Below are 56671 nucleotides of genomic sequence, written 5' to 3'. Positions count from 1 at the left end.
ACGCGACGAGATCGGCACCGACCCGGACGAGGAGTGCCCGGACGGGGGAGATCGGGTGGAGGCGTCACCAGCCGCCGGGACGAGGTCGACGGGTGCGCAAACCGTGTGAATGCTGACGATCCGGGCGCCGATCGACGATGATCGCCCGCCGATCCTGACGTGTCCCGCGCAAGCGGAATGGCGGGCGGAAAGTGCGGACGGATTCGACCCTCGAACGAGTGGTCAGGGCGTAGTAGAGTCGCGCAGACCCACGGCCGGGCCCCCGGCCAGGCCCGATCCGACGATCCACTCCAGCCCCACCCCCACGCCCCCACCGCTGAAGCACCGTCCACGCCTACCGGCCCGCGCCTGGCACACTCCCGACCGAGGACTCCATGCGTCTGCGCAGCAGCTCGATCCGCGCGAAGATCATCGCGCTGCTCCTGGTGCCCATCGTCGCGCTCATCGCCCTGTGGGCGTACGCGACCGTCGCCACCACCGGCGACGTCTGGAACCAGCTGAAGATCAGCCGTACGTACAAGGAGTTCAGTACACCGGTCGACCAGTACGCCGCCGACCTGCAGAACGAGCGCCGTGCCGCCGTCCGGCGCCTGGCCGACCCCAACGCGCCCGTCGCCAAGGACGGCTTCGACCGCGCCAGGGCCGCCACCGACCGCAGCCTCGACGTACTGCGGCAGAAGAAGGACAACTCCTCCGAGCAGCTCTCCCAGGGCCAGCGCGGCCGCTACCTGCAGATCCTCGCCGCCGCCGACCAACTCGGCCCGCTGCGCGCCCAGGTCGCCCGCGCCGCGCTCAACTGGGAGTTCGCACTCGCCCAGTACGGGGACCTCGTCAAACCCGTCTTCGGCTTCCGCTCCGCCTTCGTCGCCCGGCAGAGCGGCCAACTCCCTCGCCAGGGCACCATCCTGATCGAGCTCGTCCGCGCCCGCGAGTACCTCTCGCAGGAGGACGCGGCCATGGACGGCCTGCGCACCAGCACCACCAAGCCCACCGCCGAGCAGTACCAGGTCGCACTGGACGCCCTGCACAACCAGCAGGCCCTGTTCACCGTCTACGTCGCCGAACTCGAAGCGGACGACCAGTCCGACTACATCGCCCTGCGCGGCGGCGACGCCTGGTCCGCCCTCACCCGCGCCGAGGCGGACTTCGTCGGCGCCGGCGGCCCCGACCGCGTCACCCAGGCCCTCGCCGGCGACAACTGGCGCGAGACCGCCGACCGCTCCCTCGGCGACCTCAGCGCCATCAACGGCCGCATCGCCGCCGGAATCGACGAACGCCAGAACGCCGCCGCCATGTCCGCCCTGCTGCGCGGCGGCATCGCCGGCGCCGTCGGCCTCGTCGCCGTCGTGCTGTCCATCGTCATCTCCCTGCGGATCGGCCGGGGCCTGGCCCGCGAACTCATCGGCCTGCGCAACGCGGCCAACGAACTCGCGAGCACCAGGCTGCCGTCCGTCATGGTGCGCCTGCGCAAGGGCGAGGCCGTCGACGTGGCCGCCGAGGCACCCGAACTCCACTTCGGGGACGCGGAGATCGGACAGGTCGGCCAGGCGTTCAACGCCGTCCAGCGCGCCGCCGTCGAGGCCGCCGTCGAACAGGCCGACCTCAGACGCGGCGTCTCCGCCGTCTTCGTCAACCTCGCCCGGCGCAGCCAGGTGCTGCTCCACCGCCAGCTCACCCTGCTCGACACCATGGAGCGCCGCACCGAGAACCCGGCCGAGCTGGAGGACCTCTTCAAGGTCGACCACCTCACCACCCGCATGCGCCGCCACGCCGAGGGCCTGATCATCCTCGCGGGCGGCTCGCCCGGGCGCGCCTGGCGCAAGCCCGTCCGGATGGTGGACGTGGTGCGCGCGGCCGTCGGCGAGGTCGAGGACTACGCCCGGGTCACCGTGCGGCCCTTCCCCGGCACCGGGCTGCTCGGCAGCGCCGTCGCCGACGTCACCCACCTGGTGGCCGAACTCGTCGAGAACGCTGCTGTGTTCTCCCCGCCCAGCACCCAGGTCACCGTCCAGGGCGAGGTGGTGGCGCACGGCTTCGCCCTGGAGATCGACGACCGGGGGCTCGGGCTGAGCGAGCAGCTGCTCACCGAGATCAACGAACGCCTCGCCGTGGAGCAGGAGTTCGACCTCGCCGACACCGACCGCCTCGGCCTGTTCGTGGTCAGCCGGCTCGCGCGGCGGCACGGCATCCGCGTCCACCTGCGGCCCTCGCCGTTCGGGGGGACGACGGCGGTCGTGCTCATCCCGCGCGAGCTGCTCGCGGAGGCGCCGGACGGGCGGGCGGAGCCGCCGGGGGCCGAGGGTGCCTCGGGCGGGCGGCGCGGGCAGCGGGAGCTGGTGGCGGTGCCGGGGTCGGCTGCCGGGAGCGGTTCTACGGGGCGTACGCGGGGTGGCTCGGGTGGCTCCGGCGGTTCGGGCGGTTCGGCTGGCTCGGGCGGTTCGGGCGGTGGCGCCGGTGGCGGCTCGGACAGTGCTTCGGGCGCCGGCGGCAGGCACCGGGTGGCCGGTGGGCCCCGGCCGTCCGCGCCGGAGGGCGGGCGGACCGCAGGCGGGCTGCCGCGCCGGGCCGCGCGCGGACGGGGCGGGCCGACGCTCGTCCCCTCCCCGGGGGCGCCCTCGGACGGCGTGCCCGCCGGGTCGAACGGAGCGAACGGCTCGCACGGTGCGAACGGCTCGTCCGGGCCGGGCAGGCACCGGCGGCCGGAGGAGGTTGTCGCGGCGGAAGGTTCCGTAGCTGCCGTCGCACCGGTGGACGGCGCCGTGTCCACGTCCGTTTCCGCGTCCGCGCCCACGCCCGCGTCCACGCCGGTGTCCGCATCCCGGACGGAGGGCGGGCTGCCCCGGCGCGTCCGGCAGGCGAACCTGGCGCCGCAGCTCAAGGAACAGCGGACGGAACGATTTCGCAGCGGCAGCAGCAGTGGCGGCGGCGAGCCCGACGGCCCGGCCGACGCGACCGACGGCAGCGAGACGCGGGAGCGCTCGCCGGAGGAGGCGCGGGCGACCTTCGCCTCCTTCCAGCGGGGCTTCACCCGCGGCCGCGGCGCCACCGTGCCGTCCGCGCCCGGCCCCGCTCCCGTCCCGGCCTGGCAGCCGCCCGACACCACCCGGCGCGCGATCAGCCCGGCGCCCGCCCCGGCTGCCCTGCCCGCCCCCACGGACGGCGAGGGCGCCAACGCGGTGCTGGCCCGCCGGGTGCCGCCCGGCCCGCCCGCCGTACCGCTGCGCCCCGGGGGCCCCGGGCCGTTCACGACTCCCGCAACACCGGCTCCACCCTCAACACCCTCAGCACCCTCGACGCCGGCTCCACCCTCAACACCCTCAACACCCTCGACACCGGCCTCACCCGCACCACCCGCTCCAGCGGAAGGAACTGACTCATGACCACTTCGACGCAGCCGCCCGGCGACCTCAACTGGCTCCTGGACGACCTGGTCGGACGCGTGGCGGCGCTGCGGCACGCGGTGATCCTCTCCAGCGACGGCCTGGCCACCGGCGCCTCCCGCGGCCTCGACCGCGAGGACGCCGAGCACCTGGCCGCCGTCGCGGCCGGCTTCCACAGCCTGGCCAAGGGTGCCGGCGGGCACTTCAAGGTCGGCGGCGTCCGCCAGACCATGGTGGAGCTGGACGAAGCCTTCCTGTTCATCACGGCCGCCGGCGACGGCAGCTGTCTGGCCGTACTGAGCGAGGCCGAGGCGGACATCGGTCAGATCGCCTACGAGATGGCGCTGCTGGTCAAGCGGGTCGGCGAGCACATGGCCGCCGAGCCGCGCACCGAAGCCGCGCCTCCCGGGAGGTAAGCGGTCCGATGGCGGATTCGAAGGGCGAGACGGACGGGCCCCAGGTGCCGGTCATACGGGCGGTACCCGACATACCGGACGGGCCGGATATCCCGGACGGGCCGGATATCCCGGACGGGTCGGACGGGCCGGACGGGCCGGACGCGCGGGATGTCCCGGAGGCGCGGGACGTCCCGGACGGGCCGGCCGCGGCGGCGGTGTTCGGGGAGCCGGCGGAGGAGGACGACCCAGAGGTCGACCTCTTCCGTCCGCGCGCCCCGGTCGAGACGCACTGGTTCGACGACGAGGCCGGCCCGGTCGTCCGGCTCTACTCGATGACCAGGGGCCGCACCCGGCCCGTCGAGGAGGGCCTGTTCGACCTGATCTCGCTGATCACCGCCGCCGAGCCCGGCCCGACGGCCGGGGCCGTGCCCGCCCACGTCCTCGACCCGGAGCACCAGACCATCCTGGCCTGGTGCCGCCGCGAGCCACTGTCCGTCGCCGAGCTGGGCTCGTACACCGACCTGCCGGTCAGCGTCGTACGGGTCCTGCTCGGCGACCTCTACGACGCGGACCTCATCAGCGTCACCCGACCCGTCCCGCTCGCCGAACTGCCCGACGAGCGACTGCTGCGAGACGTGATCAATGGACTCCGTGCGCTCTGACCACACCCCCGCCACCGGCCCCCGCTGGCGGGGCGGGCCGGCCGCCGCCGTGAAGATCCTGGTCGCCGGGGGATTCGGCGCGGGCAAGACCACCCTGGTCGGGGCGGTCAGCGAGATCCGCCCGCTGCGCACCGAGGAGGAGCTGAGCGAACTCGGCCGCCCGGTCGACGACACCTCGGGCGTGGAGACCAAGCGCACCACGACCGTGGCGATGGACTTCGGCCGGATCGACCTCAACGCCGGCGTCGCCCTCTACCTGTTCGGCACGCCCGGGCAGGACCGGTTCTGGTTCGTCTGGGACGAGCTGGCCCGGGGCGCGCTCGGCGCGGTCGTGATCGCCGACACCCGGCGGCTCGCCGACTGCTTCCCCTCCGTGGACTTCTTCGAGCAGCGCGGCATCCCGTTCGTCGTCGCGGTCAACTGCTTCGACGGCGCCGAGCGGTTCGCCCCCGAGGAGGTCCGCGACGCGCTCGACCTCGACCCCGCGATCCCCGTCGTGCTCTGCGACGCGCGGCAGCGGGAGGACGGCAAGGAAGTGCTCGTCACCCTGGTCGAGCACGCCGCCGCGAGCCGCCGCCGCGCCGCCCACGCACGGGCCTGACCTGCGGTCACACCTCCACCGTCTCATTCCGGCGTCCACATTCCGGACGTCGGGCGTCCGGAAGGTTGCCTAGACGGCCCCGGCCGTGGAAGGCTCTGTCGACGAAGGCCGCCCCCGGTCGTGCCGTGGGGAGGGTCGCGCCGTCAGGGCGCGGCCGCCCGGCCTTCGACGAACCGGTGGGGCGAGGCCGGCGAAGCACCCGACAGGGTGGCCGCCGCGCGGACCGAGGGCAGGACGAAGGGGGAGGGCAGCAGGATGACCGTCGACCGACGACGCGAGACCGTCGCACCCGTCCCCACGATGTCCGCCGCCGCAGCCCCGGTACTCACCGTCCGCCGCTACATCGACCACGCGCTGATCTGCAGCGCCTGTTGTCGCTGACCGGCCGACCCCATCCCCGCGGTACGTCCCAGGCGCCGAGCCCTTTCCGGCGGCCCTCCGACCTGCCGCCGATCCCGTCGACCAGGCCGTGGCGGACGTGGCGGACCAGCCGTCGACGCGTCCGCGGCCTTCCCGTTACCGGCCCCGCCTCGCGGAGAACCCACCAGTGAACAACGCCTGCTCCAGACCCGCCGCCCCCGGCACCGCCCGCCACCGACCCCGCACACCCGGACGGCCGGCCCCCGCGATGCCCTCCGGCGACCGGCCCGGCCGCTCGCACGATCACTGGCCCGGCCGGACGAACGGGTGCGGACGCCGCGACGCCGAGCGCGGCGGCTCCGGCCGCACGGGCCTGACGGACCTCGAGCCGTTCTGGCCCTCGCGGCAGCCGCACCTGTTCGACCAGACGTGTCCGGGCTCGCCCGGCGCGTCCCGGCCCTCCGCCCGCTGACTCGGTCTCACCCCCGAGTCCGCACCCGCGGAACAGCCCGGTCGACGCGCAGACGACTCCACCCCGTCCGTCACGCGCGAAATGAGCGGTCACCATGTCTTCCTCCTCCACGGCCACCCTCCCCCTGCCCGCCGCGACCCCGCACCTGCGCGCGGTCCGGTCCTTCCCCAACGTCCTCCCCTCCGGCGGCGCGGTGCCGCAGGCCGGGCGCGGCCTGCCCAACTCCCTTGCGGGGCACGGCCGTCCGGCGGCTGCTCCGGTCGCTCCCGCTGCTCCCTCCCTACCTGCCGCACCCGTCGTGCCCGCCGCGCCGCAGGCGCTGCTCGCCGCGCTGCCGGAGGGGGCGACCGTCGTCGCCGCCCTGCCGGAGGGCGCGCTGCCGCAGGGTCTGCTCGCCCAGTACGGCGGGCAGTTCACCGGCGCGGCCGGACAGCCGATGGTCGGGTACCTGGTGCTGGTGCCGGCCGAGAACCCGGCCGCCGTGGCTCCGGCTCCGGCCGCTCCCGCGGCCCCGGCCGTGGCGGCGCCGCGCCCGGTGCGTCCGGTCGGGCGGGGCATCACCGTCGACACCGAGCGGCGCAACGCCTACGTCGACGGGCGGTTGCTCGACCTCACGTACCTGGAGTTCGAGCTGCTCTCCCACCTCACCGAGCACCCGCAGCGGGTGCACACCCGGGACCACCTGGTCTCGGCGGTGTGGGGGTACGGGCACGTCGGCGACGGCCGTACGGTCGACGTGCACGTCGCCCGGCTGCGGCGCAAGCTCGGCGCGGCGTACCGCGACAGCATCGTGACGGTCCGTCGGGTCGGCTACAAGTACACCCCGGCGAGCTGATAGGCCGCTCTTCCCACCGCTACGGCGGGTCGCCCCGGACGGTCGTCCGGCGGGCGGCCCGCCGTAGCGCGTTCCCGGGTGAGGGCCGGGCGGGGATCGGTCAGGCGCGCTGGTCGGGCGGAAGCAGCAGGACGGCCAGGGCGTCGGCGCAGGCTCGGGCATGGCCGAGGAACCAGGCCAGGCGGTCGTCGGTGAGGTGGGCCGGGGTCGAGCGGACGGCCAGCGCGAAGCGGGCCTGCCCGGTGACGTCCAGGACGGGCACCGCGACCGTGCGCACCCCGGCGGCCGACTCGCCGTCGTTGACGGCGTACCCGAGGGCCCTCACCTTTCCCAACTCCTCGTCCAGCAGCGCCGGTTCGGTGATCGTCCGGTCGGTGAAGGAGCTCAGCGGGCCGAGTGTCGACAGCGCGCACTCGCCCGGGCGCGGCCAGGCCAGCAGCACCTTGCCGAGCGCCGTGGAGTGCAGCGGACGGCGCAGGCCGAGGCCCGTGTCCGGGCGGACGGAGCCGCCCACCAGGATCACCGCGTGCGAGCCGCTGCGTATGGCCAGGTCGGCGGTGGCGTTGGTGCGCTCGGCGAGTCGGTTCAACTCCGGTGCGGCCAGGTGGAGTCCGCGCTGGTGGAAGGTGAGCTGGCCGAGTTCGGCGACCGCCGGGCCGAGCCGGTAGCGCGCCGTCTGCTCGTCCTGCTCCAGGAACCCGGCGCTCACCAGCGTGCGGGCGAGCCGGTGCGCGGTGGAGACCGAGAGGTCCATCCGGCGGGCCAGGTCCGAGGCGCTCAAGTCCGGTCCGTTGTCGTGGAAACAGTGCAGCAGCCCCAGCGCGCGCTGGACGGCCTGCGCACCGGCCGGTGGACTCTGGACGGCGGCGGTCGCGGCCTCGGCCATGGCACCTCGCGTTTCGGTTCGACGACTTCGAAGATCCGGCCGGTCCGCCGGAGGAAGTCTCAGCGTAGGCCAGCGGGTGCTGCGGGATTGTGTCGGCGCGGTTGCAATGGGATGGCGTTCGTGAACAACAGATCCCACGATGTGGCAAACCCTTGCCCCGGGCTCCGCCGCCGTGGAACGCTCGACACATCGCCCCGGAAGCCCCCGGCCCGGGCGCACTCGATCCGCGTCAACTCGTATCAACGCGCAGGAAGGAGAGGAACCGTGACCATGCACCGGTGTCCCTCTCCCTGCGCCTGTCGTCACTGACGCCACCACCCCTTCACGCCGGTCGGACCCCCGGCCGCGCGCTCCCCGATCTTCGGCCTTCGACCTCCGCAGAGGACCACATCCCGTGTCCAGCCGTGCCCTTGGTGCCCCCGACTCCGCCCCCGACATCCTCTGGTTCACCCGCTGCCCGGTGCCCACCGCGACCGGCATCGCCGCCGATCAGGGCTGGCTCGCCCGGGAGTTCGCCGCCGACGGGATCACCGTCCGCTCCCTGCAGGACGCACCGCCGGAGGAGGCGGCCGACCACCACTACACCCACGCGCTCCCGGGCCTGGTCCGCGAGGGCGGCAACGTCCCCGCGCTGTGGGCGCGTTCGCGCGGCGAGGCGACCCGGCTGATCGGGCTCACCTGGATCGAGGAGCGCCAGGTGGTACTGGTCCGGGCGGGCAGCGGGATCACCGAGCCGGCGCAGCTGCGCGGCCTACGGCTGGCGATCCCACATCATGGCATCGCCATCGACTTCTGGCGGGCCATGGCCCTCGCGGGCTTCCACGGCGCCCTGGGCCGCGCCGGGCTCACCCTGGACGACGCCGAGCTGGTGGACGTCCCCGCGCCGCCCGGCGGCGGGCAGTGGGCGGGTGAGCTGGCCGCGCTGCGGGACGGTGCGGTGGACGCCGTGTACGTGAAGGGGGCGCTCGCCGTCGAGGCGGCCCGCCGGATCGGCGCGGAGGTGGCCGTCGACCTGGACGCGCTGCCGGACCGCCGGGCCCGCGTCAACAACGGGACGCCCCGGCCCGTGACCGTCCATCAGCGGCTGCTGGACGAGCGCCCCGACCTGGTGGCCCGCTTCCTGGCCGTCCTGCTGGACGCCGCCGACTGGGCGGCCGACCGCCCGGAGGAGGTGGCGCGGATCCTGCGGGCCGAGACCGGCGCGGGCGCCGAGGGTGTCGCCGGAGCCTACGCGGCAGGCGGCCACCGCACCCTGCACCTGGACCTGTCGGGGGAGCGGCTGGACCTCCTGGCGCAGCAGGAACGTTTCCTCAGGGAGTGGGGATTCCTCGCCGCCCCGGTGGACATCGCCACCTGGGCCGCCCCCGAGCCGCTGCGCGCCGCCCGTGAACTGCTGCGCGAGCGGCGGGCCGGGCTGAGCGCCGCGAACACCTGACGACTGACAGCTGACAGCTGACGACTTTCAGCGAACAGCGACCGGTCGACAGATGTCAGCGAACAGATGTCAGCGAACAACCACTGAAATCCGTCATCCGACATCCGTCGTTTGACACCTGTCAGCTGCGACCCGCCATTCACCGCCCCCCGACCTCCCCTGGAGCACCTCGCATGACCCCCTCCGCCCGTCTCGCCCTCGCCGCCACCGCACTGCTCGCCTCCACCGCCCTGGCCGCCTGCGGCTCGTCCACCGACGGGGCCAAGGCTTCCGTCGGCGGGGCCGGCGCGGCGGAGGTGGTGCTCCGGCTGCCCGACCCCGGCAACAACGGCTTCCTCGCCCGTGGCAAGAAGGACGGCACGCTCGACAAGGCCCTCGCCGCCGTCCACGCCAAGGTCGCCTGGACAGGCAGCGCCGGGCCGTTCGCCCCCGCCGCGCAGGCGCTCTCCGCCGACCAGCTCGACATCGCCCAGGGCTCGATCACCTCGGCGGTGGCCGCGCTCGCCCAGAAGCCGGGCTTCAAGCTCTTCGCCCAGACGGCCCCCGACGGCGTCGGCGAGGGAATCCTGGTCAAGAACGACTCGCCCATCAAGTCCGTCCAGGACCTGGTCGGCAGGAAGGTGGCCGTCTCCCAGGGCGGCACCAGCGAGTACCTGCTGCTCAAGGCGCTGGAGAAGAACGGCATCCCGGCCGACAAGGTCGAGCGGGTCTACCTGCGCGCCGACCAGACCTCCGGCGTCTTCAACTCCGGCCAGGTGGACGCCTGGGCGACGTGGAACACCTTCTCCACCCCCGCCGTCGCCAACGCCGGGGCCCGCTTCCTGGTCAACGGCAAGGAGATCGGCTCCGACAACTACGCCGTCTGGGCGGTGCGCAACGGCTTCGCCGACAAGCACCCCGAGGTGGTGAAGACCTTCTACGCCTACCTGCGCGACAACGGCCAGAAGGAGAAGGCCGATCCGGCCGGGTACCTCAACGTCTTCACCGACGCCGGCCCGACCGCCGTCACCCCCGCCGAGAAGGAGGTCGCGGTGAACGTCAGCCGCCAGGGCGCCGTCGCCGGCGCCATCTCCGAGGCCGACACCGCCCGCTTCGGCGTCGTCGCCTCGTTCTTCGCCGACCAGAAGGTCACCAAGCAGCTGGTCGACGTCAAGCCGTACCTGGTCGACGTCGACCAGCTCGGAGACGGTGCCAAATGAGCACCGCCACCCCCACGGATACGCCCACCGCCCCGGCCGCCGACACCGAGGCCGCCCTCGCCGCCGGACTGGTCGAGCCTCGGGCCAGGGTGCGCAGGCCCCGGCCACGCGCGCTCGCCCTCACCTTGCGCGCCCTCGGCCCGCTGGCCCTGCTCGCCGCCTGGTTCACCGCCTCCGCCATCGGCGCGCTCACCCAGGACGTCCTGGCCTCGCCCGCCCAGGTCGCCGAGGCGGTGGGGGAGTTGTGGGGCAACGGCCAGCTGACCGACGCCCTCGCCGTCTCCCTCACCCGCGCCGGTCTCGGCCTGCTCCTCGGCGCCTCCGTCGGCCTGGTCCTCGGCGTGGTCACCGGATTCACCCGCCTCGGCGAGGAGTTGCTCGACTCGGCGATCCAAGTCCTGCGCACCGTCCCGTTCCTGGCGCTGGTCCCGCTGTTCATGGTGTGGTTCGGCATCACGGAGACCGCCAAGATCGCCCTGATCGGCGTCGCCACCAGCTTCCCGATGTACGTCTCCGCCTCCGGCGGCGTCCGCAGCACCGACCGCAAGCTGGTCGAGGCGATGCACAGCTTCGGCCTCGGCCGCTGGGCCGTCGTGCGCACCGTCGTCCTGCCCGGCGCACTGCCCTCGCTGCTCTCCGGGCTGCGGCTGTCGATGACGCTCAGCGTGATCGCCCTGATCGCTGCCGAGGAGATCAACTCCACCGAGGGCATCGGGTACTTGATGGCCCAGGCCCAGAACTACTCGCGCACCGACGTCCTCGCCGTCTGCATCCTGATCTACGGACTGCTCGGCCTCGCCGCGGACCTGATCGTCCGCACCCTGGAACGGCTCCTGATGCCGTGGCGCCAGGCCGTCCAAGGAGCAGCCCGATGACCACGACCGCCCCGCCCCTCGCCGACGCCGATGCCGATGCCGATGCCGACGATGCCGCCCCGGCCGTCCATCTGCGGGGCCTGCGACGGGAGTTCGGCACCAGGGCCGTGCTCGACGGCGTCGACCTGTCCATCGCCCGGGGCGAGTTCGTGGCCCTGCTCGGCGCCAGCGGCACCGGGAAGACGACCCTGCTGCGCATCCTCGGCGCGCTCGACCGGGCGGACGCCGGTACGGTGCTCGTCCCGCCGGTGCGCACGGTCGTCTTCCAGGAGCCCCGGCTGGTGCCGTCCAAGCGGGTGCTGGCCAACGTCACGGTCGGCCTGCCGCGCGGCGCCGCCACGCGCGGGACGGGGCTGCGGGCGCTCGCCGAGGTCGGCCTGGAGAAGCACGCCGACGCCTGGCCGGCCACCCTCTCGGGCGGGGAGGCGCAGCGCGTCGCCCTGGCCAGGGCGCTGGTGCGGGAGCCGCAACTCCTGCTCCTCGACGAGCCGTTCGCGGCCCTGGACGCGCTCACCCGGCTGCGCATGCAGGACCTGGTGGGGGAGCTGGTCCGGCGCCACCGCCCGGCCGTCCTGCTCGTCACCCACGACGTGGACGAGGCCGTGCGCCTGGCCGACCGCGTGGCCGTCCTGCGGGGCGGCCACCTCATCCGCGACGAGACGGTCGCCGTCGAGCGCCCCCGCGACCCGACCGATCCCGCCTTCGCGGCCCTGCGCGCCCGCCTCCTCGCCGACCTCGGCGTCCACTGACCCGCCCCGAACACGCCCCTTCCCCCGTTCCTTCCCCCGTTAACTGCATGCACCACCGGAGTTGAGAGCCATGACCGTCACCCTCGGCGTCCACGCCAGTAACCCCTCCCTCTACTATCTCGCCCGACTTCCTTACCTGGATGAGGAGTTGGCCCCGCTCGGCGAGACCGGCGCGTTCCACCACTACACGGACGGCACCCGCACCGGCGCCCTGCTCGCCGAGGGCACCATCGACTTCGGCGGCACCGGCTCCACCCCGCCGATCACCGCCCAGGCGGCCGGCCACGACCTGGTGTACGCGGCCGTCTCCGCGCCCCGCCCCGACCACGGCGCCCTGCTCGTCCTGGACTCCGGCCCGGTCCGCACGGTGGCCGACCTCAAGGGCGGCACCGTCGTCCTCGGCATCGGCTCCTGGCAGACCCACCTGCTCGCCAAGGCCCTGGACGCGCAGGGGCTCTCGTACGGTGTGGACGTGACGCCCGCCCGTCCCGAGGCCGGCGCGGACCAGGCGCGGCGGCTGCGCGACGGCGAGATCCTCGGGTGGATCGCCCAGGGCGCCGAACTGGCCGCCGCCCGCCGCAGCGGCGGGTTCCGGGAGCTGATCCGCACCGGCGAGGTCATCACCGACCGCTCGGTGTTCTTCACCCGCCGGGACTTCGCCACCGCCCGCCCCGAGGTCGTCGCCGCGATCACCGCAGCCCTGCGACGGGCCGACGCCTGGGCGGCCGCCAACCCGGGCGAGGCCGCCGCGATCGCGGCCGAGGAACTGGGCGGGCAGGCTGCCGACTGGGAGACCGCGCTGACCGCGCTGCCCTGGCGGCTGGAGCCCGCCACCGCCGGGTTCGTCGCGGAGCAGCAGGAGGCGGCGGACATCTTCCACCGGGTCGGGTTCGTCGACCGCGCACTGACCGTCGCGGACGCCCATCTGCCCGCCCTCGAGGGCACGGTGGCGGCCGCGCTCGCGAAGGCGGTCTGAGCCGTGGCCTCCGAAGCCCTCTGGTACATCATCCCACGCGAGGGCCACTACCCGTGGGAGCCGGCCGGCCGCCGCCCCGTCGACCTGCGCTACCTCCAGCAACTGGCGGGCAGCGTCGAGCGGTTGGGCTACACCGGCGCCCTGCTGGCCACCGACCTCTACGACGTCTGGACGCTCGGCAGCGCCCTCGCGGCCGCCACCTCCCCGGCGTTCAAGCCGCTGCTGGCCGTCCACCCCGGGCTGATCTCGCCCACGCTGCTGGCGAAGTCGGCGCTCAGCTTCGACCATCTGCACGGCGGCCGGCTGCGGTTCAACGTGGTCAACGGCTCCACCGCGCAGCTGCGCGAGTACGGCCTCGACGTGGAGCACGACGACCGCTACCGGCTCAGCGCCGAGTACTGGTCGATCGTCAAGCGCCTCACGGCGGGTGAAGTCTTCGACCACAAGGGCGAGTTCTACGACCTCAAGAACGCGGGCGCGAGCCTGCGGGAGCTCACCCCGGTGCAGCCGGGCGGCATCCCGCTCTGGTTCGGCGGCAGTTCGGCGGCCGGCATCGAGATGGCGGCGCAGCACGTGGACGTCTATCTGACCTGGGGCGAGCCGCCGCACCTGCTCAAGGAGAAGCTCGACCTGGTGCGCGAGCGGGCCGCCGCCCACGGCCGGAGCCTGCGGATCGGCCTGCGGCTGCACCTGATCGTCCGCGACACCGAGGACGAGGCGTGGGCGGCCGCCGACCGGCTGCTGGACGTCACGAGCGAGGCGACGTACGCGCGCCAGCTGGGCGGGGCGAAGGGTGAGGACGGGGTCGGCTGGCAGCGCCAGTTCCGCCAGCACGGAGGCAAGGTCCCGGCCCGGGCCCGGGAGCTGGAGTCCTCCCCGAACCTGTGGCCCGGGATGAGCCTGTTCCGCCCGGGCCCCGGCACGGCGGTGGTGGGTTCGACGACGCAGGTGGTCGAGCGGCTGCAGGAGTTCGAGTCCCTGGGCGTGGACACCTTCATCCTCTCCGGGAACCCCCTGCTCGAGGAGGCGCACCGGGTGGCGGAGACGGTTCTGCCGGCCCTGGGCATCAAGCGCTGAGGGAGGGGCGGCCGGACAGCGGACAGAAGTCAGCAAACGGATAACAGATGACGAAAGCTGTCCGCTGTCCGCTGTCCGCTGTCCGCTGTCCGTCGTTCGCCGGTCGCCCCACCCTCAGCGCTTCACGCGCTCAGCCGGTCGATCTCCGCCAGCTCCTCGTCCGTCAGCGGGCCGCCGGCCAGTGCGTCGAGGTTCTGGTCGAGCTGGGCCACGCTGCTCGCCCCGATGATCACCGAGACCACCCGCGGGTCCCGCAGGACCCAGGACAGCGCCAGCTGCGCCAGGGTCTGCCCGCGGCCCTCGGCGACCTTGTTCAGGGCGCGCAGCTGCTCCAGCTTGGCCTCGGTCAGGGCCTCCTCCCGCAGGAACTTGCCGACCGACATCCGCGATCCGGCCGGCACCTTCCCGGAGAGGTAGCGGTCGGTCAGCAGCCCCTGGGCGAGCGGCGAGTAGGCGATCAGGCTGGTCTGGGTGTCGCCCACCGCCTCCAGTACCCCTTCCTCCACCTCGCGGTTGAGGATCGAGTACACCGACTGGTTCAGCAGCACCGGGGTGCCCATCTCCCGCAGGATCGCCACCGCCTCACGGTGCTGCTCCGCCGGGTAGTTGGAGATCGCGGCGTACAGCGCCCGGCCCGAGCGCACCGCCGTGTCCAGCGCCCCCATGGTCTCCTCGACGGGGGTCTCCGGGTCGTAGCGGTGCGAGTAGAAGACGTCGACGTAGTCCAGCCCCATCCGGGCCAGCGACTGGTCGAGGCTGGCGAGCAGGTACTTGCGGCTGCCGCCGTCGCCGTACGGGCCGGGCCACATGTCCCAGCCCGCCTTGCTGGCGATGAACAGCTCGTCGCGGTACGGCCGGAAGTCCTGCGCGAACAGGTACCCGAAGTTGCGCTCCGCACTGCCGTACGGCGGGCCGTAGTTGTTCGCCAGGTCGAAGTGGGTGACTCCCCGGTCGAAGGCGCGGCGCAGCACCGCGCGCTGCACGTCCAGCGGCTGGGCGTCGCCGAAGTTGTGCCAGAGCCCGAGGGAGACGGCGGGCAGCCGCACACCGCTGCGGCCGGCCTTGCGGTAGGTCATCGAGGCGTAGCGGTCATCCGAGGCGAGGTAGGTCATGGCGAACATCCTGCCAGTCATGTCCTGTCCGCGGCCCTGCGGTGACGGGCCTCCTGCGCGTCCTCGCCGAGCGGCCCGGCCTGCACGTCTCACGGACCGTCATGAAAACCACCGAGCGTGACGTGACGGGCGCCACCCGGAGAAGCTGAATGCCGGTTCGCGGTACGGGGGATGACGAACGGTCGAGGGGCCGTGGCCGCCGGGGGGCGGCGCACGGCCCTCCGTCGTGGGATTGGTACTGGCGCTCTGTACCTACTGGTATGTACAGTGATCCACGTGACCACTCAGGACCGTCTCATCGAGAGCACCCAGGCCCTCCTCTGGGAGCGCGGCTACGTCGGCACCAGCCCCAAGGCCATCCAGCAGCGCTCCGGCGTCGGCCAGGGCAGCATGTACCACCACTTCACCGGCAAGCCGGACCTCGCCGCCGCCGCCCTGCGCCGCAGCGCCGACGAGATGCGCGAGATCGCCGAGGCCGACCTCGCCACCCCCGGCAGCGCCCACGACCGCATCGCCGCCTACCTGCGGCGCGACCGTGACGTGCTGCGCGGCTGCCGGATGGGCCGGATGGCCCAGGACCCGGACGTCGTCGCCGACCCGCAGCTGCGCGCGCCCGTCGAGGAGACCTTCGACTGGCTGCGCGGCCGCATCGCCGAGCTGATCGCCGAGGGCCAGGCGGGCGGCGAGTTCACCCCCGGGCTCGACCCGGCCGACACCGCCGCGGCCCTGGTCGCCGTCGTCCAGGGCGGCTACGTGCTCGCCCGCGCCGCCGACCGCCCGGAGCCCTTCGAACAGGCCGTCCGCGGGGCGCTCGGCCTGCTCGCCGCCCACCGGGCCCCGGCCCGTCCCTAGCGGCGCAACCCCACAGCGACCAGGGAGACCATGCCGTGCACGCCATGCAGTACGAGATCACCCTCCCCGCCGACTACGACATGGGGATCATCCGCCGGCGCGTCGCCGAACGCGGCCACCTGCTCGACGACCACCCGGGCCTCGGCCTCAAGGCGTACCTGATCCGCGAGCGCGGCCGCGACGCCTCGCCCGTCAACCAGTACGCGCCGTTCTACCTCTGGCGCACGGCCGAGGGCATGAACGGCTTCCTCTGGGGCCCCGCATTCCGCGGCCTGAGCGCCGACTTCGGGCGCCCCGCCGTTCGGCACTGGCTCGGTGCTGGCCTCGCGCACGGCGTCGGCGGCGCGAACGGCGGGCAGGAGCCGAACAACGGACAGGAACTGAACACTGTTCGGAGTCCGGACTCCGTTCAAGGTCCGAACGCCGACCGGCTGCCGACCACCGCCACCCGCGACACCGTCCGGCTCCCCGAGGCATCCGACCCCGCCGAGGCCATCGAGCGCGCCCTCGCCGAACTCCCCGCCGCGCACCCCGCCCTGCACACCGCCGCCGTCGCCGTCGATCCGGACCGCTGGGAACTGCTCCGCTTCGCCCTCTGGCACGGCCCGGCCCCCGAGGACGCCCCTGGCACCCGGTACCAGGTGCTCCACCTCTCCCGCCCCGAACTCACCCGGCTGCCCGCCGGCCGTCACTGGTGAAAGGACCCTCGACCACCATGCCCGCAGACACCACCCAGGCCGACCTCCCCGTCGACCCGACGCCCATCGACCCGACGCCCACCGGCCCGACGCCCACCGACCTGCCGCCCAACGGCCTCACCCCCGCCCCGCTCGACCGCGCAGCCGGCTACGCCTCGCTCGCCGAGTACGCGGGCCCGGCCGCCGCCGGCACCCTCGGCGGCCTCGAGGCCATAGCCCCCGGCTTCCCCGACTGGATCGTGACCGCCCTCTTCGGCGGCACCTACCAGCGCCCCGGCCTCACCCCGCGCGACCGCCAGGTCGCCAACCTGGCCGCCCTCACCGCCCTCGGCGGCGTCGAACCCCAGCTCGCCGACCACGTGCGCAACAGCCTGCGGATCGGGCTGAGCCGCGAGGAGATCACCGAGGTCATCGTCCACCTCGCCCCGTACGTCGGCGTCCCCAAGGCGCTCGCGGGCCTGCGCGTCGCCACCGCCACCTTCACCCAGGCCGACGAGGCCGAGCAGACCCCCCAGGCCGCCCCGACCGCCCAGACCGCCCCGACCGCCCTGACCCCCCAGGCCGCCCAGGCCGCCCAGACCGAGCAGGTGAAGGCATGACCCCCGCCGCCCAGGCCACCCCCGCCGCCCGTACGGTCCGCACCGTCCTCGGCGACCTCGCCCCCGCCGACCTCGGCCCCACCGACTCCCACGACCACCTGTTCTTCCGCTCCCCGCTCCTGCCCGGCGAGGAACTGGACGACCCGCTCGCCGCCGCCGAGGCCCTGCACGCGTTCGCCGAGGCCGGCGGCCGCACCTTCGTCCAGTGGACCCCGTACGGCCTGGGGCGCGGCGCCGCCCACCTCGCCGACCTCTCCCGCACCACGGGCGTCAACGTCCTCGCCGCCACCGGCACCCACCAGGCCGCCCACCACGCCCCGCACGCCACCCCGTACGGCACGCCGTACGAGGGCCTCGCCGCCCGCTTCGTCGCCGACCTCACCACCGGGCTCCCCGGCGCCCCCGAGGGCGTCCGGGCCGGGCTGATCAAGATCGCGAGCGACCCCGGGCCGAGCACCGCCCACGCCCGCCGGGTCCGTGCCGCCGCGGCCGAGGCCCACCACGCCACCGGCTCCCCGATCGCCGTCCACCTCGAGGCCGCGGGTGACCCGCACGAGATCCTCGACGACCTGCGCGAGCACCACGGCGTCCCGTCCGACCGGATCGTCCTCGGCCACCTCACCCGGCTCACGGACGGGGCCCTGCACCGCAGCCTCGCCGCCGAGGGCGTCCACCTCGCGCTCGACAGCCCCTCCCGGGCCGGCCACCCCACCGACCTCCAGGCGTTCGACGTCATCGCCGACCTGGTCGAGGCGGGCCACGCCGACCGCCTCCTCCTCGGCGCCGACACCACCACCCGCACCGCCCGCCGCCTCGGCGGCCCCGCCCGCCTCCTCACCGACCTCGCCCCCCGCCTGGCCCGCACCTTCGGCCCCGACCTCCCCCACCGGCTGTTCACCACCAACCCGGCCACCGCCTTCGCCACCGCCTGGCGCGAGCCGTAGAAGCACCTGCCGTCGACGGAGCACGCCTCCTGTGGCCGCCCGCCGCCACCCGGGTTTCAATCCGAGTAGCCCTGCCGGCCCCAGAGAGGCGGACCCGACGATGCCCCCGAGCACCCAGCCCTGGCTCGCGCCCGTCCGGCTCGCCGTCGCCGTGTTCACGGCGGTCGCGCTCTGCTTCTCCGGGTACCACGCCGCCACCGACACGACCGGGGTGGTGAACTTCTTCGGGTACTTCACCAACCTCAGCAACCTCGCCGCGGTCGGCGTCCTCGGCTACGGCGGCTGGGCCGGGCTCACCGGCCGGCCGCCGGTGCCCGGCGCGGTGCGCGGGGCGGTGGTGCTGTACCTGGCGATCACGGGACTGGTGTACGGCACGCTGCTGCTCAAGTACCCGGACCTTCAGGTCATCCCGTGGGTGAACGACGTGGTGCACCGCGCGATGCCGCTCGCGCTGCTCGCGGACTGGGTGATCGACCCCCCGGCGCGGCGAACGGGCCCGAAGGCCGTGGCCGCCTGGCTGGTGTTCCCGCTGGTCTACCTGGTGTCCAGCCTGCTGCGCGGGTACGCCGTCGGCTGGTACCCGTACCCCTTCCTCGACCCGGCGCTGCACGGCGGCTACCGGCGGGTCGCGGGGGCCTGCGTCCTGCTGGCGGCGGCGTTCCTGCTGATCGGAGCGGGCATCGCCGCCCTCGGCAACGTCCTCGCGCAGCGGCGCCGTACGAGGGAGGGGACCGTGGTCCGGCGGCGCCACGCCCGGGCGTAGTCTGGCCGTCGTGATCGACCTGCGCACGCTCACCCCCGCCGACGCGCCCCTCTGGCACGACCTGCGCGTCGCCGCGCTGACGGACGCGCCGCAGGCGTTCAGAGCGAGCCTCGCCGACTGGCACGACGGCGGCGCGCAGCGCTGGCGCGCCCGCCTCGACGATCCGCGCGCCCACCAGGTGGCGGCCTTCCTGGCGCCGAGTCAGGGAGCCTCCGCTCTCCTAGACGGGCAGAGGCTCCCGGACGCGGCACCGGATGGCGCGGCACCGGACGGCGCGGCGGTCGGCCTCGCCGCCGGCATGCCGGGGCCGGCGCCCGAGGTCCGGGAACTGCGCTCGCTCTGGGTCGCCCCGCGGGCGCGCGGCCGGGGCGTGGCGGACCTGCTCATCGCCGAGGTCGAGCGCTGGGCCCGCGAGGACGGCGCCACCACCCTGCACCTCGGCGTCCTCCCGGCGAACGAACCCGCCCTCGCCCTCTACCGCCGCCACGGCTTCACCCCGCTCGCCGAGCGCGCGGGCGAACTCGTCCTCGCGAAGCCGCTGCGCCCCGTCCACGCCTGACGGGCCCGCGCGCAGGGGTGAACCCCCTCGGGGGAACGGAATCCGGGGAACCGGGTGACGTGTCCACCCCCGGGTGATTCGATGCCTCTCGAGACCGTCCGCAGTCGTCCGAGCCGTCCGCAGTCGTTCGCAGTCGTCCGCAGCTATCCGAAGCCATCCGCAGTCGTCCGAAGCCGTCCGAGGGGGCCCGCCCGTGATCCGGATCGACCTGGGCGTGCGAGGTCTGGGAAGGGTCCGGTTCGCCGCCTCCCCCCTCGACACGGCCAAGGACCTGCTCTTCACCCTCGCCCGCACCCCGCAGGTGCTCGGCCCGCGCTGGCGGGACAACGCCGTACGGGCCCTGGAGGAACGGCAGTTGGGCCTGCTCGCCGCCGTCGCGGGCGGCGGGCCGCTCGGCTACGCCCCCGACTTCCTGCGGCCCGAGTCGACGGGCTTCGACATGACGCTCACCGGCGGCCTGCACCTGGTCGCCACCACCCCGGCCGAGCGGGTCCGCTACGAGCTGTCGGCGGCCCTCGACGGCCACGCCTGGGACCGCAGCCCGGCCCGCCGCCCGCCCCGGCTGCTGCTGGCGGCCCTGGACCGGGGCGAGGAGTACCTGGCGCAGCGGATCGCCGGGGAGATGGAGCAGTTCTGGCACGCCGCCCTCGCCCCCCACTGGCCCGGCATCCGCGCCCGCCTCGAGGGCGAGGTCGCCACCCGCGCCTCCGCGATCGTCACCCGGGGGATCTCGGACACCCTCGACAGCCTCGCCCCCAACCTCCGGGAGCGCGACGGCGTCCTCCACCTGACCCCCCTCGTCGCCGACGCCCACCGCATCGACCTCGAGGCCGACTCGGCGGTCCTCGTCCCCAGCGTCTTCGCGGCAAGGGCGATCTTCTGCGGCGGCGAACCCCCAGGCACACCCGCGCGCCGGGGGCCGCTGATCGTCTACCCGGCGGCGCCGACCGACTGCCTGCCGCGCACGGGCCGCGACGAACTGCTCGGCGCGACCAGGGTGAAGCTGCTCGCCGAACTCTCCCAGCCGCACTCGACGGGGGAGCTGGCCACCCGCCTGTGCCTGAGCCCCGCGACCGTCTCCTACCACCTGCAGATCCTCCACCGCGCCGGGCTGGTGCAGCGCACCCGCCGCTCGCGCACGGTGCTCTACCAGAGGCTGGTGCGCACCCCGGGAGCCGCCGCCGTCCCCGACCGGGAGCACCCCTCGACCTGACATCCAGCTTTCTCCCAGGTGACGCTAGGGTTGGACCTCACGCCCCGGCGGGGGAACCGGGGTGACCTCCCCTGATGTCCGCCGCCCCGGGGGCGCGGAGGTACGAGGCGTGGGAGCAAGTGGGACATGGGTCTGACGAGCCACAAGGTGCTGGCACTGACCGTTTTGATCGCCGTCGTGATGATGGTCGGCACGGTCTGGCTGTGGCCCAGGCTGGCGGGGAAGAGCTGGCAGGCGGTGCTCGGCCGGATCGGGGCGCTGCTCGGCACCCAGCTCACCGTGCTCGCCGCCCTCGGCCTGGTGGCCAACAACTACTTCGCGTTCTACAGCAGTTGGGACGACCTGCTGGGCACCGGTGAGACCGGCCCGGTGGTCATCCACAACAAGGCCGACGCCTCCGGCCGCCTGGTGGTGGACACGATCGGCACCGCCTCGGTCAAGGGCGGCGGCGCGATGGGCCGCGAGCCCGCCCAGTCCGGCGAGATCCGCAAGGTCCGCATCGACGGGAAGAGCAGCCGGCTCTCCACCGAGGGCTACGTCTACCTGCCGCCGCAGTACTTCCAGCCCGCGTACGCCGACAAGCAGTTCCCGGCCGTGATCGTCAGCACCGGCTTCCCGGGGATCGCCGAGAACCTGATCACCCGCTTCAACTACCCGGGCGCGGCGCTCAAGCTCCTCCAGGAGGGGCGGATGCAGCCGACCGTCATGGTCCTGGTGCGCCCCTCGCCGGCCCTGCCGCAGGACACCGAGTGCGAGGACGTCCCGAACGGGGCGCAGTCCGACACGTACTTCGCCAAGGACGTCCCCTCCGCGATCCAGGCCAGCTACCGGGTCTCCACCGACCCGCAGGCATGGGCGTTCATGGGCAACTCCACCGGCGGCTACTGCGCCCTCAAGCTGGCCATGCGCCACCCGGACGTCTTCCCGACCGCCGTCGCCCTCTCCGCGTACTACGACGCCCCGACCGACGACCCGACCACCGGGGACCTCTTCGGCGGCAGCGAGCAGCGCCGGCACGAGGCGAACCTGCTGTGGCGGCTCAGGAACCTGCCGCAGCCGAAGGTGTCCGTGCTGCTGGCGGGCACCAAGAAGGGCGACGGGAACTACCGGCAGGAGACCGAGGCGTTCGTCGACGCCGTGCGGAGCCCGATGAAGGTCTCGTACAGCATGCTCGAGAACGGCGGCCACAACTTCGAGACCTGGAGCGCGCTGCTGCCCTCCTCGCTGGAGTGGCTCTCCCAGCACCTCAAGGTCCCGGACCGCCCGGCCGCGCCCGTGACCGCCTGAGCCTGAGCCTGAGCCTGGGCAGACGGCAGCGCGGGGGCCCGGGACCGTACACCGGTCCCGGGCCCCGCCGCCGTTTCGTACGGGAGGGCGCTCAGCCCACCGGCTCCAGGGTCCCGGTGTGCAGCTGGCCGACGCGGCCGCCCTCGCCCTCGAAGGTCCAGAACGCCCGCACGGTGAGCCTGGCCAGGTCCATCACATGGCTGACGGTGATCCCGCTGCGCTCCGTCCAGCTCACGAAGTAGATCTCCGGCGCGACCTCGGCGACGTGCAGGCTCACGTCCTCCCACTGGCCCGCCGACTCGCCGAGGCCCTCCCAGCGCAGCCGCGTGCCGTCGGCCGAGTAGGTGTTGCGGAACGCCGCGCCGTTGTCGACCCGGAAGACGTAGGTGCGGCCGGCGAAGCCGGGCAGGGTCGTGGTCATGGTGAGGCGGCTCCTCGGTCGGGAGGTGGGCGGGCAGGGCGTCGGGTTGGTGGGCCCCGGTCCTCCCACGCGCTCTTGTGCAGTGCGTAGGAGGTCAGACCTCCAATTTATCCGACCGGGCCCATACGGGCCGCGCCATTCTCCGGTACGGAGTCCGCGGGGGCCCGGGCGCACCCAGACGGCGTGATCAACTCGCCCGCCACGCAGCGTCGTTGATCGACACCACTGTGAGGTGCGCGACAACGGGCCCCGGAGAGTTGTCCGCCTACGGACGAGTTGCCTAGCCTGCAACCGTCGTCCGCCCCTGCGGACCCCGCCGCCGGGACGCCGAGTCCCGTCCACCCGACGGCGGGCAGTCGAGCACACCAGTGGACGGGAGCGGGGGAACCAAGGTCAGTGCCCGGCCCTGCGCTCCCGCGCACGGCCGCGGCTTGGGGTGAAGCCGCCTCCCACAGGCGGCCGGGCATCCTCAGCCCGAACCCGACAGCTCACCTCGCAGGCGTCGCAGAGGACACACACCATGCTTCAGCCTGCCCGGGTCCGCCGCGCTCCGCGCCACGCCCGCCCCTCCCACCGCGGCCGCAACGCCGCCCTCGCCGCCACCGGCGCGCTCGCCATCGGCGGCGCCGGCCTCCTCGGCCTCCCGGCCGCCACCAGCGCCCAGGCCGCGACCGCCCCGACCGTCACCCAGGACCGGCTGGCCCCGGCCGCCATGGTCGCGAACAAGGCCACCACGGCCTCGCTCACCCTCCACTCCTCGGCCTGCTTCACCGCGAAGACCGTGGGCGTGGGCGTGCGCGACGCCGCCGGCACCAACCTGGACTTCCCCGGCAACGCCTCCAACGTGCGGATCTGCCCCAGCGGCACCAGCTTCACCAGCGGTGCCCGCACCCTGCCCGTCGGCACGTACACCCAGTTCGGCTTCTGGCAGGACCAGGCCGGCGCCTGGCACAACCTGGCCTCGCAGAAGCTCGTGGTCTCCACCGCCGCGACGCCCACCCCGAGCCCGACCCCGAGCCCCACCCCGAAGCCGAGCCCGACGCCCACCCCGACGCCCACCCCGGCGCCCACTCCGGCCCCGGACCCGCAGGCCGCGCCGATCGCCGGCAAGTCGATGGCCTTCGACGAGGAGTTCAACGGCCCCATCGCGTACGGCTCCCGCTGGACCGGCGACCAGAGCAGCTCGTACCACTACAAGACCCACAACCCGGACGACAACAAGCTCGACTGGATCGACCAGAGCAAGGTCGCCGTCTCGGGCGGCGTCGCCACCTTCACCGCCGCGCCCGGCAGCCACACCCTGGAGAACGGCAAGCAGGCGTGGGACGCGGGCCTGCTCACCACCGAGTACTCCAGCCAGGGCTTCAAGGTGAAGACCGGCGACTACGCCGAGACCCGGGTCAAGCTCCCGGCCGGCACCGGCGCCTGGCCGGCGCTGTGGACCTGGAACGGCGACAGCGGCGCGCACGGGGAGATCGACTCCTTCGAGTACCACCCCGACAACCCGAACCTGCTCGAGCTGACCAACCACGTCAACCCGAGCAACCCCGAGTACTGGACCAACCCCAAGACCGTCGCCAAGGACCAGTGGGTCACCATCGGCACCCACTACGGTGCCAACTCCGTGGACTGGTACGTCAACGGCGTCAAGGTCCACTCCGACGGCAAGGGCGTCGGCGCCAACTGGTCCGCGTACCTGATCCTCAACCTGTCGGTGTCCGCCGGGAAGTACCACCCCTCGCCGCAGGGGAACACCCCGATCACCATGGCCGCGGACTACGTCCGGGTCTACCGCTAGGCCCTGTCCGGGCGACAGGAACGCGGGGAGCCGGAGGGCGTCACCCGGCATTCGTCACCCGGCAGTCGGCTCGGCCACCGTGAGGTCGTACGGCTGCCGGGCGCCCGCGCCCTCCGGGTCGTCCGCGCTGCGCACCGCGACCCAGCCGCCGGTGAGCCGGCCCGGGCGAAGCTCCGGGTCCAGGCGCACCGGCACCAGCGCCGTCGCGGTGCGCAGCGGCGGCAGTCCGGGCCCGAAGACGCAGCGCACCAGGCGGCCGTGGCGCAGCACCTCGCAGTCGGCGGGGAAGTACGGGCCCTGCGGGGAGACGCCCTGCGGCAGCGCGACCAGGACGGTGAAGGGGGAGGCCGTCGCCTCCGGGCCGCGGTTGGCGACGAAGGCGTGCACGGTGGTGGTGCCGCCGGGCGGGGCCGGGTCCGGGTCGATCCGGACGACCTCCAGCTTCGAGTGGGAGGGGGAGGTCGCGGGGGAGGGCGCGGGGGCGGCCCGTGCCACCAGGACGGGCGCGGGCGGCGCGAAGGACGGGCCCGAGGCCAGGAGGGCGGCCGCGCAGCCCGCCGCCGCGGCCGCCGCGACGCTCCTGCCGACGACGATGCTGCTCCGTGCTCGTCCGCGCACCATGCCCGCTCACCCTGCCCTCGCGCTGCGGCCGCCCGCACCGTCGCGGGCCGCGTCCGCACCAGGGTGGCGCAGCCACCGCCGGGGCCCGGGCGCAACCCGCCCGCCGTCCGCCCGAACGGGGGACGGGGGGTTGCGCGGCGTCAGATCCTCAGGGCGCCAGGACCAGCCCGAGCCGTCCGGCGATCCCGTGCATCACCGGCACCAGCGAGGCCGCGCCGGTCTGCTCCTCCAGTGCCCGGATGCGGGCCTCGGGGCCGGAGACGGACAGCGCGGTGGGCGTCGGCGCTCCCGGGACGGCGAGGGCGATGCAGCGCACGCCGATCTCCTGCTCCTGGTCGTCGACCACGTAGCCGCGCTCGCGGGCCTCGGCGAGCTGGCGCATCAGCTCCTGCGGGTCGGTGACGGTGTACTGGGTGTGCGCGGGCAGGGGGTTGGGGCCCAGGACGGCGCGCGCCTCGTCCTCGGGGAGCTGGGCGAGCAGCGCCTTGCCGACGCCGGTGCAGTGCGGCTGGACCCGCCGCCCGACCTCGGTGAACATCCGCATCGAGCGCCGCGACTGCACCTGCCCGACGTACACCACCTCGCCGCCCTCCAGCACCGCCAGGTTGGCGGTCTCGCCGGTGGCCTCCATGAGCTCGGCGAGGTAGGGGCGGGCCCAGCTGCCGAGCAGGCGTCCGGCGGTCTCGCCGAGGCGGATCAGCCGGGGGCCGAGGGTGTAGCGGCGGGCGGTGTCCTGGCGGACGTAGCCCTGCTGGACAAGGGTGCGGACCAGCCGGTGAATGGTGGGCATGGGAAGGCCCGAGCTGCCGGAGAGCTCGCTGAGGGTGGCCACGCCGCCGGAGTCCGCCAGCGCCTCCAGGAGCTGGAAGGCGCGTTCGACGGACTGCACGCCGCCACTCGCGCGGTCGGCGACGGTCGTCGATGCTGATTCGGGGGTACGGGCCACCGGAGTTCCCTTCGCTGTCGGGGCGGAGTAGAGTCCCGGCGATCTTCAACAAACCGTTGAAATTCTGTATCGCGGAAACTAGTGTCCACCTTACAGAATCGGACTCGCCGACAGGCGGGTTCCGATCGCGGAAGTTCCCCGAGGAAGTTCCCACCGGAGCTCCCTTCGCCAGGCTCAACCGTCTTAGGAGTGTCCTGCTCATGGCTGCAGATCCCGTCACTGTCGCCGGTCCGAACATCCCCCGGGCGCAGGAGGTGCTCACCCCGGAGGCGCTCGCCTTCGTCGCCGGGCTCCATCGCGCCTTCGAGGGGCGACGGCAGGAACTGCTCGCCCGGCGCAGGGCCAGGCGCGCGGAGATCGCCGCCACCGGCAGCCTGGACTTCCTCCCCGAGACCGCCGACGTCCGCGCCGGCGACTGGAAGGTCGCCGAGGCGCCCCGCGCCCTCCAGGACCGCCGGGTCGAGATCACCGGGCCCACCGACCGCAAGATGGTCATCAACGCCCTCAACTCCGGGGCGCGGATCTGGCTCGCCGACTTCGAGGACGCCACCTCCCCGACCTGGGAGAACGTGATTGGCGGTCAGATCAACCTGACCGACGCCTTCGAGGGCCGCATCGACTTCACCACCTACGCCGGCAAGTCCTACACCCTGAGGCCCGCCGCCGAACTCGCCACCGTCGTCGTGCGCCCGCGCGGCTGGCACCTCGACGAGAACCACCTGCTGGTCGACGGGGCCCCGGTCGCGGGCGCGTTCGTCGACTTCGGCCTCTACTTCTTCCACAACGCCGCCCGGCTGCTCGCCAAGGGCGCCGAGGACCCGAACTCCGGCCCCTACTTCTACCTGCCCAAGACCGAGAGCCACCTCGAGGCCCGGCTCTGGAACGACGTGTTCACCCACGCCCAGGCCCAACTCGGTATCCCGCACGGCACGATCCGCGCCACCGTCCTGATCGAGACCATCACCGCCGCCTTCGAGATGGACGAGATCCTCTACGAGCTCCGCGAGCACGCCGCGGGGCTCAACGCGGGCCGCTGGGACTACCTGTTCTCGATCGTCAAGAACTTCCGCGACGCCGGAGCGCACTACATCCTGCCCGACCGCAACAGCGTGACCATGGCCTCGCCGTTCATGGCCGCCTACACCCGGCTGCTGGTGCAGACCTGCCACCGGCGCGGCGCCCATGCCATCGGCGGCATGGCCGCGTTCATCCCCAGCCGCAGGGACCCGGAGGTCAACGCGGCCGCCCTGGAGAAGGTCCGGGCGGACAAGGACCGCGAGGCCGGCAACGGCTTCGACGGCTCCTGGGTCGCCCACCCGGACCTGGTGCCCGTCGCCCGGGCCTGCTTCGACGCCGTACTCGGCGAGCGCCCGCACCAGAAGGACGACCCCGGCCCGGCGGAGCCCGTCACCGCCGCCCAGCTCCTCGACATCGCCGGCGCCGGAGGCCACTGCACCCGCGCCGGGCTGCACAACGCCGTCCAGGTGGGCGTGCGCTACATCGAGGCGTGGCTGCGCGGGCTCGGCGCCGTCGGGATCTTCCACATGATGGAGGACGCGGCCACCGCCGAGATCTCCCGCTCGCAGATCTGGCAGTGGATCCACAACGGCGTCGTGCTCTCCGACACCGGCGAGAAGGCCACCGCCGAACTGGTGCGCGGCCTCGTTGCCACCGAACTCGTTGAGTTGGGCGAGGAGTTGGGCGAGGAGGCGTACGGGGCCGGCCGCTGGGAGGAGGCCGCCCGGCTCTTCGAGCAGGTCGCGCTGGCGGAGGAGTTCGTCGACTTCCTGACCCTCCCGGCCCTGCCGCTGCTCGGCTGAGCACGGCGAACAGCTGACAGGTTTCAGCGAACGGATGACAGTTGGCAGATGTCAGCGAACATCATCTGTTCGCTGAAACCTGTCAGCTGTCATCCGTTCGCTGTCATCCGTCATTAGTCGTCCGTCACCTGCTGCCCCCGCCCGCCACCCGCATCACGGCCCCGAACCCTCGCCGTGGGTTCGGGGCCGTGCTCCGTCCGTACCTGCCGGCCGGGCGGAGTCCGGGTCACGCACCGTCCCTGGGCGCCCCGGAGTCATCGGGGTGTCACACCGGCCGGGCGGCCAGCTCCCTGGCGGCGCGGGCGCAGGCGAGGGCGATCCTGTCCTCGTCCACGGTGGTCAGCACGCCCTTCTCGACCACGGCGTTGCCGTTGACGAACAGCACCGACAGCGGCGGCAGCGCGCCGAAGGTCAGCGCCGCGACCGGGTCGGCTATCGAGGAGTGCATCACCCCGTCGACCTTCCACAGCGCCAGGTCGGCGAGCTTTCCGGCCTCCACCGACCCGATCTCGTGCTGCCGCCCGAGCACCCGGGCGCCGCCCATGGTGCCCAGCCGCAGCGCCTGGCGCCCGGTGAGGGCGGTGGGGGAGCCGTGCAGCCGGTTGATCAGCAGCGCGTTGCGCAGCTCCGTGCCCAGCTCGCCGGACTCGTTGGAGGCGGTGCCGTCCACCCCGAGCCCGACCGGCACCCCGGCGCGCAGCATGTCGGGCACCCGCGCGATCCCGGCGCCGAGGCGGGCGTTGGAGGAGGGGCAGTGCGCCACGCCCGTCCCCGTCTCGGCGAACTTGGCGATGTCGGAGTCGTTCATGTGCACGCAGTGCGCCATCCAGACGTCCTCGCCGAGCCAGCCCACCGACTCGAAGTAGTCGGTCGGCCCCATCCCGAACAGCTCCTTGCAGAAGCGTTCCTCCTCGGCCGTCTCCGACCCGTGGGTGTGCAGCCGCACGCCCTTGCGGCGGGCCAGCTCGGCGGACTGGCGCAGCAGCTCGGTGGAGACGGAGAACGGCGAGCAGGGCGCGAGCGCCACGTGCAGCATGGAGCCGAAGCCGGCGTCGTGGTAGCGGTCGACGGCGGCCTCGGAGGCGGCCAGGATGGCGTCGAGGTCCTCGACGGCGTGGTCCGGCGGCAGCCCGCCGTCCTTGCGGCCGCGGTCCATCGAGCCGCGCAGCGCCGTGAAGCGCAGCCCCAGCTCCTGCACGGCCTCGACGGAGGCGCCGAGCACGTCCCCGCCGTCCTTCGGGAACACGTAGTGGTGGTCGGAGGCGGTGGAGCAGCCCGACTTGAGGAGGGCGGCGGCCGAGCCCTGGGCGGCGGCGTGGACGAGGTGCTCGTCGATGCGCGCCCAGGTCGGGTACAGGGCGACGAGCCAGTCGAAGAGGATGGCGTCCTGGGCGAGGCCGCGGGTGATCCACTGGTAGAAGTGGTGGTGGGTGTTGACCAGCCCGGGGGTGACGAGGTGCCCCTCGGCGTTGATGCGCCGCACGACGTTGTCCAGCCAGGCGGGCGCGGGGCCGTCGCCGACCGACTCGATCCGGTTGCCGAGGATCACCACGTGCCCGCGGGCGTACTCGGTGTCCTGGGCGTCGACGGTCGCGATGGCGGCGTTCTCGATGACGATCCGCTGCTCGGCGGGCGGTGGCTGGACGGACATGGTGTGACTCCTTGGGGGCGGGCCCGCGAGGCGCGGGCGGGGCCGGGAGGGGCGCGTACCGGGGGTGCGTGCCGGGGCGTGCGCCCCTCCCGGGCCGGTCAGGACGGTGTCGCCGTCGGCACCGTCGAACCGGAGGCCCGGCCGGATCTGGTCCGGCGGGCGGCTCCGACGTGGTGGAAGAGCAGGTTGAGCAGGACGGCCGTCACGCAGCCGGCCGAGATCCCCGAGTGCATCAGGGTGCGGACGGCCTCCGGGAAGGCGTCGTAGAAGGTCGGCGCGGCGATCGGCACGATGCCGACGCCGAGCGAGACCGACACCAGGATGGTGTTGCCTCCGGACTCCATTCCGGCCTCCGCGAGGGTGCGGATGCCGCTGGCCGCGACCGTGCCGAAGAGCACGATCCCGGCGCCGCCCAGGACGGGCTGCGGCACCACGGAGACGAGCGACCCGAGCACCGGGAAGAGCCCGAGCACGATCAGGATGCCTCCGCCGGCCGCGACGACGAAACGGCTGCGGACCCGGGTCAGCGCCACCAGCCCGATGTTCTGGGCGAAGGCGCTGGCCGCGAAGCCGTTGAGGACCGGGCTGAGCGCGGTGGCCAGACCGTCGGCCCGCAGGCCGGCGGCGAGGACGGATTCGTCCGCCTCGCGGTCGACGATCCTGCCCAGGGCGAGCATGTCGGCGGTGGACTCGGTCATCGAGACCACCATGACGATGCACATCGAGGCGATCGCGGCCGCGTCGAACTGCGGGGCGCCGAAGTGGAAGGGCGAGGGGAGCGCGAAGACCTGGGCGTCCCGCACGCTGCCGAAGTCGGCCAGGCCCAGCGGGAAGGCGGCCAGGGTGCCGACCGCCAGGCCCACGAGCAGGGACAGCTGCTGCCAGAACCCGCGCAGCAGCCGGTTGCAGAGCACCACCGCGGTGAGGGTGAGCGCGGCGAGGCCGATGGCCCGCATGGAGCCGTACCCGGGCGCGGACGGGGAGCCGCCGCGCGCCCAGTTGACCGCCACCGGCAGCAGGGACACCCCGATGAGGGTGATCACGGTGCCCTGGACGACCGGGGGGAAGAACCGGATGAGCTTGCAGAAGTACGGCGCCGCGAGGAAGCACAGGCTCCCCGCGACGATCACGGCGCCGAAGATCACCGGCAGGGCGTTCCCCGTGCCCCCGTCGTGATCGGTGCTGCCGCGTGCGATGGCGACCATGGGTGCCACACCGGCGAAGGAGACGCCGTTGACGAACGGCAGTCGCGCGCCGATCCGCCAGACGCCCAGGGTCTGGAGCAGGGTGGCCAGTCCCGCGGTGAACAGGCTGGCCGATATGAGCAGGGCGAGGTCGGCGGGCGACAGCCCGACCGCGGCGCCGACGATCAGCGGGGGTGCGACGACTCCCGCGTACATCGCGGCGACGTGCTGCAGACCGGTGGTGAACAGCTTCACCGGGGGCAGCATCTCGTCCACGGGGTGGATCCCGGCCGTCCGGTCCGGTCCGTCAGGCCCGTCAGGCCCGGCTGGTCCGTCCGGTTCGTTCGGCCCGGCTGGTCCGTCCGGTCCGGGGATTCTCGCAGGGGTGGAACCGCCGTCTGTGCTGCTGGTGTTGCTGGGTGCCATGTCGAGCCCCTCTTGTGCCCGTGGCTCCCGGCGCGCCGAGGGCGCTGGAGACCGGCTGACGATGCGGGGAGGCCGAGGGCGGGACGGCGGTGCAAGGGTCCCTCGGCCGTGGCCTCCGACGCCCCGGGCCGGCCGCCGCGAGGCGGGCACGAACTCCGGTGGGTGGGGGTGGAGGTGCAGGTGAGACAGGTAGGGCAGATGGGATGGGTGAGGCAGGTGTGACAGATGAGGCAGGTGTGACGGGGAGGGTGGACCGGGGTCAGACCACCGGGATGACCGGGGTGACGCCCTCGCGGTGCACGGTGCCCTCGATCAGGCCGTACATGCGGTCCGCGGCGTAGTAGACCTCGTTGTCGTTCTCGAGCCCGAAGGGCTCCAGGTCCACCAGGAAGTGGTGCTTGTTGGGCAGTTCGAGGCGGACCTCGTCCACCTCGGGGCGGTTGTTGAGCACCCGGGTGCCCATCGCGTACAGGGTCTGCTGCAGCGAGTAGGAGTAGGTCTCGGCGAACGCCTCCAGCAGGTGGCGCCGCACCTGGGTGTAGGAGCGGTCCCAGTTGGGCTGGGCCTCGTCCTCGCGGCCGCTGTAGCCGTACTTCCAGCGGGCGGTGACCTGGGTGGCGAGGATGCGGTCGTACGCCTCCTTCAGGGTGGTGTACCGGTCCTTGATGTAGCCCCAGAACTCCGAGTTGGTGGAGTTCAGGACGACCAGGTCCTTGAGGCCGGAGATCACCTGGACGCGCTCGCCGTCGTAGACGATCTCGGTGGTGCGGACCTCCTGCCCGCTGCGGACGAAGGAGTGGCCGACCTCCTCGGAGCCGATGAAGCGGGCGGAGCTGTCGGGCGTCCTGATCCGCTCCCAGGCGTACTCCTCGATCCGGATGCGGGCGCTGTGGACGACGCCGCGCTCGGTGTCGTCCACGAAGTGCCGGGCCAGGAGGATGCCGAAGGCTTCGGCGGACTCGATGCCGTACTTCTTGGCGAAGGCGTACACGGTGTTCTTGGTGGTGTCGGTGGGAAGGCAGTTGGCGTTGGACCCGGTGAGGTGGACGTCCTCGAACTCGCCCTGGAGGGAGACCGAGACGTTCAGGTCCTTGATCTCGTGCCGGGTGGAGTCGCGCCGGACCCGGACGATGCGGTTCTCCGCCTTGCCGTACTGGTTCTGACCGAGCACGTGGGCCATGACTGGCTCCTAGGGTTCCAGGTCGGTCTAGCTTCCGCGGTAGACCGAGTAGCCGAACGGATTGAGCAGCAGCGGCACGTGGTAGTGCGGCTGCGCGGGCGCGACCGTGAAGACGATCGAGACCTCGGGGAAGAACGGCGGCTCCGGGGACGCGCCCGCGTGGTACGCGGCCGTGTCGAAGAGCAGCCGGACGACCGAGCCCGCCTCCACGGCCGGTAGGTCCCTGACCCGGCCGTCGGAGTCCGTGGCGGAGGCGCCGAGCACCTTCCAGCCACCCTCGGTGCGCAGTGCGAGCTCGACGGGGACGCCCTCGGCGGGGAGGCCGAGACTGGTGTCGAGCACGTGGGTGGAGATGCCAGTCATGGGTGAAGTAACCTTACTGATGGCAGAGATGACGACGCGTCAGGCGAGAAAAGGCAGGAGCCCTGTGAAGCATTCTTGACGATCCGTCAGGACTCGTCGAGGAGGCGGCCCAGTCGGATGTCGTTGATCCTGCGCAATTCGCCCCGGACGATCTCCGCCTCGGTGGCCGGGTCGTTGGGGTGGCGCTCGCGCAGGGCCGCGAGCATGGTGGCGGCGGTGCGGCCGGTCGCGCAGATGAGGAACACGTGGCCGAACTTCGCCTCGTAGGCGGCGTTGGCCTTGTGCAGTTCGTCGAGGACGGCCCGGTCCACGCCCTGGACGCCGGCCTGTTCGCGCTCGGAGGCGGCGTCGCCCGCCCTGGGCTCGCCGATCCGGGCGTGGCCGGACATCGCGTCGTGCAGGTCCTCGGCGGTCAGCCGCGCCATGGCCGCCGCGTTGGCGGCGAGCAGGGCTTCACGGCTGGACCAGGGTCGGGCCTCGGCGACCGCGGCGGCCCAGCGGGGGCTGGAGCAAATCTCCAGCAGGATCTCGTCCAGCTCCGCCGGATCGGCCGCGGCCAGGGAGTCGAGGGTGTGGGGGTGGTTGGTCACGGTGGACCTCCTGAAGAGTGGTGCCACCCGCACAAGCTAGATCGACCCCACCCGGCCGTCAACAGTTTGTTGAACGGTTGGTGGTCACTTTTTGAACCTGGCCCGCCGCCGGGTCGTTCAGGGCTTCGAGCCGTCCTGGCGGTTGAGGTAGTTGTACACCGTGAAGCGGCTGACACCCAGGGCCGTGGCCACCGTCTCCACGCCGTGCCGGACGGTGAAGGCGCCGCGCTCCTCCAGCAGGGCCACCACCCGCTGCTTCTCCAGGCGGTCCAGCTCGGCGAGCGGACGGCCGTCGAACTGGCGGGTCATCTCGGCCAGCAGGCGGTCCAGGGCGCTGCTCAGGTGCGGCAGCCGGACGGCCATGGCCGGGGCGCCCTCCCACTCCAGGACGATGTCCTCGGCCCGCACCTCGCCCAGGGGGACGGGCGTCGCGCCGACCGCGTCCAGCAGTGGCTTGACGGCCGCGGCGAGCGGGTGCTCCACGTGCTGCCCGGTCACGCCGTACCGCCCTCCTCGCCCAGCACGCTGACCTGGACGGAGATGCGGGTCGCCCCGGCGTCCAGGGTCTCGCGGAGCAGCCTGGTCACGGCGGCGAGCACCTGCTCGGCCTCGCCCTCGGCGCCGGTCCCGAAGGGGCCGACCGAGACGTCCAGGCCGGCCGCGTCGACGGCCTCGCGGGCCGCCACGGCGTGCGCCGGGAACGTGTCCAGTTCGAACGGTTCTGTCGTGAACTCCACCATCAATCGCACGTGCTCACTCTAGCGAGCGGCCCCGGAGCCGGGCAGGGTCCGGCGGGGGCGGGGCGTCCGGCCGCTTCAACAAATTGTTGCGAGGGGCCTTGACACTCCTCCGGGCGTCCGGAGATGCTTCCACCACACAGAATCCCCGTTCCGCATCGTGGAATTAGCGAATGCCGGAAGCGTCGGAAGATTCCGAAGAGAGTGAGAGGTGAAGGACGTGACGGCCGCCGCCAAGCACAGCTTCACGGTCAATCTGTCGATCCTGTTCGGCGAACTCCCGCTGCTGGAACGCCCCGCGGCGGCCGCGGCCGCCGGCTTCACCGCCGCCGAACTGTGGTGGCCCTTCGGGGCCGAGCACCGGCCCGCACAGGCCGAACTCGACGCGCTGCGCAAGGCGTTCACCGACGCGGGCGTGCGCCTCACGGGCCTCAACCTCGTCGACGACCTCGGCCTCGGCGCCCGGGGCACGGTCTCGCTGCCCGCCGAGCGCGAGCGCTTCCGCGCCAACGTCCCGGTCGCCGCCGAGCTCGCCGCCTCCCTCGGCGCCACCGCCCTCAACGCCCTGTACGGCAACCGGACCGCCGGGGTCGACCCGGCCGAACAGGACGCCCTCGCCCTGGAGAACCTGGTGATCGCGGCGAAGGCCGCCCACGACATCGGCGCCGTCCTCCTGATCGAGGCCCTCAACGCGATCGAGTCCCCCGACTACCCGCTGGTGACCTCCGCCGCCGCCGTCGAGGTGGTCGACCGGGTCAACGCCGCCACGGGCCTGGGCAACGCCCGCTTCCTCTGCGACCTCTACCACCTGGCCCGGGGCGGCGAGGACCTGGCGGCCGTCATCGACGCGTACGCCGACCGCATCGGCCACGTCCAGATCGCCGACACCCCCGGCCGGGGCGAACCCGGCACGGGCGAGCTGGACTTCGAGGACCTCTTCGCCCGGCTCTCCGCCGCCGGGTACTCCGGCCCGATCGGCCTGGAGTACCGGCCCTCGGGCGGCGCCGGTTCGGACGCCTTCGCCTGGCTGCCGCGCGAGCTGCGCGCCGCCAAGTAGCCGGGGCCGAGCCACGTAGCCGGGACCGAGTCCACACAGCCGGGACCGAGCCCCATAGCCGGGACCCAGCGACGTAGCCGGGACACCGCCACCCCCTCCCTCACGTAAGGAACCACGCGATGAGCCGCAAGATCGCCTTCGTCGGCCTCGGCATCATGGGCAGGCCCATGGCCGTCAACCTCCTCAAGGCCGGTCACCGGGTGACCGGGTTCGACCTCTCCCCGGCCTCCGTCGAAGCCGTGGTCGCGGCCGGCGGCCAGGGAGCCGGCAGTATCGCCGAGGCGGTGGCGGACGCCGAGGTCGTCATCACCATGGTCCCGGCCGACCCGCACGTGGAGGCCGTCATCCTCGGCGAGGGCGGCGTCCTGGAGAACGTCCGCCCGGGCGCCCTGGTGATCGACATGTCCTCGATCACCCCGCAGACCTCGATCAAGGTCGGCAGGGCCGCCGCCGAGAAGGGCGTGCGCACCCTGGACGCCCCGGTCTCCGGCGGCGAGGCAGGCGCCGTCGAGGCCGTCCTGTCGATCATGGTCGGCGGCGAGGCGGCCGACTTCGCCGAGGCGAAGCCGCTGTTCGACGCGCTGGGCACCACCGTCGTCCACGTCGGCCCCTCCGGCGCCGGGCAGACCGTCAAGGCCGCCAACCAGCTGATCGTCGCCGTCAACATCCAGGTGCTCGCCGAAGCCGTGGTGTTCCTGGAGAACGCGGGCGTGGACCTCTCCGCCGCCCTGGACGTGCTCGGCGGGGGCCTGGCCGGGTCCACCGTGCTCAACCGCAAGCGCGAGAACATGCTCAAGCGCGAGTTCGCCCCCGGCTTCCGGATCGACCTGCACCACAAGGACATGGGCATCGTCACCGACGCCGCCCGCGCCGTGGGCGCCGCGCTGCCGGTCGGCGCCGTGGTCGCCCAGCTCGTCGCCTCCGCCCGCGCCAACGGCGACGGCTCGCTCGACCACTCCGCCCTGCTGCGCGGCGTCGAGCGGCTCTCGGGTCGCGAGGTCGCGTAGCCGCGTAAGCGCGTAATCGCGTGGCCGCGTAATCGCGTGAACACCACAGGCTCCTCCTGGCGGCGTGTACCCATCCGGTCGTGCCCGCGCCGCCAGGAGGGCAGGACCCGACCGGCGGACGGGCCGGGGCTCATCCGCCCGTCCGCCGGTCGATCCAACGTGGCGGCGGGGGCCGCGTCCGGGCTGATGCCGGGCCGTTCGGGCCGTCCGGGCCGATGCCGGGCGCGTGCGCCCCGCGGGCCGGACCGGGGCTGGACCCGGGGCCCGACCCACGGCACGATCAGGGGCACGCCGACGAACCACCGCCAGACCGTACGGAAGTGAGGACCGCGCCATGCCCGTCACCCGCCACCAGGGTCATGTGGTCGTAGCTCCCGACAAGTTCAAGGGCACCCTGGAGGGCGCCGAGGCCGCCGCCCGGATCGCCGCCGGCATCCGCCGCGCCGCGCCCGGCACCGAGGTGCGCGAACTGCCCGTCGCCGACGGCGGCGAGGGCACCCTGGCCGCCGCGCTGGCGGCCGGGTTCGCCCGCGTCCCCGTCAAGGTGGCCGGGCCGACCGGGCTGCCGGTGGATGCGGCGCTCGCCGTCCTCGGGGACACCGCCGTGGTCGAACTGGCCCAGGCGTGCGGCCTCGCCCGGCTCCCCGGCGGCCGTACCGCCCCGCTCACCGCCGGGTCCTACGGCGTCGGCCAGCTGATCGGCCGGGCGCTCGCCCAGGGCGCCAAGCGGATCGTGCTGGGCCTGGGGGGCAGTGCGAGCACGGACGGCGGGGCCGGCATGCTGCAGGCCCTCGGGGTCCGGCTGCGCGACGCCGAGGGCGTCGAACTGCCCTTCGGGGGAGAGGCGTTGCGCCGCCTGGCCGCGATCGACCCCGGCCCGCTCGCCGTGGTGCTGGCCGGTGCGGAGATCGTCGTCGCCTGCGACGTGGACAACCCGCTGCTCGGCCCGCGAGGCGCGGCCGCCGTCTACGGACCGCAGAAGGGCGCCGACGGGGAGGAGCTGGCCGTCCTGGAGGAAGGGCTGACGCGCTTCGCCGACCAGGTCGCCGCGCTGACCGGGCACGACGTCCGGGAGGCCCCCGGCGCCGGGGCCGCGGGCGGGGTGGGCTTCGCCGCCCTCGCCCTGCTGGGCGCCACCATGCGGCCCGGCATCGAGCTGCTGCTCGAGCTGCTGGGCTTCGACGCGGCCGTGCGGGGGGCACGCCTCGTCGTCACCGGCGAGGGCTGTCTGGACGCCCAGACGCTCCACGGCAAGGCTCCCGCCGGGGTCGCTGCCGCCGCCGCCCGGGCGGGGATCCGGGTGGCGGCGGTGGCGGGGAGGCTGGAGCTGTCCGAGGCCGAGTGGCGTTCGGCGGGCTTCGCCGCCGCGATCGCGCTGACCGACCTGGCCGAGGAGCCGGGGGACAGCCTGACCAGGGCCGGTGAGCTCGCCGAGGCGGCGGGGGAGCGGCTGGCGGCCGAGCTGCTGATGCGCTGAACACCTCCCCGTCCGAGGCCCGGACCCTCGTACGTTCCTCCATTGACGTTTTGTTGAAGGCGGGCCTAGGCTCCCGGCAATCCTTCGGTTCCATCCCGATTCCAACCCGCTCCGATTCGCCCGTCGACGGCCCCAACGGCCCTGTCACCCGGCGCTGTTCGGCGTGCCCGTTTCCTTCCTCCCCCATCCATCCCCTCCCTCCCCCCTCCCTCCCGCGCACCCCCGTCCTGGTATCGGAGGCCCCCATGCCTGTCAGTTCGCCCGTGGTGATCCGCTCCCTGAGGGTGGTCCTGCCCGAGGGCGAGCGCCCCGCGGACGTCCTGGTCCGGGACGGGCGCATCGCCCGGATCGCCGCCCACGGCTCCCTGGCCGTCGACCGGACCGCCGACCACCCGGCGCAGCTCATCGACCTCGGCTCCACCGCCCTGCTGCCCGGACTGGTCGACACCCACGTGCACGTCAACGAACCCGGCCGCACCGAGTGGGAGGGTTTCGCCAGCGCCACCCGAGCCGCCGCCGCCGGAGGCGTCACCACCATCGTCGACATGCCCCTCAACTCGATCCCGCCCACCGTCACCGTCGAGGCGCTCGCCCTCAAACGCAAGGCGGCCGAGGGGCGAAGCTTCGTCGACCTCGGCTTCTGGGGCGGCGCGATCCCCGGCAACACCGCCGACCTCGAACCCCTGCACCACGCGGGCGTGTTCGGCTTCAAGAGCTTCCTCGCCCCCTCCGGCGTCGACGAGTTCCCGCACGTCGAACCGCACGACCTCGAGGCCGCGCTCGCCGAGCAGGCCAGGATCGGCGCACTGGCGATCATCCACGCCGAGGACCCGGCCGTGCTCGCCGCCGCACCGCAGCAACCCGGCGGCCGCTACCGGGACTTCCTCGCCTCCCGCCCCGCCGAGGCGGAGACCGGCGCCGTCGCCCGCCTGCTGGAGGCCGCCCGGCGCACCGGCGCCCGGGTGCACGTCCTGCACGTCTCCTCCGCCGCTGTCCTGCCGCTGCTGCGCCGGGCCCGCGAGGAGGGCGTCCGGGTGAGCGCCGAGACCTGCCCCCACTACCTGACCCTCGCCGCCGAACAGGTCCCGGACGGCGACACCGCCTTCAAGTGCTGTCCGCCGATCCGCGACGAGTCCAACCGCGACGCGCTCTGGCAGGCCCTGGCCGACGGGGAGTTCACCGCCGTCGTCTCCGACCACTCGCCCTCCACCCCCGACCTCAAGCTGCTGCCCGAGTACGGCGGCAGCGGGGACTTCGCCGCCGCCTGGGGCGGCATCGCCTCCCTGCAACTGGGCCTGCCCGCCGTCTGGACGGAGGCCCGCCGACGCGGCCACACCCTGGCCGAGGTGGTGCGCTGGATGTCCGCGGGGCCGGCCGAACTGGCGGGCCTGTCCGCCGTGAAGGGCGCCATCGCGGTCGGCCGCGACGCCGATCTGGTCGCCTTCGACCCCGAGGCTGAATTCGCCGTCCGGGCCCACGTGTTGCACCACCGCAACCCCGTCACCCCGTACGCGGGGCGGACGTTGGGCGGCGCCGTGCGCACCACCTGGCTGCGCGGCCGGGCGGTCGACACCGGCCCCGGCGCCCAGCCCTTCGGCCGGATGCTCACCCGCCCCGCCAACTCCCTTGACCCCCAAACCTCCTGAGGAGAGTCAGTGACCACCGCCGACACCACGAACGCTCCGTTCACCGAGCTGGTCAACCTGGCCTCCCGGCTGCTCGGCGCGGGCGTCGTCGCCACCAACGAGGACACCTTCGCGGACGCCGAGAACCTGCTGGTCGCGAAGCCGGCCGAGTTCCGCCCGCACACCTTCGGCCACAAGGGCCAGATCATGGACGGCTGGGAGTCCAAGCGCCGCCGCGGCGTCTCCGCCGAGCAGCCGCACCCCACCGACGAGGACCACGACTGGGCGATCGTGCGGCTCGGCGCCGCCGGTGTGATCCGCGGCGTGATCGTCGACACCGCGCACTTCACCGGCAACTACCCCGAGAGCGCCGTCGTCGAGGCCGCGTCCATTCCCGGCCACCCCTCGCCCGAGGAGGCGCGGGCCGCAGACTGGACCGTCCTCGTGCCGCGCACCCCCCTGCGCGGCGACACCGCCCACGAGTTCGCCGTCGCCGACGACACCCGCTACACCCATGTGCGGCTCTGCATCTACCCGGACGGCGGCGTCGCCCGGCTGCGGGTGCACGGCGAGGTGCTGCCCGACCCGCGCGAACTGGACGGCCTCACCTTCGACCTGGCCGCCCAGGAGTACGGCGGTGTCGCCGAGGCCGCCTCCGACCGCTACTTCTCCTCCCCGCACAACCTGAACGCTCCCGGTCGCGCCACCGTCATGGGCGACGGCTGGGAGACCCGGCGTCGGCGCGACAAGGCCAACGACTGGGTGCAGATCGCCCTGGCCGGGGGCGGTGAGGTCCTGGCCGCCGAGGTGGACACCTCCCACTTCGTCGCCAACGCCCCCGGCTGGGCCGACCTGATCGGCTTCGACGCCTCGACCGGGCGCAGCCCGGCGGAGGGCGACTGGTTCGAACTCCTGCCCCGCACCCGCCTCCAGCCCGACACCCGGCACCGCTTCCGGCTGCCCGCGGGCCGTCCGGTCACCCACGTGCGGATCAACGTCCACCCGGACGGCGGGCTCGCCCGCCTGCGGCTCACCGGCCGCCTCACCGGGCCCGGCCGTGCGGCACTCGCCCTGCGCTGGTTCGACGCCCTCCCCGCCGCCGAGGCCCGCGCCGCCCTCACCGGGGCCGGACTGACCGGCGAGGACGCCGCCGCGCTCACCGCCGCCCGTCCGTTGGCGCAGGGCGACGCGGCCGCGCGGGCCCTCGCGGCGCTGGCGCCCACCGCCCGCGAGGCGGCGGCGGGCCTGCTGGGCCTCTGAACATCTGGGCCTCCGAGCATCCGAGCCTCTTCGTCGATGTGTCGACGTGCCGATGTCTCGCCAACTCCCCCTCCACGCACCGCCTGTATCGACATCCGAAGGACCCTCCATGTCCAAGATCCTGACCACGGAGTCCGGCGCGCCCGTCGCCGACAACCAGAACTCGGCCTCGGCCGGCGAGTACGGACCGCTGCTGATCCAGGACCAGCACCTGCTGGAGAAGCTGGCCCGGTTCAACCGCGAGCGCATCCCGGAGCGCGTCGTGCACGCCCGAGGCTCCGGCGCCTACGGCTACTTCGAGGTCACGGACGAGGTGTCGCCGTACACCCGCGCGGCCTTCCTGTCCGAGGTCGGCAAGCGCACCGAGGTGTTCCTGCGCTTCTCCACGGTGGCGGGCAACCTCGGCGCCGGCGACGCGGTGCGCGACCCGCGCGGCTTCGCGGTGAAGTTCTACACCGAGGACGGCAACTACGACCTCGTCGGCAACAACACCCCGGTGTTCTTCATCAAGGACCCGGTCAAGTTCCCCGACTTCATCCACTCGCAGAAGCGCGACCCCTACACCGGCGTCCAGGAGGCGGACAACGTCTGGGACTTCTGGGCCCACTCGCCCGCCTCCACCCACCAGATCACCTGGCTCTTCGGGGACCGCGGCATCCCCGCCTCCTACCGGCACATGAACGGCTACGGCTCGCACACCTACCAGTGGGTCAACGCCGAGGGCGAGGCGTACTGGGTGAAGTACCACTTCAAGACCAACCAGGGCGTCCGCTCCCTGGACGGGGAGCAGGCCGCCGAGGTGCTCGGCGCCGATGCCGACTCCCACCAGCGCGACCTCCACCAGGCCATCGAGCGCGGGGTGTTCCCGTCCTGGACGCTGTACGTCCAGCTGATGCCCGTCGCCGAGGCCGCCGACTACCGCTTCAACCCCTTCGACCTCACCAAGGTGTGGCCGCACGCCGACCACCCGCTGGTCAAGGTCGGCCGCCTGGTGCTCAACCGCAACCCGGAGAACGTCTTCGCCGAGGTCGAGCAGGCGGCGTTCTCGCCGAACAACTTCGTGCCCGGCATCGGCCCCTCCCCGGACAAGATGCTCCAGGGCCGGCTGTTCGCCTACGCCGACGCCCAGCGCTACCGCCTCGGCGTGAACCACACCCAGCTTCCGGTCAACGCCCCGCGCGCCACCGAGGCCCGCACCTACGGCCGCGACGGCCTGGGCGCGCTCAACAGGGGCGGCCGGGAGAAGAACTACGAGCCCAACTCCTTCGACGGGCCCGCCCAGACCGACTCCCCGCTGGCCGCCCCCGTCCGGGTGGAGGGTCACACCGGCACCTTCGCCACCCCGGCGCACAGCAAGGACGACGACTTCTTCCAGGCCGGCGAGCTGTACCGGCTGATGTCCGAGGGGGAGAAGGGCCGTCTGATCGGCAACATCGCGGGCTTCCTGTCGCAGGTCTCCCGTGACGACATCGTCGAGCGGAACCTTGCCCACTTCCGGGCCGCCGACGCGGAGTACGGCGCCCGGCTGGAGGCCGCGGTCGCCAAGCTCCGTGCGGGCGACGAGGACTGACGCTCCCCTGGAGGCGGCCGCCGGGCGTCTGCGTCCCCGGCGGCCGTCCCCCGCGGTCCCTTCGGCGCGGTCCCTTCGGCGCGGGTCGGCCCCCGTTCGGCCCGGTTCGGCCCGGTTCGGCCCGGTTCGGCCCCCGTTCGGCCGGGGCATTTTCGCGGGTGATGCGGCGGCTGCACGGAATGTTCACCGATATTCACGGACGGCAGTTGCCGGGCCGTCGCGCTCGATAGGCTGGAGGGTGCCCGCGGTCGCTCCGTGGGGGACATCGGAAGGGGACGACATGTCGACACCTGCCACGGGTCGTCACGCCGCGCTGGACCAGGGCCTCAACGGCCCGTTCACCTCCCTGCGGTACGCCCTCAGACTGCTGGAGGCGGTCGACCGGCACCCGGACGGTGCGACGCTGGTCGCCCTCGCCCGGGAGACCTCGCTCGGCCTGCCCACCGTGCGTCGGCTCGCCGAACTGCTGGAGGTCGAGGGCTACCTCCAGTGCCAGGACGGCGGTTGGGTGCTCGGTGGCACCTTCGCGCTGCTGGGGCAGTACAACCGGGAGCAGCTGGTCAAGGCCCGCCTCAACCGCAAACTCGCCGAGCTGCGCGATGAGTTGGGTGCGGCCGTCTACTTCAGCCGGTACCACGACGGGGAGTTGTCGGTGGAGGCCGTCTCGGCCGCCGACCACGCGCCCGCCGTCCAGGAGTGGGTGGACTTCCGGGCCACCGCGCACGCCAGTGCGATCGGCAAGTGCCTGCTCGGCCAGCTCGACGCCGACGCCCTGCGCGACCACCTCTCCCGCCACCCCGTGGCCCGGCTCACCTCCCGCACCGTCACCGACGCCGACCAGCTGATGCACCGGCTGGAGCGGCAGCCCGCCACCGTGCCGGTGCTGGACCTCCAGGAGTACGCCCTGGGCACGGTGTGCGCGGCCGTGCCGATCACGGCGGGCAGCACGGTCGGCTGTCTGGCCACCTCGATGCCGGTGGACAACCTGCACAAGCTCAAGGCCGCCGCCGAACTGCTGGCGGCCCGGGCGGCGCCGCTGATGCTGGCGATGGCGGTCTGAGGACTGTCCTCGACGGACCCTGTCCGGACGTTTTCCGTCCGGCGGGGTCCGTTTGCGTTCTGTTCTGTTGCGCTCGCGTGCGCGGACCTTTCGTTTCCGATCGATTGACGCGGGCGCCCCGGGGTACTTATTAGACTCGATGTCGATAAGAGTGGTCGAAACCCTTGTTCCGTGAGCTACCCGCGAGTACGTTGCCCTGAGCCGAGCCGTCGCCCCCAGGTCAGGAGGGCCTCCCATGCCCCGAACCACCCCCGTCCCCGCCCTCGCCGCCCCTGCCGCGCGCGTGCACGACAGCCTCGTGCTCGAACCCCGGGACGTCCGCTTCGACTGGGCCCAGCTGCCGCTCCACTGGATTCCCGACGAGCCCATGGCCACCCACGTCATCAACGTCCTGCACCTGCTGCTGCCCGAGGGCGAGCGCTGGTTCGTCAGGGTGTTCAAGGAGGCGCTGCCGCTCATCCGGGACGAGGAGCTGCGCGAGGAGGTCCTCGGCTTCATCGGGCAGGAGGCGATCCACGCCGAGGCGCACCAGGAGGTCCTCGACCACATGCTCGGCCAGGGGCTCGACCCGCGCCCGTACGTGCGCCAGGTCGCCTGGCTCTTCCAGCGCGTCCTCGGGGACAAGCCCGGGCTGTCGGCCCGGCGGCGGCGCGAGAACGTCATCGAGCGGGTCGCCTTCATCGCGGCCATCGAGCACTTCACCGCCTTCCTCGGCGACTGGGCCCTCAACTCGCCGGGCCTGGACCGGGCGCAGGCCGACCCGACGATGCTCGACCTGCTGCGCTGGCACGGCGCCGAGGAGGTCGAGCACCGCAGCGTTGCCTTCGACCTGCTGGTCCACCTCGACCCGGGCTACGTGCGCCGCGTGCGGGGGATGATGGTCTCCGGGCCGCTGCTCGTGCACCTGTGGGTGCGCGGCGCCCGCTTCCTCCTCGCCGCGGACCCGACCCTGCACGGGCGGCTCAGGCCCACCTGGCGCGAGGCCGGCCGCATCGCCCGCCGCGGGCTCCTGCCCGACCCGATCCGCTCGGTGCGCTCCGGGCTGCGCTACCTTCGCCCCGGCTACCACCCCACCCAGGAGGGGTCCTCCAGCCAGGCCATCGGCTACCTCGCCACCTCCCCGGCCGCCCGCGCCGCCGCCGGGCGCTGACAGCCGTCGGCGAACGACGGACAGCGAACAGCGGACAGCGGGCAGATGACAGCTGACAGAGAACAGATGACAGCGAACAGGTGTCAGCTGACGAAATCTGTTCGCTGACATCTGAAATCCGTCCGCTGAAACCTGTCGCCCCGACCCCACCCACCCCCCAAGGACCCTCCCGGATGGACCTGCTCACCCCGCCCCCCGACCTCTACGGCCGCCCCCGCGCCGACACCTTCATGCGCCGGCTCACGGCCTTCGCCGACCGCTACAGCCCCGCCCTCGGCTCCCCCCTCCTGCGCCGCAACCCGCGCCGCCCGTACAGCCGCCCCACCCCGCCGCTGCAACTCGTCGTCACCGGCCGCCGCGCCCTCGCCACCGACGTCGTCGAGCTGACGCTCGCCGACCCCTCCGGAGGTCCCCTGCCCCACTGGCAGCCCGGCGCCCACCTCCGCCTGGCCCTGCCCTCCGGCCGCGAGCGCCACTACTCCCTCAGCGGCGACCCGGCCGACCACGCGGCCTACCGCATCGCCGTACGCCGCCTGCCGGGCGGCGGCGGAGGCTCCGTCGAGGTCCACGACGCCCTCCACCCCGGCAGCCGGATCACCGCCCGCCGCCCCCGCAACGGCTTCGCGTTCTGCGCCGAACCCGCCGTCCTCCTCCTCGCCGGCGGCATCGGCATCACTCCGCTGCTGCCCATGGCCCGCGAGGCGCAGCGCCACGGCCTCGACTGGCGCCTCGTCCACGTCGGCCGCAGCGCCGACACCCTCCCGTACGCCGACGAGCTGCGCGCCCTCGACCCCCGCCGCGTCCTGCTGCGCACCGACGACGAGCACGGCGGCGTCCCGACCGGCGCGGAGCTGCTCGCCCACGCCCCGCGCGGCGCCGCCGTCTACTGCTGCGGACCGGCCCCGATGCTCGCCGCCGTCCAGGGCGCCCTGGACGAGTCCCCGGCCGCCTCCCTGCACTTCGAGCGCTTCGGCGCCGCCCCGGTCACCGACGGCGCGCCCTTCGCCGTGCGCCTCGGCACGGACGGTCCGACCCTCGACGTCCCCGCCGACCGCTCCGCCCTGGACGTGCTGCGCGAGCGGCGCCCGGACCTGCCGTACTCCTGCCACCAGGGCTTCTGCGGCACCTGCGAGGTCCGCGTCCTGTCCGGCACCCCCGAGCACCGCGACCGCCGCCTCACCCCCGACCGCCGCGAGGCCGGCGCCCTGCTGCCCTGCGTCTCCCGGGCCGCCGAGGGCGAGACCCTCGTCCTCGACCTCTAGAAGGAGCCCCCGATGGCAGCGACCCCCGCCTTCCGCTACACCGAGCGCGACCTCGCCCGCTTCCGCGAGACCCAGCAACTCGCCTACCACTGCGCCGAACAGGTCGCCGCGTGGATCGAGCCCGGCGTCACCGAGCGCCAGGCCACCGCCGAGCTGCGCCGCCGCCTGGTCGGCGCCGGGGTGCAGGACTTCTTCCACGTCCCCTTCGCCTGGTTCGGCGACCGTACGGCGTTCCGCCACTTCCACACCCCGCTTCAGTTCTTCGCCGGCAACCGCCGCCTGGAGGAGGGCATGCCGTACGTCCTGGACTGCGCCCCGGTCGTGGACGGCTACACCGCCGACATCGGCTACGGCGGCAAGGTCGGCGAGAACAGGGTCTGGGACCGCCTCGCCGCCGACCTGGAGGTCTACCGCGAGCTGATCCTCGCCGAGGTCCGCGCCCGCAAGCCGCTGAACGAGGTGTACGCCGCCGTGGACGCCCAGATCGCCGCCCACGGCTACGACAACCGCCACCAGGTGTACCCGGGCCGGGTGATCGGCCACCAGGTGACCCGCAACACCGCCCGCGGCCCGGCCGGGGTGAACGTGTTCGGCTTCGGCGTGCGCACCCTCCAGACCCTCGGCCGCGAGCTCATCTCCGAGCGCCTGCACGGCCGTTCACCGCTGTGGGCGGACGGCCGCTCCTCCCGGCACGCCCCCACCCCGGGCCTGTGGGCGGTCGAGCCGCACATCGGATTCCGCGGCGTGGGCATCAAGTTCGAGGAACTGCTGGTGGTCACCGAGGACGACGCCTACTGGCTCGACGACGACCTCCCGCACGTCCGCCGCTGGACCGGCACCGGCACCGACACGGGTACCGGCACCGACACGGGTACCGACGCCGGGGCGAACACCAGCGACCCCACCGTCGAGGCCGAGGAGCCCGCCCGATGAGCAGCACGCCGCCCGTCCGCCGCCGGACCGTCCACTCCGGGGGCCTGCCCCTGGCCGTCTTCGAGCAGGGCGACCCGGACGCCCCCACCGTCCTGCTCGTCCACGGCTACCCCGACACCCACGTCGTCTGGGACGAGATCGCCGCCGACCTCGCCCGCGACCACCACGTGGTGCGCTACGACGTCCGCGGCGCCGGTGAGTCCGCCGCCCCCGCAGGCCGGGACGGCTACCGCCTGGAGCACCTCGCCGACGACCTGTTCGCCGTCGCCGACGCCGTCAGCCCCGACCGCCCGGTGCACCTGCTCGCCCACGACTGGGGCTCCATCCAGTCCTGGGAGGCCGTCACCTCGCCCGGCGCCGAGAGCCGGATCGCCTCCTACACCACCATGTCCGGCCCGAGCCTGGACCACATGGGCCACTGGCTGCGCCGCCGCCTGCGCCGCCCCACCCCTCGCCACCTGCGCCAACTCCTCCACCAGGGCCTGCACTCCTGGTACATCACCGCCTTCCACCTGCCCTACCTCGCCCCCGGCATCTGGCGCCTGGGCCTGGCCCGCGCCTGGCCGAGGGTGCTGCGCGACCTGGAGCACGTCACCCCGCGCGCCGGCCACCCGCAGCCCACCCTGCGCCGCGACGCCGTGCGCGGAATCGAGCTGTACCGCGCCAACTTCCGCCCCACGCTGGGCAGTCCGCGCGAGCGGCCCACCGAGGTGCCCGTCCAGCTGATCACCCTCACCCGGGACCGCTACGTCGCGCCCTTCCTCTCCGAGGGGCTCGAACGCTGGGTGCCGAACCTGACGCGACGCACGCTGCACGCCGGCCACTGGTCGGCGCTGCTGGAGAAGGGAGCCACCGTGGCCGACCTGGTCCGCGAGTTCACCGCCCGTATCGAGCAGGGAAGTTCACCCGAGAACGACGGCCGCCTGGTCGTCGTCACCGGAGGCGGCAGCGGCATCGGACGGGCCACCGCCCTCGCCTTCGCCGAGGAGGGCGCCCGCGTCGTGGTCTGCGACCTCGACCTTCCCGCCGCCGAGCGCACCGCCGAACTCGCCTCGCTGATCGGCCCGCAGGCCCACGCCTACCGGGTGGACGTCTCCGACGGCGCCGCGATGGACGCCTTCGCCCAGCAGGTCGCCGCCGAGCACGGCGTGCCCGACGTGATGGTCAACAACGCCGGCATCGGCCACTCCGGCACCTTCCTGCAGACCACCGAGAAGGAGTGGCAGCGCGTCCTGGACGTCAACCTGTGGGGCGTCATCCACGGCTGCCGCGCCTTCGGCAGCCTGATGGCCGACCGCGGCCGGGGCGGCCACCTCGTCAACGTGTCCTCGGCCGCCGCCTACCTGCCCTCCAAGGCGCTCACCGCCTACGCCACCAGCAAGGCCGCCGTCTTCATGCTCTCCGACTGCCTGCGCGCGGAGTTCGTCGAGCACGGCATCGGCGTCTCCACCATCTGCCCCGGCATCGTCAACACCAACATCACCCGTACCTCCACCTTCTCCGCCACCACCGCCACCGAACAGGCCGCCAAGCAGGCCCGTGCCGCCAAGCTCTACGCCCGCCGCGGCTTCCCGCCGGAGAAGGTCGCCGCCGCGATCGTGGGCGCCGTGCGCACCGGGAAGCCCGTCGTCCCCGTCACCCCCGAGGCCAAGGCCGCCCGCTTCCTGAGCCGCCTCAGCCCGGGCCTGCTGCGCCTGGCCGCCCGCCTCAACATCACCTGAACCCCCGGCAGTTGCAGGAACCTGCCAAACCCCTCGGAGCACACGGGCCCCACCCGTACGCTCTACCGGCAGGTAACCGACGAGGGGAACAGAGACAGTGAACAAGCGTCTGGTAGCGGTAGCGCTCGGTGTGTCCGGCCTGCTCATGGCGACGGCCCCGGCAGCCGTCGCGGCCCCCGCGGCGGGCACGCCGAGCGCCCGCGACTGCGGCGCGGTGAAGCTCACCGGCAAGCTGCCGGTGCCGCCCGCCGGCCAGACCGTCCGCCAGACGATCACCATCGGCGCCGACTGCACCGCCCACGAGGGCCCGGTCACCTACACCCCGGTCACCTACACCCCGGGCGCCAAGCCCTCGGCCGCCAAGTCGCCGGCGGCCAAGTCGCCGGCCGCCGAGTCGCTGACGTCCGCCCGCCGGATCACCAGCGCCAACGAGATGTACGACTGCTGCAACATCCGCATGACGGGCCTCTACACCACCTCGGACTGGACCGCCGCCGACGGCCGCATCACCACCGCCGCCACCACCGCCACCCAGGGCTTCAACCGCGAGCCCTGGAACGCCGGATGGTCGCTCAAGTCCGCCACCGCCGGCAGCGACTGCACCACCGACTGCGCCACCGTGAACACCCAGGCCCACGCCGACTTCACCTACAAGGGCATCTTCGACACCAGCGGCGACTGGTACGCCAACACCCACCACACCTACCTCACCCTCAACCCCGACCTCACCTACAGCTGCACCTTCGACGTCCAGCTCCGCCACTCTTTCATCGGCTGGAACTGGCAGCGCGGCTGCCAGGCCCAGTAGCCCCGGTAGCCCCCAGCCCCAGCCCCCCAGCCCCCAACCACCAACCCCCGCCGGCGGTCGGCGGGCCGGTGGCGAGGAGCGCGTGACCGCCGACCGATCGTCCCCTCCGGGGGTGTGGAAGGATCGCGGCTCATGGAGATGACAACGGCTCTGTGGTCCTTCGCCCTCGTCGTGGGGCTGTTCACCCTCACCCCCGGGATCGACACCGCGCTGATCCTGCGCACCTCCGCGCTGGGGCACCGGCGGCAGGCGTGGGGGGTGGTGCTCGGCGTGCAGACCGGCTGCCTGCTCTGGGGGACGCTCACCTCGGCGGGGGTGACGGCGCTGCTGACCGCCTCACAGGTGGCGTACGAGATCCTGCGGTGGGCCGGGGCGGCCTATCTGGTGTGGATCGGTGTGGGCCTGCTGCGCAGCCGTTCCGGCGGGGCGCAGGCCGAGGAGGGCGGTCCGGCGGAGGGCGGGTTCGGGTACGGGTGGCGGCGCGGTACGGTCTCCAACCTGCTCAATCCCAAGGTGGGGGTCTTCTACGTGGCGGTGCTGCCGCAGTTCATCCCGGCCGGGGTGCCGCACTTCGCCGCCGGCGTGGCGCTGACCTGCGTCCATGTCGTGGAGGGCGTGCTGTGGTCGGCCGTCCTGGTCGCCTTCGCCCGGGCGCTGGGCGGCTGGCTGCGCCGCCCGGCCGCCCGGCGCCTGATGGACCGGGTGACCGGCACGGTCGTGATGGCTCTCGGCGTCAGGCTGGCGCTGGACTAGCGGCGGCCTCCGCAAGCCGCTTCAGCCCCTCGGCCAGGTCGTCGGTGTTCATGCACGGGTACAGCGCGATCTCGGCGCCGAGTTGCACCCAGAACGGCTCGCAGGTGGTGACGACGGACGGCTCGTCCGTCAGGTCGACGATCAGCACCATCGAGCGACGGCCGTTGCGGGCGAGGAAATAGGAAGCCTCGGGCTTGAGTTGGCCGAGGATCTGTTGGATGACCGAGCCGGCCGTGCCGTCCTTGATGAGCTTGTTCGAGGTCTCCGTGTCGAGGTCGACCTCCAGCAGGGCACGCATGATCCCCTGCTCCTTCCCCGGGCTCGGGGCGAGTCCGCCACTCCAGCCTCCCGCCGCTGCGGTGGCCGTGCAACGTGACGCCGCTCAGGCGGCGTGCGCCCCGGACGCCGCACCCTCCTCGGCGGGTTGCGCGGCGTCGTGGTGGATCGGCCCCTCGCCCGCGCTCAGCGGCAGGCAGCTGCCGCCGCGCCGGTGGGCGACGATCTCGGCGGCGACGGAGACGGCCGTCTCCTCCGGGGTGCGCGCGCCCAGGTCGAGGCCGATGGGGGAGCGCAGCCGCGCCAGTTCGGCCTCGGTGAGCCCGGCCTCGCGCAGCTTGGCGAGCCGTTCCCGGTGGGTGCGCCGCGAGCCCATGGCCCCGACGTAGCCGACGGGCAGCCGCAGGGCGCGTTCCAGCAGCGGGATGTCGAACTTGGCGTCGTGGGTGAGCACGCACAGCACGGTGCGTCCGTCGATCCGGCCGAGCTGGGAGTCCAGGTAGCGGTGCGGCCAGTCGACGACCACCTCGTCCGCGTCCGGGAAGCGCCGTTTCGTCGCGAAGACGGGACGGGCGTCGCAGACGGTGACCCGGTAGCCGAGGAAGGTGCCGATCCGCGCCACCGAGGCGGCGAAGTCGATCGCGCCGAAGACCAGCATCCTGGGCGCGGGCACGTAGGACTCGACGAAGCAGGTGACGGTGCCGTGCCCGTGCTCGTCGCAGGGCCGCCCGTCCAGGCCGAGGACGATCCGCCCGGTGCGCCCGGCGTCCAGCATGGCGCGGGCCTCGGCGGCGATGGCCCGCTCGAGCGCGCCGACGGTGGACGGCCCGACCGCCAGCGCCCCGTGCTGCCCGCTGGCGGTGACGGCCAGGGCGGCGCCGACGAGGTCGCCGGGCCCGGCGATGACGCGGGCGAGGGCGACGGGCTCGCCGTCGGCGATGAGCGCGAGGCCCGTGTCCAGGGCGGCGTCGGCGCCGGGGACGACGGGCTGCACGAACACGTCCAGTACGCCGCCGCAGGTCAGCCCGACGGCGAAGGCGTCCTCGTCGCTGTACCCGAAGCGCTCGAGCACCGGCTCGCCGCTCTCGATGGCCGCCCGGCACAGCTCGTACACCGCGCCCTCCACGCATCCGCCGGAGACGCTGCCGACGGCCTCGCCGTCCGCGTCGACGGCCAGCGCCGCCCCGGGGTCGCGCGGGGCGCTGCCCGTCACGCCGACGACGGTGGCCACGGCGAAGGTGCGCCCGGCCGCGTGCCAGGCCCGTACCTGCTCGGCGATGTCCTGCATGGCGTACCGCTCTCCTCACACATGGTCGACAGTAGCGGGGGCGCCGCCGTACGGGAAACGATCCCGTACGGCGGCGGGTGCCGGTGGCGGAAACGATCAAGGGCGGTCAGTGGACCCCCAGCCACACCTTCACGGGCGTCAGCGCGAAGTACCCGACGAAGACGACGGTCAGCACCCACATCAGCACCCCGGGCTCGCGCCACCGCCCCCGCCCGGCCTTGATCACCGTGTACGAGACGACCCCGGCCGCCACGCCCGCCGTGATGCTGTACGTGAACGGCATCAGCACGCAGGTCAGGAAGGCCGGGACGGCGACGTCCCGGTCCGACCAGTCGATGTGCCGGGCCTGGCTCATCATCATCGCGCCGATCACCACCAGCGCCGCCGAGGCGACCTCCACGGGGACGATCCCGGCCAGCGGCGAGAAGAACAGCATCAGCGCGAACAGCGAGCCGGTGACGACGGAGGCGAGCCCGGTGCGGGCGCCGTCGCCGACGCCGGTCGCGGATTCGACGAACACCGTCTGTCCGGAGGAGCCCGCGAGGCCCCCGACCGCGCCGCCGGCGCCGTCGACGAGCAGCGCCCGGGAGAGGCCGGGCATCCGGCCGCGCTCGTCCGCGAGCCCGGCCTCGGTGCCGACGCCGATGATGGTGGCCATGGCGTCGAAGAACCCGGCGAGGACGAGGGTGAACACGGCGACGGAGGCGCTGATCGCGCCCATGCCCTGCGCGCCGAAGGCGCCGAACAGGTCGATGTGGCCGAAGAGGCCGAAGTCGGGCGCGGAGACCGGACTTCCCGGCCATACGGGCACGGAGCTCTTCCACTCCGGGGCGGGCACGTGGGCCAGCTTGTTGACGGCCACGGCGAGCACCGTCCCGCCGGCGATGCCGAGCAGGATCGCGCCCCGGACGCCGCGTGCCATCAGCACGAAGATCGCCAGCAGGGTGGCGCAGAAGACCAGCACCGGCCAGCCGGTCAGCTCCCCGGCGGGGCCGAGGGAGAGCGGGGTGGGCCCGCCCGTGTGCACGAACCCGGCCTTGTAGAGGCCGATGACGGTGACGAACAGGCCGATGCCGATGGTGATGGCGTGCTTGAGCGGCATCGGGATGCCGTTCATGATCCTCTCGCGCAGTCCGGAGACCACCAGCAGCACGATCAGCAGCCCGTAGATCACGCACAGGCCCATGGCCTGCGGCCAGGTGGTGTGCGGCACGACGAGCGCGGAGACGGCGCCGGAGACGGACAGTCCGGCGGCCAGCGCCAGCGGCACGTTGCCGACCAGGCCCATCAGGAGGGTGGTCACGGCGGCGGCGAAGGCGGTGGCGGTGGTCAGCGCGGCGTGGTCGAGCTTGGCGCCGGTGACGTCGGCGCCGCCGAGGATGAGCGGGTTGAGCAGGATGATGTAGGCCATCGCCATGAACGTGGTGATTCCACCGCGCAGTTCACCGGCGAGGGTCGATCCCCGGGCGGAGATCTTGAAATAGGCGTCCAGAGCTCCGGTGGGTATCCGGGTCATGTCCACTCCCAAGTGTCAATGGGGGTTGGGGTGGGCGAGCCGACCTGACGGCTCGTCAACTCGGGACGGCGGTGCAGGGGGACGCTTCGACTCACGATGGGTGGGGGTAGTGGTAGCGCCGCCGCGCGCCCCGGCGTGGGCGCACGGCGACGGCAACTCCCGGCGCTAGCCGGGCTGTTCGGTGGTCAGGTGCTCCGGCCGGACGGGAATCCGGTTCAGGGCCAGACCGGTGGCGTTGCGGATCGCCGCCACGATCGAGGGCGTCGCCGAGACGGTCGGCGCCTCGCCGACCCCGCGCAGCCCGTACGGCGCGTGGGGGTCGGGCAGTTCGAGGATCTCCACCGGGATCGGCGGGGTGTCCAGGATGGTGGGGATCAGGTAGTCGGTGAAGGAGGCGTTGCGCACCTTGCCGTCCTTCACGATGATCTCCTCCATCACCGCGAGCCCGAGCGCCTGCGTGCAGCCGCCCTGGATCTGGCCGACGACGGAGAGCGGGTTGAGCGCCCGGCCGACGTCCTGGACGGCGGTCAGTTCGACGACCTTGACCAGGCCCAGCTCCACGTCCACGTCGACGACGGCGCGGTTGGCGCAGAAGGTGTACTGGACGTGGCCGAAGCCCTGCCCGGTGACCTTGTCGAACGGTTCGGTGGGCCGGTGGTGGTGCTCGCGGGTGAGGTCGATCGCCTCGTCCCCGAGCAGGTCCACGACGGAGGTGAGCACGCCCGCGCTCGCCGAGACGACCTTGCCGCCGGCCAGCGAGAGGTCCTGCTGCGTCCAGCCGTAGCGCCGGCGCCCCTTGTCGATCAGCTCGTGCCGCACCGCCTCGGCGGCCAGCTTCACCGCGCCGCCGGTCATGTACGTCTGGCGCGAGGCGGAGGTCGAACCGGCGGACCCCACCTCGGTGTTGGCGGGGTGGATGGTGACCCGCTCGACGCCCAGCTCGGTGCGGGCGATCTGCGCGTGCACGGTGACGCCGCCCTGCCCGACCTCGGCCATCGCGGTGTGCACCAGGGCGACGGGCTCGCCGCCGATCACCTCCAGCCGCACCCGGGCGGTGGAGTAGTCGTCGAAGCCCTCGGAGAAGCCGACGTTCTTGATGCCGACGGAGTACCCGACCCCGCGCACGATGCCCTCGCCGTGCGAGGTGTTGGAGAGCGCGCCGGGCAGCCGCCGCACGTCCGGGTGATCCGTGTCCAGCGGCGGAGGCAGCGGCATGTCCTTGACGCGGCGCAGCAGTTCGGCCACCGGCGCGGGCGCGTCGATCTCCTGCCCGGTCGGCATCCGGTCGCCCTGGGTGACGGCGTTGAGCTGCCTCAACTCGACCGGGTCCATGCCGAGTTCGGCCGCCAGCTTGTCCATCTGCGACTCGTAGCCGAAGGCCGCCTGCACCGCGCCGAAGCCGCGCATCGCCCCGCAGGAGGGGTTGTTGCTGTAGAGCGCGATCGCGTGCATCCGCACGTTCGGGATGACGTACGGCCCGTGCCCGAGCGAGGCCGCATTGCCGACCACGGCCGGCGAGGCGGAGGCGTACGCGCCGCCGTCCAGCACGATCCGGCAGTCCGCGTAGACGAGTTTGCCGTCGCGGGTGGCGCCGTGCTCGTAGTGCATCCGCGCCGGGTGGCGGTGGACGTGGCCGAAGAAGGACTCGTCCCGGGAGTAGACGATCTTGACGGGCTTGCCGGTGTGCAGCGCCAGCAGGCAGGCGTGGATCTGCATCGACAGGTCCTCGCGGCCGCCGAAGGCCCCGCCCACCCCGGCCAGGGTCAGGCGGACCTTCTCCTCCGGCAGGCCGAGCACCGGGGCCATCTGCTGGCGGTCCACGTGCAGCCACTGGGTGGCGATGTACAGGTCGACGCCGCCGTCCTCGGCCGGCACGGCCAGGCCCGACTCGGGGCCCAGGAACGCCTGGTCCTGCATGCCGACCTCGTAGTCCCCGCTGACCACGACGTCCGCCAGGGCCCGCACCTCGTCGGTGACGCCGAGGCCCGAGACGAGGTGCTGCTCGTGGCAGATGTTGCCGTACGCGTGGGACTTGTACTCGTGGGGCTCGTGCACGTACCCGTAGGTCTCCGGGCGCAGGCACTGCTCCTCGGTGACGATCGGGTCGAGCACCTCGTACTCGACGGCGATCTTCGCCACCGCCCGCCGGGCCGTCTCCGGGTGGTCCGCGGCGACCAGCGCGATCGCCTCACCGTGGTAGCGGACCTTGTCGATCGCCAGCACGGGCTGGTCGGCGATCTCCAGGCCGTAGTACTTGGCGCCGGGGATGTCCTCGTGGGTGAGCACCGCGTACACCCCGGGCACCTTCAGCGCCTCGGAGACGTCCACGGACAGGATGTTGGCCCGGGGGTGGGGCGAGCGCAGGGCCGTGCCCCAGAGCATGTCCTCGTGCCACAGGTCGGAGGAGTACGCGAACTCGCCGCGCACCTTGAGCGTCCCGTCCGGGCGCAGCGGCGAGCCGCCGATGCCGTCCCCGGCCGCCTGGTGGATGTTCTGCAGGTTCTTCTGGCCCTGGAGGCTGCGCGCGCTCACTTCGAACTCCCGGTGTCCCCGGCGCACTTGCGGGCCGAGGCGAGCCGCACCGCGTCCATGATCTTCTCGTAGCCGGTGCAGCGGCACAGGTTGCCCGACAGCGCCTCGCGGATGTCGTCGTCGCTCGGCTGGGCGTCCTGCTCCAGCAGCGCGTCGGTCTGCACCAGCAGTCCCGGGGTGCAGAAGCCGCACTGCACGGCCCCGGCGTCCACGAACGCCTGCTGGACGAGGCCGAGTTCGCCGTCCTCGCCGGCCAGCCCCTCGACGGTGCGCACCTCGCGGCCCTGCACCTGTCCGGCCGCGACCAGGCAGGAGCAGACCGGCACGCCGTCCAGGTAGACGGTGCAGGAGCCGCACTCGCCCTGCTCGCACGCGTTCTTCGACCCGGGCAGCCCGACGCGCTCGCGCAGCACGTACAGCAGGCTCTCGCCCTCCCACACGTCGTCGGCCTCGACGGGCCTGCCGTTGGCGGTGAACGTGACCCTCATGCCGCGCTCCCAATCTGCTTGCGGTAGTCGTTCCAGCACCAGGTGAGGGTGCGCCGGGCCATGACGGCCAGCGCGTGGCGCCGGTACTCGGCGGTGCCCCGGACGTCGTCGATGGGGGAGGCGGCGGCCCTGACCAGCTCCCCGAAGCGCCGGACCACCTCGGGGCCCAGCAGGGCGCCGCTGGCCCAGAGCCCGCGCTCGGCGAGGACGCCGGCCAGGTACTCCTCGGCCTCGACGGCGCGGCGCGGGGTGGGGGCGGCCGAGCCGATGCCCGTGCCGACCGTCCCGTCCTTGGGGTGCAGGGCGAAGCCGAACGCGCAGACCGCGATGACCATCGCGTTGCGGGTGCCGATCTTCGAGAACTGCTGCGGGCCGTCGGCGACGGGGATGCGCACCGCCCTGATCAGCTCGTCGGGCTCCAGGCTGTTGCGCTTCACGCCGACGTAGAAGTCGTCGATCGGGATGAGCCGGGTGCCGCGCACCGAGGCCGCCTCGACGTACACGTCCCGCCCGGCCGCGAGCAGCGCCGGGTGCGAGTCGCCGGCCGGGGAGGCGGCGCCCAGGTTGCCGCCGACGCTGCCGCGGTTGCGGATCTGAGGCGAGCCCACGGTGTGGGCCGCGAGCGCCAGCCCGGGCAGCGGCCCGGACAGCTCCTCGATGATCCTGGCGTACGGGACGGCGGCGCCCAGGCGCACGACGTCCGCCTCGACGGACCACTCGGTGAGCTCGGTGACGCGGTTCAGGTCGAGGATCGCGGTCGGCCGGTGCACGTCGAAGTTCAGCTCGACCATCACGTCCGTGCCGCCCGAGATCGCCGTCGCGCCCGGGTGAGCGGCCTTCGCCGCGAGCGCCTCGTCCCAGGTGGCGGGCCGAAGGAACTCCATACGGGTGTCTCCTCAAGTTCTCGCCCGCCGGGGCTCCGGAGGCGTGTCGCCCAGTGAACCGCTGTGACGCGGCCCACTGGCAGTCACCGGATGTATGAAGCCCCGGCTGTGGTCGGGCCCGGCATCCTGTACGTTCCTCTAAGCGGCACGTCTGCCGCGGCGCGGACGTTCTCCGGGTACCACCTACGACCGTAATCCGGCCGTAACGACGGGGCCATGGACCGGTGATCCGGCGGCGCGTCGCCCGCCTACCCCGGCCCGGGACGATCGGGCACACTGGCACCCCACCCCCACGCCGGCCCACCCCACCCCCACCCCCCAGCCCGTCCCTAAGG

Annotated in this window: 53 protein-coding genes and 1 riboswitch; of the genes, 35 read left to right on the top strand and 18 right to left on the bottom strand. The window is 73.4% G+C overall.

Annotation, left to right across the window (positions count from 1 at the left end; genetic code table 11):
• Positions 1–374: 374 nt before the first annotated feature.
• From IH61_RS49680 to IH61_RS0125265, 6 genes are all read left to right on the top strand, one after another.
• The gene (locus IH61_RS49680; protein ID WP_051837933.1) at positions 375–3380 is read left to right on the top strand and encodes a nitrate- and nitrite sensing domain-containing protein; all 3006 of its coding nucleotides are present in this window, start codon (positions 375–377) and stop codon (positions 3378–3380) included.
• Positions 3377–3796: a roadblock/LC7 domain-containing protein gene (locus IH61_RS0125290; protein ID WP_031073698.1), complete on the top strand. Its 420-nt coding sequence runs from the start codon at positions 3377–3379 to the stop codon at positions 3794–3796. Before IH61_RS49680 ends, IH61_RS0125290 begins: the two co-directional genes overlap by 4 nt.
• A 314-nt stretch (positions 3797–4110) precedes the next feature.
• Positions 4111–4440 (top strand): DUF742 domain-containing protein, encoded by a 330-nt coding sequence (locus IH61_RS48800; protein WP_234327326.1) that lies wholly within the window; start codon positions 4111–4113, stop codon positions 4438–4440.
• Entirely contained in the window at positions 4421–5041 is a 621-nt protein-coding gene (locus tag IH61_RS0125280) for a GTP-binding protein (RefSeq protein ID WP_037973330.1), read from the top strand. Before IH61_RS48800 ends, IH61_RS0125280 begins: the two co-directional genes overlap by 20 nt.
• A 255-nt stretch (positions 5042–5296) precedes the next feature.
• Positions 5297–5422, top strand: a complete 126-nt coding sequence (locus IH61_RS49675; protein WP_267884067.1) for a hypothetical protein — start codon at positions 5297–5299, stop codon at positions 5420–5422.
• A 545-nt stretch (positions 5423–5967) separates the two neighbouring features.
• Positions 5968–6708, top strand: a complete 741-nt coding sequence (locus IH61_RS0125265; protein ID WP_078911381.1) for a winged helix-turn-helix domain-containing protein — start codon at positions 5968–5970, stop codon at positions 6706–6708.
• A gap of 100 nt (positions 6709–6808) precedes the next feature.
• On the opposite strand, the gene IH61_RS0125260 is transcribed toward IH61_RS0125265, so the two are convergent.
• A complete protein-coding gene (locus IH61_RS0125260) occupies positions 6809–7594 on the bottom strand; it encodes an IclR family transcriptional regulator (RefSeq protein ID WP_031073687.1) in 786 nt (261 codons plus the stop codon).
• 394 nt (positions 7595–7988) lie between these two features.
• On the opposite strand from IH61_RS0125260, the gene IH61_RS0125255 reads away from it, so the two are divergent.
• The 6 genes from IH61_RS0125255 to IH61_RS0125230 all read left to right on the top strand — a co-directional run bounded on the left by IH61_RS0125255 (position 7989) and on the right by IH61_RS0125230 (position 13905).
• On the top strand, positions 7989–9029 hold the full coding sequence (locus IH61_RS0125255) for an ABC transporter substrate-binding protein (protein WP_051837931.1): 1041 nt from the start codon (positions 7989–7991) through the stop codon (positions 9027–9029).
• A 173-nt stretch (positions 9030–9202) separates the two neighbouring features.
• Complete coding sequence (locus IH61_RS0125250; protein WP_031073682.1) at positions 9203–10228, top strand: NrtA/SsuA/CpmA family ABC transporter substrate-binding protein; 1026 nt, start codon at positions 9203–9205, stop codon at positions 10226–10228.
• Positions 10225–11103, top strand: coding sequence for an ABC transporter permease (locus IH61_RS0125245; protein WP_031073680.1), 879 nt, complete (start codon positions 10225–10227; stop codon positions 11101–11103). The genes IH61_RS0125250 and IH61_RS0125245 overlap by 4 nt, the downstream gene beginning before the upstream one ends.
• Positions 11100–11852: an ABC transporter ATP-binding protein gene (locus IH61_RS0125240; protein WP_051837929.1), complete on the top strand. Its 753-nt coding sequence runs from the start codon at positions 11100–11102 to the stop codon at positions 11850–11852. Before IH61_RS0125245 ends, IH61_RS0125240 begins: the two co-directional genes overlap by 4 nt.
• A 70-nt stretch (positions 11853–11922) precedes the next feature.
• A complete protein-coding gene (locus IH61_RS0125235; RefSeq protein ID WP_031073676.1) occupies positions 11923–12828 on the top strand; it encodes an ABC transporter substrate-binding protein in 906 nt (301 codons plus the stop codon).
• Between the two features lie 3 nt (positions 12829–12831).
• Positions 12832–13905 carry an LLM class flavin-dependent oxidoreductase gene (locus tag IH61_RS0125230; RefSeq protein ID WP_031073674.1) on the top strand — a complete coding sequence of 358 codons (1074 nt, stop codon included), beginning with the start codon at positions 12832–12834 and terminating at the stop codon, positions 13903–13905.
• A 122-nt stretch (positions 13906–14027) separates the two neighbouring features.
• Here the strand turns inward: IH61_RS0125230 and IH61_RS0125225 are convergent, their stop codons facing one another.
• Complete coding sequence (locus IH61_RS0125225; RefSeq protein WP_031073673.1) at positions 14028–15017, bottom strand: aldo/keto reductase; 990 nt, start codon at positions 15015–15017, stop codon at positions 14028–14030.
• A gap of 276 nt (positions 15018–15293) precedes the next feature.
• On the opposite strand from IH61_RS0125225, the gene IH61_RS0125220 reads away from it, so the two are divergent.
• From IH61_RS0125220 to IH61_RS0125185, 8 genes are all read left to right on the top strand, one after another.
• Positions 15294–15869, top strand: coding sequence for a TetR/AcrR family transcriptional regulator (locus IH61_RS0125220; protein WP_031073671.1), 576 nt, complete (start codon positions 15294–15296; stop codon positions 15867–15869).
• 35 nt (positions 15870–15904) lie between these two features.
• Positions 15905–16567, top strand: a complete 663-nt coding sequence (locus tag IH61_RS0125215) for a DUF4865 family protein (RefSeq protein WP_031073669.1) — start codon at positions 15905–15907, stop codon at positions 16565–16567.
• 17 nt (positions 16568–16584) lie between these two features.
• Positions 16585–17166 carry a carboxymuconolactone decarboxylase family protein gene (locus tag IH61_RS0125210; RefSeq protein ID WP_078911380.1) on the top strand — a complete coding sequence of 194 codons (582 nt, stop codon included), beginning with the start codon at positions 16585–16587 and terminating at the stop codon, positions 17164–17166.
• Positions 17163–18110 carry a hypothetical protein gene (locus IH61_RS0125205; RefSeq protein WP_031073666.1) on the top strand — a complete coding sequence of 316 codons (948 nt, stop codon included), beginning with the start codon at positions 17163–17165 and terminating at the stop codon, positions 18108–18110. Before IH61_RS0125210 ends, IH61_RS0125205 begins: the two co-directional genes overlap by 4 nt.
• A 100-nt stretch (positions 18111–18210) precedes the next feature.
• Positions 18211–18873, top strand: a complete 663-nt coding sequence (locus IH61_RS0125200; protein WP_051837926.1) for a Pr6Pr family membrane protein — start codon at positions 18211–18213, stop codon at positions 18871–18873.
• Positions 18874–18883: 10 nt separating this feature from the next.
• Positions 18884–19432 (top strand): GNAT family N-acetyltransferase, encoded by a 549-nt coding sequence (locus IH61_RS0125195; protein WP_031073662.1) that lies wholly within the window; start codon positions 18884–18886, stop codon positions 19430–19432.
• 193 nt (positions 19433–19625) lie between these two features.
• Positions 19626–20645 (top strand): ArsR/SmtB family transcription factor, encoded by a 1020-nt coding sequence (locus IH61_RS0125190; RefSeq protein ID WP_031073660.1) that lies wholly within the window; start codon positions 19626–19628, stop codon positions 20643–20645.
• Positions 20646–20771: 126 nt separating this feature from the next.
• Positions 20772–21932, top strand: a complete 1161-nt coding sequence (locus IH61_RS0125185) for an alpha/beta hydrolase (protein WP_031073659.1) — start codon at positions 20772–20774, stop codon at positions 21930–21932.
• A gap of 91 nt (positions 21933–22023) precedes the next feature.
• Here the strand turns inward: IH61_RS0125185 and IH61_RS0125180 are convergent, their stop codons facing one another.
• The gene (locus IH61_RS0125180; protein ID WP_031073656.1) at positions 22024–22353 is read right to left on the bottom strand and encodes a MoaF-related domain-containing protein; all 330 of its coding nucleotides are present in this window, start codon (positions 22351–22353) and stop codon (positions 22024–22026) included.
• Positions 22354–22706: 353 nt separating this feature from the next.
• A riboswitch (cyclic di-AMP (ydaO/yuaA leader) is annotated at positions 22707–22870 on the top strand.
• A 3-nt stretch (positions 22871–22873) separates the two neighbouring features.
• Here IH61_RS0125180 and IH61_RS44815 point away from each other — a divergent pair.
• On the top strand, positions 22874–24151 hold the full coding sequence (locus tag IH61_RS44815) for a glycoside hydrolase family 16 protein (RefSeq protein ID WP_078911379.1): 1278 nt from the start codon (positions 22874–22876) through the stop codon (positions 24149–24151).
• Positions 24152–24205: 54 nt separating this feature from the next.
• Here IH61_RS44815 and IH61_RS0125165 read toward each other — a convergent pair whose 3' ends face one another.
• Together IH61_RS0125165 and IH61_RS0125160 are read right to left on the bottom strand one after the other, a co-directional pair.
• Entirely contained in the window at positions 24206–24772 is a 567-nt protein-coding gene (locus IH61_RS0125165) for a hypothetical protein (protein ID WP_031073653.1), read from the bottom strand.
• A 148-nt stretch (positions 24773–24920) separates the two neighbouring features.
• Positions 24921–25718 carry an IclR family transcriptional regulator gene (locus IH61_RS0125160; protein ID WP_031073652.1) on the bottom strand — a complete coding sequence of 266 codons (798 nt, stop codon included), beginning with the start codon at positions 25716–25718 and terminating at the stop codon, positions 24921–24923.
• 200 nt (positions 25719–25918) lie between these two features.
• Here IH61_RS0125160 and aceB point away from each other — a divergent pair, with 200 nt between their 5' ends.
• Complete coding sequence (aceB, locus tag IH61_RS0125155) at positions 25919–27538, top strand: malate synthase A (protein WP_031073650.1); 1620 nt, start codon at positions 25919–25921, stop codon at positions 27536–27538.
• 265 nt (positions 27539–27803) lie between these two features.
• Here aceB and IH61_RS0125150 read toward each other — a convergent pair whose 3' ends face one another.
• The 7 genes from IH61_RS0125150 to IH61_RS0125120 form a co-directional block, all read right to left on the bottom strand.
• Entirely contained in the window at positions 27804–29189 is a 1386-nt protein-coding gene (locus IH61_RS0125150) for an 8-oxoguanine deaminase (RefSeq protein ID WP_031073647.1), read from the bottom strand.
• Between the two features lie 98 nt (positions 29190–29287).
• The gene (locus IH61_RS0125145) at positions 29288–30640 is read right to left on the bottom strand and encodes a nucleobase:cation symporter-2 family protein (protein ID WP_037973335.1); all 1353 of its coding nucleotides are present in this window, start codon (positions 30638–30640) and stop codon (positions 29288–29290) included.
• Between the two features lie 418 nt (positions 30641–31058).
• A complete protein-coding gene (pucL, locus tag IH61_RS0125140) occupies positions 31059–31979 on the bottom strand; it encodes a factor-independent urate hydroxylase (RefSeq protein ID WP_031073641.1) in 921 nt (306 codons plus the stop codon).
• 27 nt (positions 31980–32006) lie between these two features.
• Positions 32007–32342, bottom strand: coding sequence for a hydroxyisourate hydrolase (uraH, locus tag IH61_RS0125135; RefSeq protein ID WP_031073639.1), 336 nt, complete (start codon positions 32340–32342; stop codon positions 32007–32009).
• Between the two features lie 86 nt (positions 32343–32428).
• Entirely contained in the window at positions 32429–32932 is a 504-nt protein-coding gene (gene uraD, locus IH61_RS0125130) for a 2-oxo-4-hydroxy-4-carboxy-5-ureidoimidazoline decarboxylase (protein ID WP_051837923.1), read from the bottom strand.
• Positions 32933–33049: 117 nt separating this feature from the next.
• On the bottom strand, positions 33050–33430 hold the full coding sequence (locus IH61_RS0125125; protein ID WP_031073635.1) for a helix-turn-helix domain-containing protein: 381 nt from the start codon (positions 33428–33430) through the stop codon (positions 33050–33052).
• Positions 33427–33672, bottom strand: a complete 246-nt coding sequence (locus IH61_RS0125120) for a thiamine-binding protein (protein ID WP_078911377.1) — start codon at positions 33670–33672, stop codon at positions 33427–33429. Before IH61_RS0125120 ends, IH61_RS0125125 begins: the two co-directional genes overlap by 4 nt.
• 208 nt (positions 33673–33880) lie before the next feature.
• On the opposite strand from IH61_RS0125120, the gene IH61_RS0125115 reads away from it, so the two are divergent.
• The 13 genes from IH61_RS0125115 (at position 33881) to IH61_RS0125055 (ending at position 49352) form a co-directional block, all read left to right on the top strand.
• Entirely contained in the window at positions 33881–34726 is an 846-nt protein-coding gene (locus tag IH61_RS0125115) for a hydroxypyruvate isomerase family protein (protein WP_031073632.1), read from the top strand.
• A gap of 119 nt (positions 34727–34845) precedes the next feature.
• Positions 34846–35733, top strand: coding sequence for a 2-hydroxy-3-oxopropionate reductase (locus IH61_RS0125110; RefSeq protein WP_031073630.1), 888 nt, complete (start codon positions 34846–34848; stop codon positions 35731–35733).
• Between the two features lie 334 nt (positions 35734–36067).
• Positions 36068–37210, top strand: coding sequence for a glycerate kinase (locus tag IH61_RS0125105; protein WP_037973328.1), 1143 nt, complete (start codon positions 36068–36070; stop codon positions 37208–37210).
• A 245-nt stretch (positions 37211–37455) separates the two neighbouring features.
• Positions 37456–38856, top strand: coding sequence for an allantoinase AllB (gene allB, locus IH61_RS0125100; RefSeq protein ID WP_031073625.1), 1401 nt, complete (start codon positions 37456–37458; stop codon positions 38854–38856).
• Positions 38857–38865: 9 nt separating this feature from the next.
• The gene (gene alc / locus IH61_RS0125095) at positions 38866–40095 is read left to right on the top strand and encodes an allantoicase (protein WP_051837915.1); all 1230 of its coding nucleotides are present in this window, start codon (positions 38866–38868) and stop codon (positions 40093–40095) included.
• 109 nt (positions 40096–40204) lie between these two features.
• Positions 40205–41665: a catalase gene (locus tag IH61_RS0125090; RefSeq protein ID WP_031073621.1), complete on the top strand. Its 1461-nt coding sequence runs from the start codon at positions 40205–40207 to the stop codon at positions 41663–41665.
• 280 nt (positions 41666–41945) lie between these two features.
• On the top strand, positions 41946–42725 hold the full coding sequence (locus IH61_RS0125085; protein ID WP_051837914.1) for an IclR family transcriptional regulator: 780 nt from the start codon (positions 41946–41948) through the stop codon (positions 42723–42725).
• 235 nt (positions 42726–42960) lie between these two features.
• Positions 42961–43875 carry a metal-dependent hydrolase gene (locus IH61_RS0125080; protein WP_031073617.1) on the top strand — a complete coding sequence of 305 codons (915 nt, stop codon included), beginning with the start codon at positions 42961–42963 and terminating at the stop codon, positions 43873–43875.
• 173 nt (positions 43876–44048) lie between these two features.
• Positions 44049–45137: a PDR/VanB family oxidoreductase gene (locus IH61_RS0125075; RefSeq protein WP_031073615.1), complete on the top strand. Its 1089-nt coding sequence runs from the start codon at positions 44049–44051 to the stop codon at positions 45135–45137.
• A gap of 12 nt (positions 45138–45149) precedes the next feature.
• Complete coding sequence (locus IH61_RS0125070) at positions 45150–46070, top strand: M24 family metallopeptidase (RefSeq protein WP_051837913.1); 921 nt, start codon at positions 45150–45152, stop codon at positions 46068–46070.
• Positions 46067–47791: an SDR family oxidoreductase gene (locus tag IH61_RS0125065; protein WP_031073611.1), complete on the top strand. Its 1725-nt coding sequence runs from the start codon at positions 46067–46069 to the stop codon at positions 47789–47791. The genes IH61_RS0125070 and IH61_RS0125065 overlap by 4 nt, the downstream gene beginning before the upstream one ends.
• A 97-nt stretch (positions 47792–47888) precedes the next feature.
• Positions 47889–48599 (top strand): hypothetical protein, encoded by a 711-nt coding sequence (locus IH61_RS0125060; RefSeq protein ID WP_234327324.1) that lies wholly within the window; start codon positions 47889–47891, stop codon positions 48597–48599.
• 132 nt (positions 48600–48731) lie between these two features.
• On the top strand, positions 48732–49352 hold the full coding sequence (locus tag IH61_RS0125055) for a LysE family translocator (protein ID WP_031073607.1): 621 nt from the start codon (positions 48732–48734) through the stop codon (positions 49350–49352).
• On the opposite strand, the gene IH61_RS0125050 is transcribed toward IH61_RS0125055, so the two are convergent.
• The 6 genes from IH61_RS0125050 to IH61_RS0125025 all read right to left on the bottom strand — a co-directional run bounded on the left by IH61_RS0125050 (position 49333) and on the right by IH61_RS0125025 (position 56336).
• Positions 49333–49650, bottom strand: coding sequence for a hypothetical protein (locus IH61_RS0125050; RefSeq protein ID WP_031073605.1), 318 nt, complete (start codon positions 49648–49650; stop codon positions 49333–49335). The genes IH61_RS0125055 and IH61_RS0125050 overlap by 20 nt on opposite strands.
• Positions 49651–49734: 84 nt before the next feature.
• Positions 49735–50916 (bottom strand): XdhC family protein, encoded by a 1182-nt coding sequence (locus IH61_RS0125045; RefSeq protein ID WP_031073603.1) that lies wholly within the window; start codon positions 50914–50916, stop codon positions 49735–49737.
• A 106-nt stretch (positions 50917–51022) separates the two neighbouring features.
• Positions 51023–52432: an NCS2 family permease gene (locus IH61_RS0125040; protein ID WP_051837912.1), complete on the bottom strand. Its 1410-nt coding sequence runs from the start codon at positions 52430–52432 to the stop codon at positions 51023–51025.
• A gap of 165 nt (positions 52433–52597) precedes the next feature.
• The gene (gene pucD, locus IH61_RS0125035; RefSeq protein ID WP_031073599.1) at positions 52598–54931 is read right to left on the bottom strand and encodes a xanthine dehydrogenase subunit D; all 2334 of its coding nucleotides are present in this window, start codon (positions 54929–54931) and stop codon (positions 52598–52600) included.
• 29 nt (positions 54932–54960) lie between these two features.
• The gene (locus IH61_RS0125030) at positions 54961–55452 is read right to left on the bottom strand and encodes a (2Fe-2S)-binding protein (protein ID WP_031073598.1); all 492 of its coding nucleotides are present in this window, start codon (positions 55450–55452) and stop codon (positions 54961–54963) included.
• Positions 55449–56336 carry an FAD binding domain-containing protein gene (locus IH61_RS0125025; RefSeq protein ID WP_031073596.1) on the bottom strand — a complete coding sequence of 296 codons (888 nt, stop codon included), beginning with the start codon at positions 56334–56336 and terminating at the stop codon, positions 55449–55451. The genes IH61_RS0125030 and IH61_RS0125025 overlap by 4 nt, the downstream gene beginning before the upstream one ends.
• Positions 56337–56671 lie beyond the last annotated feature (335 nt).

It is taken from the genome of Streptomyces sp. NRRL WC-3742 (assembly GCF_000720635.1).
GTDB lineage: Bacteria > Actinomycetota > Actinomycetes > Streptomycetales > Streptomycetaceae > Kitasatospora.
This window is presented reverse-complemented; position numbering and strand designations above follow the sequence as displayed.

Coding starts and splice junctions, on each gene's coding strand:
- IH61_RS0125225 (WP_031073673.1), bottom strand. CDS start 15,017: ATGACCTACCTCGCCTCGGATGACCGCTACGCCTCGATGACCTACCGC.
- IH61_RS0125250 (WP_031073682.1), top strand. CDS start 9,203: ATGACCCCCTCCGCCCGTCTCGCCCTCGCCGCCACCGCACTGCTCGCC.
- IH61_RS0125245 (WP_031073680.1), top strand. CDS start 10,225: ATGAGCACCGCCACCCCCACGGATACGCCCACCGCCCCGGCCGCCGAC.
- IH61_RS0125145 (WP_037973335.1), bottom strand. CDS start 30,640: ATGCTGCCCCCGGTGAAGCTGTTCACCACCGGTCTGCAGCACGTCGCC.
- IH61_RS44815 (WP_078911379.1), top strand. CDS start 22,874: ATGCTTCAGCCTGCCCGGGTCCGCCGCGCTCCGCGCCACGCCCGCCCC.
- IH61_RS0125200 (WP_051837926.1), top strand. CDS start 18,211: ATGCCCCCGAGCACCCAGCCCTGGCTCGCGCCCGTCCGGCTCGCCGTC.
- IH61_RS49675 (WP_267884067.1), top strand. CDS start 5,297: ATGACCGTCGACCGACGACGCGAGACCGTCGCACCCGTCCCCACGATG.
- IH61_RS0125280 (WP_037973330.1), top strand. CDS start 4,421: ATGGACTCCGTGCGCTCTGACCACACCCCCGCCACCGGCCCCCGCTGG.
- IH61_RS0125210 (WP_078911380.1), top strand. CDS start 16,585: ATGCCCGCAGACACCACCCAGGCCGACCTCCCCGTCGACCCGACGCCC.
- allB (WP_031073625.1), top strand. CDS start 37,456: ATGCCTGTCAGTTCGCCCGTGGTGATCCGCTCCCTGAGGGTGGTCCTG.
- IH61_RS0125205 (WP_031073666.1), top strand. CDS start 17,163: ATGACCCCCGCCGCCCAGGCCACCCCCGCCGCCCGTACGGTCCGCACC.
- IH61_RS0125025 (WP_031073596.1), bottom strand. CDS start 56,336: ATGGAGTTCCTTCGGCCCGCCACCTGGGACGAGGCGCTCGCGGCGAAG.
- IH61_RS0125050 (WP_031073605.1), bottom strand. CDS start 49,650: ATGCGTGCCCTGCTGGAGGTCGACCTCGACACGGAGACCTCGAACAAG.
- IH61_RS0125090 (WP_031073621.1), top strand. CDS start 40,205: ATGTCCAAGATCCTGACCACGGAGTCCGGCGCGCCCGTCGCCGACAAC.
- IH61_RS0125065 (WP_031073611.1), top strand. CDS start 46,067: ATGAGCAGCACGCCGCCCGTCCGCCGCCGGACCGTCCACTCCGGGGGC.
- IH61_RS0125165 (WP_031073653.1), bottom strand. CDS start 24,772: ATGGTGCGCGGACGAGCACGGAGCAGCATCGTCGTCGGCAGGAGCGTC.
- IH61_RS0125240 (WP_051837929.1), top strand. CDS start 11,100: ATGACCACGACCGCCCCGCCCCTCGCCGACGCCGATGCCGATGCCGAT.
- IH61_RS48800 (WP_234327326.1), top strand. CDS start 4,111: ATGACCAGGGGCCGCACCCGGCCCGTCGAGGAGGGCCTGTTCGACCTG.
- IH61_RS0125180 (WP_031073656.1), bottom strand. CDS start 22,353: ATGACCACGACCCTGCCCGGCTTCGCCGGCCGCACCTACGTCTTCCGG.
- IH61_RS0125150 (WP_031073647.1), bottom strand. CDS start 29,189: ATGTCCGTCCAGCCACCGCCCGCCGAGCAGCGGATCGTCATCGAGAAC.
- IH61_RS0125105 (WP_037973328.1), top strand. CDS start 36,068: ATGCCCGTCACCCGCCACCAGGGTCATGTGGTCGTAGCTCCCGACAAG.
- IH61_RS0125075 (WP_031073615.1), top strand. CDS start 44,049: ATGGACCTGCTCACCCCGCCCCCCGACCTCTACGGCCGCCCCCGCGCC.
- IH61_RS0125055 (WP_031073607.1), top strand. CDS start 48,732: ATGGAGATGACAACGGCTCTGTGGTCCTTCGCCCTCGTCGTGGGGCTG.
- IH61_RS0125070 (WP_051837913.1), top strand. CDS start 45,150: ATGGCAGCGACCCCCGCCTTCCGCTACACCGAGCGCGACCTCGCCCGC.
- pucL (WP_031073641.1), bottom strand. CDS start 31,979: ATGGCCCACGTGCTCGGTCAGAACCAGTACGGCAAGGCGGAGAACCGC.
- IH61_RS0125120 (WP_078911377.1), bottom strand. CDS start 33,672: ATGGTGGAGTTCACGACAGAACCGTTCGAACTGGACACGTTCCCGGCG.
- IH61_RS0125110 (WP_031073630.1), top strand. CDS start 34,846: ATGAGCCGCAAGATCGCCTTCGTCGGCCTCGGCATCATGGGCAGGCCC.
- IH61_RS0125290 (WP_031073698.1), top strand. CDS start 3,377: ATGACCACTTCGACGCAGCCGCCCGGCGACCTCAACTGGCTCCTGGAC.
- IH61_RS0125040 (WP_051837912.1), bottom strand. CDS start 52,432: ATGACCCGGATACCCACCGGAGCTCTGGACGCCTATTTCAAGATCTCC.
- IH61_RS0125080 (WP_031073617.1), top strand. CDS start 42,961: ATGCCCCGAACCACCCCCGTCCCCGCCCTCGCCGCCCCTGCCGCGCGC.
- IH61_RS0125030 (WP_031073598.1), bottom strand. CDS start 55,452: ATGAGGGTCACGTTCACCGCCAACGGCAGGCCCGTCGAGGCCGACGAC.
- IH61_RS0125185 (WP_031073659.1), top strand. CDS start 20,772: ATGGGTCTGACGAGCCACAAGGTGCTGGCACTGACCGTTTTGATCGCC.
- IH61_RS49680 (WP_051837933.1), top strand. CDS start 375: ATGCGTCTGCGCAGCAGCTCGATCCGCGCGAAGATCATCGCGCTGCTC.
- aceB (WP_031073650.1), top strand. CDS start 25,919: ATGGCTGCAGATCCCGTCACTGTCGCCGGTCCGAACATCCCCCGGGCG.
- IH61_RS0125085 (WP_051837914.1), top strand. CDS start 41,946: ATGTCGACACCTGCCACGGGTCGTCACGCCGCGCTGGACCAGGGCCTC.
- IH61_RS0125265 (WP_078911381.1), top strand. CDS start 5,968: ATGTCTTCCTCCTCCACGGCCACCCTCCCCCTGCCCGCCGCGACCCCG.
- IH61_RS0125045 (WP_031073603.1), bottom strand. CDS start 50,916: ATGCAGGACATCGCCGAGCAGGTACGGGCCTGGCACGCGGCCGGGCGC.
- IH61_RS0125235 (WP_031073676.1), top strand. CDS start 11,923: ATGACCGTCACCCTCGGCGTCCACGCCAGTAACCCCTCCCTCTACTAT.
- uraH (WP_031073639.1), bottom strand. CDS start 32,342: ATGACTGGCATCTCCACCCACGTGCTCGACACCAGTCTCGGCCTCCCC.
- IH61_RS0125260 (WP_031073687.1), bottom strand. CDS start 7,594: ATGGCCGAGGCCGCGACCGCCGCCGTCCAGAGTCCACCGGCCGGTGCG.